At 61.9% G+C, this 55,251-nt stretch carries 59 protein-coding genes and 1 pseudogene (1 of these 60 cut by a window edge); 35 read left to right on the forward strand and 25 right to left on the reverse strand.

The annotated features are described in order from the left end of the window. Both N7568_RS21325 and N7568_RS21330 read left to right on the forward strand, forming a co-directional pair. Positions 1-1,047, forward strand: the 3' portion of a protein-coding gene (locus tag N7568_RS21325; protein WP_261611852.1) for an MFS transporter. The gene continues 180 nt to the left of window position 1, outside the view; 1,047 of the gene's 1,227 nt are visible here — the last part of the coding sequence; the start codon falls outside the window, past its left edge; it ends in the stop codon at positions 1,045-1,047. A gap of 170 nt (positions 1,048-1,217) precedes the next feature. Beyond that, positions 1,218-2,543, forward strand: coding sequence for an ammonium transporter (locus tag N7568_RS21330; RefSeq protein WP_261611757.1), 1,326 nt, complete (start codon positions 1,218-1,220; stop codon positions 2,541-2,543). 86 nt (positions 2,544-2,629) lie between these two features. Here the strand turns inward: N7568_RS21330 and N7568_RS21335 are convergent, their stop codons facing one another. Further along, positions 2,630-3,226, reverse strand: a complete 597-nt coding sequence (locus N7568_RS21335; protein WP_261611758.1) for a J-domain-containing protein — start codon at positions 3,224-3,226, stop codon at positions 2,630-2,632. A 121-nt stretch (positions 3,227-3,347) separates the two neighbouring features. Here N7568_RS21335 and N7568_RS21340 point away from each other — a divergent pair, with 121 nt between their 5' ends. Then, a complete protein-coding gene (locus N7568_RS21340; RefSeq protein WP_261611759.1) occupies positions 3,348-3,935 on the forward strand; it encodes a hypothetical protein in 588 nt (195 codons plus the stop codon). Positions 3,936-4,047: 112 nt separating this feature from the next. Here N7568_RS21340 and N7568_RS21345 read toward each other — a convergent pair whose 3' ends face one another. Then, positions 4,048-6,345, reverse strand: a complete 2,298-nt coding sequence (locus N7568_RS21345) for a SulP family inorganic anion transporter (protein WP_261611760.1) — start codon at positions 6,343-6,345, stop codon at positions 4,048-4,050. Between the two features lie 224 nt (positions 6,346-6,569). Between N7568_RS21345 and N7568_RS21350 the strand changes: the two genes are divergently transcribed. From N7568_RS21350 to N7568_RS21360, 3 genes are read left to right on the forward strand one after another with little or no spacing between them, the layout of a single operon-like run. Then, positions 6,570-7,643 (forward strand): acyl-CoA dehydrogenase family protein, encoded by a 1,074-nt coding sequence (locus N7568_RS21350; protein WP_261611761.1) that lies wholly within the window; start codon positions 6,570-6,572, stop codon positions 7,641-7,643. Next, positions 7,637-8,995: a PIG-L family deacetylase gene (locus tag N7568_RS21355; protein ID WP_261611762.1), complete on the forward strand. Its 1,359-nt coding sequence runs from the start codon at positions 7,637-7,639 to the stop codon at positions 8,993-8,995. The genes N7568_RS21350 and N7568_RS21355 overlap by 7 nt, the downstream gene beginning before the upstream one ends. Then, entirely contained in the window at positions 8,992-9,738 is a 747-nt protein-coding gene (locus N7568_RS21360; protein WP_261611763.1) for a glycosyltransferase, read from the forward strand. Before N7568_RS21355 ends, N7568_RS21360 begins: the two co-directional genes overlap by 4 nt. Here the strand turns inward: N7568_RS21360 and N7568_RS21365 are convergent. The 3 genes from N7568_RS21365 to N7568_RS21375 form a co-directional block, all read right to left on the reverse strand. Next, on the reverse strand, positions 9,735-10,313 hold the full coding sequence (locus N7568_RS21365; RefSeq protein WP_261611764.1) for an adenylate kinase: 579 nt from the start codon (positions 10,311-10,313) through the stop codon (positions 9,735-9,737). The two genes, N7568_RS21360 and N7568_RS21365, sit on opposite strands and share 4 nt — an antisense overlap. Before the next feature lie 102 nt (positions 10,314-10,415). Then, positions 10,416-10,913, reverse strand: coding sequence for an SRPBCC family protein (locus N7568_RS21370; RefSeq protein ID WP_261611765.1), 498 nt, complete (start codon positions 10,911-10,913; stop codon positions 10,416-10,418). Continuing rightward, a complete protein-coding gene (locus N7568_RS21375) occupies positions 10,910-11,275 on the reverse strand; it encodes an ArsR/SmtB family transcription factor (RefSeq protein ID WP_261611766.1) in 366 nt (121 codons plus the stop codon). Before N7568_RS21375 ends, N7568_RS21370 begins: the two co-directional genes overlap by 4 nt. A 155-nt stretch (positions 11,276-11,430) precedes the next feature. On the opposite strand from N7568_RS21375, the gene N7568_RS21380 reads away from it, so the two are divergent. Further along, positions 11,431-14,112 (forward strand): exo-rhamnogalacturonan lyase family protein, encoded by a 2,682-nt coding sequence (locus N7568_RS21380; protein WP_261611767.1) that lies wholly within the window; start codon positions 11,431-11,433, stop codon positions 14,110-14,112. A 19-nt stretch (positions 14,113-14,131) separates the two neighbouring features. Here the strand turns inward: N7568_RS21380 and N7568_RS21385 are convergent, their stop codons facing one another. Continuing rightward, positions 14,132-15,010 (reverse strand): MurR/RpiR family transcriptional regulator, encoded by an 879-nt coding sequence (locus tag N7568_RS21385; protein WP_261611768.1) that lies wholly within the window; start codon positions 15,008-15,010, stop codon positions 14,132-14,134. Positions 15,011-15,117: 107 nt separating this feature from the next. Here N7568_RS21385 and N7568_RS21390 point away from each other — a divergent pair, with 107 nt between their 5' ends. The 4 genes from N7568_RS21390 (at position 15,118) to N7568_RS21405 (ending at position 19,033) form a co-directional block, all read left to right on the forward strand. Further along, positions 15,118-16,506 carry an MFS transporter gene (locus N7568_RS21390; RefSeq protein ID WP_261611769.1) on the forward strand — a complete coding sequence of 463 codons (1,389 nt, stop codon included), beginning with the start codon at positions 15,118-15,120 and terminating at the stop codon, positions 16,504-16,506. A 5-nt stretch (positions 16,507-16,511) separates the two neighbouring features. After that, positions 16,512-17,003 (forward strand): GAF domain-containing protein, encoded by a 492-nt coding sequence (locus N7568_RS21395; protein WP_261611770.1) that lies wholly within the window; start codon positions 16,512-16,514, stop codon positions 17,001-17,003. Position 17,004: 1 nt separating this feature from the next. Beyond that, the gene (locus N7568_RS21400) at positions 17,005-18,237 is read left to right on the forward strand and encodes a metal-dependent hydrolase family protein (RefSeq protein WP_261611771.1); all 1,233 of its coding nucleotides are present in this window, start codon (positions 17,005-17,007) and stop codon (positions 18,235-18,237) included. A 100-nt stretch (positions 18,238-18,337) separates the two neighbouring features. Continuing rightward, entirely contained in the window at positions 18,338-19,033 is a 696-nt protein-coding gene (locus N7568_RS21405; RefSeq protein WP_261611772.1) for an SRPBCC family protein, read from the forward strand. 69 nt (positions 19,034-19,102) lie between these two features. Here N7568_RS21405 and N7568_RS21410 read toward each other — a convergent pair whose 3' ends face one another. Further along, positions 19,103-21,136 carry a rhamnogalacturonan lyase gene (locus N7568_RS21410; protein ID WP_306423138.1) on the reverse strand — a complete coding sequence of 678 codons (2,034 nt, stop codon included), beginning with the start codon at positions 21,134-21,136 and terminating at the stop codon, positions 19,103-19,105. Positions 21,137-21,762: 626 nt separating this feature from the next. Here N7568_RS21410 and N7568_RS21415 point away from each other — a divergent pair. The 4 genes from N7568_RS21415 to N7568_RS21430 all read left to right on the forward strand — a co-directional run bounded on the left by N7568_RS21415 (position 21,763) and on the right by N7568_RS21430 (position 24,506). After that, the gene (locus tag N7568_RS21415; RefSeq protein WP_261611773.1) at positions 21,763-22,593 is read left to right on the forward strand and encodes an oxidoreductase; all 831 of its coding nucleotides are present in this window, start codon (positions 21,763-21,765) and stop codon (positions 22,591-22,593) included. A 180-nt stretch (positions 22,594-22,773) separates the two neighbouring features. Continuing rightward, positions 22,774-22,944, forward strand: coding sequence for a hypothetical protein (locus tag N7568_RS21420; protein ID WP_018778796.1), 171 nt, complete (start codon positions 22,774-22,776; stop codon positions 22,942-22,944). Between the two features lie 257 nt (positions 22,945-23,201). Further along, positions 23,202-24,323 (forward strand): glycosyltransferase family 2 protein, encoded by a 1,122-nt coding sequence (locus N7568_RS21425; RefSeq protein WP_261611774.1) that lies wholly within the window; start codon positions 23,202-23,204, stop codon positions 24,321-24,323. A gap of 6 nt (positions 24,324-24,329) precedes the next feature. Then, the gene (locus N7568_RS21430; RefSeq protein ID WP_261611775.1) at positions 24,330-24,506 is read left to right on the forward strand and encodes a hypothetical protein; all 177 of its coding nucleotides are present in this window, start codon (positions 24,330-24,332) and stop codon (positions 24,504-24,506) included. Between the two features lie 75 nt (positions 24,507-24,581). On the opposite strand, the gene N7568_RS21435 is transcribed toward N7568_RS21430, so the two are convergent. Continuing rightward, positions 24,582-25,859: a hypothetical protein gene (locus N7568_RS21435; protein ID WP_261611776.1), complete on the reverse strand. Its 1,278-nt coding sequence runs from the start codon at positions 25,857-25,859 to the stop codon at positions 24,582-24,584. 333 nt (positions 25,860-26,192) lie between these two features. Here N7568_RS21435 and N7568_RS21440 point away from each other — a divergent pair, with 333 nt between their 5' ends. Beyond that, positions 26,193-26,672 carry an NUDIX domain-containing protein gene (locus N7568_RS21440; RefSeq protein WP_261611854.1) on the forward strand — a complete coding sequence of 160 codons (480 nt, stop codon included), beginning with the start codon at positions 26,193-26,195 and terminating at the stop codon, positions 26,670-26,672. Here N7568_RS21440 and N7568_RS21445 read toward each other — a convergent pair. Next, the gene (locus N7568_RS21445) at positions 26,667-27,446 is read right to left on the reverse strand and encodes an SDR family NAD(P)-dependent oxidoreductase (protein ID WP_261611777.1); all 780 of its coding nucleotides are present in this window, start codon (positions 27,444-27,446) and stop codon (positions 26,667-26,669) included. The two genes, N7568_RS21440 and N7568_RS21445, sit on opposite strands and share 6 nt — an antisense overlap. Positions 27,447-27,525: 79 nt before the next feature. Between N7568_RS21445 and N7568_RS21450 the strand changes: the two genes are divergently transcribed. After that, positions 27,526-28,128 carry a TetR/AcrR family transcriptional regulator gene (locus N7568_RS21450; RefSeq protein WP_261611778.1) on the forward strand — a complete coding sequence of 201 codons (603 nt, stop codon included), beginning with the start codon at positions 27,526-27,528 and terminating at the stop codon, positions 28,126-28,128. Here N7568_RS21450 and N7568_RS21455 read toward each other — a convergent pair. From N7568_RS21455 to N7568_RS21465, 3 genes are read right to left on the reverse strand one after another with little or no spacing between them, the layout of a single operon-like run. Continuing rightward, positions 28,125-28,904, reverse strand: a complete 780-nt coding sequence (locus N7568_RS21455) for an alpha/beta fold hydrolase (RefSeq protein ID WP_261611779.1) — start codon at positions 28,902-28,904, stop codon at positions 28,125-28,127. The genes N7568_RS21450 and N7568_RS21455 overlap by 4 nt on opposite strands. A 54-nt stretch (positions 28,905-28,958) precedes the next feature. Further along, positions 28,959-29,150 carry a helix-turn-helix transcriptional regulator gene (locus tag N7568_RS21460; RefSeq protein WP_261611780.1) on the reverse strand — a complete coding sequence of 64 codons (192 nt, stop codon included), beginning with the start codon at positions 29,148-29,150 and terminating at the stop codon, positions 28,959-28,961. Further along, the gene (locus N7568_RS21465) at positions 29,147-29,584 is read right to left on the reverse strand and encodes a hypothetical protein (RefSeq protein ID WP_261611781.1); all 438 of its coding nucleotides are present in this window, start codon (positions 29,582-29,584) and stop codon (positions 29,147-29,149) included. The genes N7568_RS21460 and N7568_RS21465 overlap by 4 nt, the downstream gene beginning before the upstream one ends. Before the next feature lie 74 nt (positions 29,585-29,658). Here N7568_RS21465 and N7568_RS21470 point away from each other — a divergent pair, with 74 nt between their 5' ends. Continuing rightward, positions 29,659-30,231, forward strand: a complete 573-nt coding sequence (locus tag N7568_RS21470) for an MOSC domain-containing protein (RefSeq protein ID WP_261611782.1) — start codon at positions 29,659-29,661, stop codon at positions 30,229-30,231. Positions 30,232-30,375: 144 nt separating this feature from the next. Here N7568_RS21470 and N7568_RS21475 read toward each other — a convergent pair whose 3' ends face one another. The 3 genes from N7568_RS21475 to N7568_RS21485 all read right to left on the reverse strand — a co-directional run bounded on the left by N7568_RS21475 (position 30,376) and on the right by N7568_RS21485 (position 34,870). Then, on the reverse strand, positions 30,376-32,343 hold the full coding sequence (locus N7568_RS21475) for an ABC transporter ATP-binding protein (protein ID WP_306423139.1): 1,968 nt from the start codon (positions 32,341-32,343) through the stop codon (positions 30,376-30,378). After that, entirely contained in the window at positions 32,340-34,073 is a 1,734-nt protein-coding gene (locus N7568_RS21480; protein WP_261611783.1) for an ABC transporter ATP-binding protein, read from the reverse strand. Before N7568_RS21480 ends, N7568_RS21475 begins: the two co-directional genes overlap by 4 nt. 119 nt (positions 34,074-34,192) lie before the next feature. Further along, entirely contained in the window at positions 34,193-34,870 is a 678-nt protein-coding gene (locus N7568_RS21485; protein WP_261611784.1) for an FMN-dependent NADH-azoreductase, read from the reverse strand. 124 nt (positions 34,871-34,994) lie between these two features. Here N7568_RS21485 and N7568_RS21490 point away from each other — a divergent pair, with 124 nt between their 5' ends. Continuing rightward, a complete protein-coding gene (locus tag N7568_RS21490; protein WP_261611785.1) occupies positions 34,995-35,411 on the forward strand; it encodes a winged helix-turn-helix transcriptional regulator in 417 nt (138 codons plus the stop codon). Positions 35,412-35,454: 43 nt separating this feature from the next. Continuing rightward, positions 35,455-36,291 carry an alpha/beta fold hydrolase gene (locus tag N7568_RS21495; RefSeq protein WP_261611786.1) on the forward strand — a complete coding sequence of 279 codons (837 nt, stop codon included), beginning with the start codon at positions 35,455-35,457 and terminating at the stop codon, positions 36,289-36,291. Between the two features lie 52 nt (positions 36,292-36,343). On the opposite strand, the gene N7568_RS21500 is transcribed toward N7568_RS21495, so the two are convergent. The 6 genes from N7568_RS21500 to N7568_RS21525 form a co-directional block, all read right to left on the reverse strand. After that, positions 36,344-37,867 carry a CYTH and CHAD domain-containing protein gene (locus N7568_RS21500; RefSeq protein ID WP_261611787.1) on the reverse strand — a complete coding sequence of 508 codons (1,524 nt, stop codon included), beginning with the start codon at positions 37,865-37,867 and terminating at the stop codon, positions 36,344-36,346. A gap of 116 nt (positions 37,868-37,983) precedes the next feature. Continuing rightward, positions 37,984-38,487: an SRPBCC family protein gene (locus tag N7568_RS21505; protein ID WP_261611788.1), complete on the reverse strand. Its 504-nt coding sequence runs from the start codon at positions 38,485-38,487 to the stop codon at positions 37,984-37,986. Between the two features lie 113 nt (positions 38,488-38,600). Next, complete coding sequence (locus tag N7568_RS21510; protein WP_261611789.1) at positions 38,601-39,056, reverse strand: hypothetical protein; 456 nt, start codon at positions 39,054-39,056, stop codon at positions 38,601-38,603. Positions 39,057-39,463: 407 nt separating this feature from the next. After that, positions 39,464-39,727, reverse strand: coding sequence for a hypothetical protein (locus N7568_RS21515; protein ID WP_261611790.1), 264 nt, complete (start codon positions 39,725-39,727; stop codon positions 39,464-39,466). Further along, a complete protein-coding gene (locus tag N7568_RS21520) occupies positions 39,724-39,885 on the reverse strand; it encodes a hypothetical protein (protein WP_167510445.1) in 162 nt (53 codons plus the stop codon). Before N7568_RS21520 ends, N7568_RS21515 begins: the two co-directional genes overlap by 4 nt. A gap of 229 nt (positions 39,886-40,114) precedes the next feature. Beyond that, positions 40,115-40,879: an IclR family transcriptional regulator gene (locus N7568_RS21525; protein WP_261611791.1), complete on the reverse strand. Its 765-nt coding sequence runs from the start codon at positions 40,877-40,879 to the stop codon at positions 40,115-40,117. A gap of 112 nt (positions 40,880-40,991) precedes the next feature. On the opposite strand from N7568_RS21525, the gene N7568_RS21530 reads away from it, so the two are divergent. From N7568_RS21530 to N7568_RS21575, 10 genes are all read left to right on the forward strand, one after another. Further along, on the forward strand, positions 40,992-43,628 hold the full coding sequence (locus tag N7568_RS21530; RefSeq protein ID WP_261611792.1) for an SLC13 family permease: 2,637 nt from the start codon (positions 40,992-40,994) through the stop codon (positions 43,626-43,628). Further along, positions 43,625-44,440, forward strand: coding sequence for an enoyl-CoA hydratase/isomerase family protein (locus N7568_RS21535; protein ID WP_261611793.1), 816 nt, complete (start codon positions 43,625-43,627; stop codon positions 44,438-44,440). The genes N7568_RS21530 and N7568_RS21535 overlap by 4 nt, the downstream gene beginning before the upstream one ends. A 65-nt stretch (positions 44,441-44,505) precedes the next feature. Continuing rightward, a complete protein-coding gene (locus tag N7568_RS21540) occupies positions 44,506-45,096 on the forward strand; it encodes a dTMP kinase (RefSeq protein ID WP_261611794.1) in 591 nt (196 codons plus the stop codon). Between the two features lie 150 nt (positions 45,097-45,246). Then, positions 45,247-45,597, forward strand: a complete 351-nt coding sequence (locus N7568_RS21545; protein ID WP_261611795.1) for a MarR family winged helix-turn-helix transcriptional regulator — start codon at positions 45,247-45,249, stop codon at positions 45,595-45,597. A gap of 25 nt (positions 45,598-45,622) precedes the next feature. Beyond that, positions 45,623-46,036 (forward strand): ester cyclase, encoded by a 414-nt coding sequence (locus N7568_RS21550; protein WP_261611796.1) that lies wholly within the window; start codon positions 45,623-45,625, stop codon positions 46,034-46,036. A gap of 113 nt (positions 46,037-46,149) precedes the next feature. Next, the gene (locus N7568_RS21555; RefSeq protein ID WP_261611797.1) at positions 46,150-46,392 is read left to right on the forward strand and encodes a hypothetical protein; all 243 of its coding nucleotides are present in this window, start codon (positions 46,150-46,152) and stop codon (positions 46,390-46,392) included. 10 nt (positions 46,393-46,402) lie between these two features. Beyond that, the gene (locus N7568_RS21560; protein ID WP_261611798.1) at positions 46,403-46,858 is read left to right on the forward strand and encodes a hypothetical protein; all 456 of its coding nucleotides are present in this window, start codon (positions 46,403-46,405) and stop codon (positions 46,856-46,858) included. Positions 46,859-47,511: 653 nt separating this feature from the next. After that, positions 47,512-47,859 carry a hypothetical protein gene (locus tag N7568_RS21565; protein ID WP_261611799.1) on the forward strand — a complete coding sequence of 116 codons (348 nt, stop codon included), beginning with the start codon at positions 47,512-47,514 and terminating at the stop codon, positions 47,857-47,859. 137 nt (positions 47,860-47,996) lie between these two features. Continuing rightward, on the forward strand, positions 47,997-48,560 hold the full coding sequence (locus N7568_RS21570) for a hypothetical protein (RefSeq protein ID WP_261611800.1): 564 nt from the start codon (positions 47,997-47,999) through the stop codon (positions 48,558-48,560). 100 nt (positions 48,561-48,660) lie between these two features. Beyond that, positions 48,661-49,014, forward strand: a complete 354-nt coding sequence (locus N7568_RS21575; protein ID WP_261611801.1) for an immunity protein Imm33 domain-containing protein — start codon at positions 48,661-48,663, stop codon at positions 49,012-49,014. A gap of 103 nt (positions 49,015-49,117) precedes the next feature. On the opposite strand, the gene N7568_RS21580 is transcribed toward N7568_RS21575, so the two are convergent. Further along, entirely contained in the window at positions 49,118-49,525 is a 408-nt protein-coding gene (locus N7568_RS21580; protein ID WP_261611856.1) for a DUF7878 domain-containing protein, read from the reverse strand. A gap of 2 nt (positions 49,526-49,527) precedes the next feature. Between N7568_RS21580 and N7568_RS21585 the strand changes: the two genes are divergently transcribed. After that, the gene (locus N7568_RS21585; protein ID WP_261611802.1) at positions 49,528-50,055 is read left to right on the forward strand and encodes a hypothetical protein; all 528 of its coding nucleotides are present in this window, start codon (positions 49,528-49,530) and stop codon (positions 50,053-50,055) included. 384 nt (positions 50,056-50,439) lie between these two features. On the opposite strand, the gene N7568_RS21590 is transcribed toward N7568_RS21585, so the two are convergent. Continuing rightward, positions 50,440-50,763 (reverse strand): hypothetical protein, encoded by a 324-nt coding sequence (locus N7568_RS21590; protein ID WP_261611803.1) that lies wholly within the window; start codon positions 50,761-50,763, stop codon positions 50,440-50,442. A gap of 890 nt (positions 50,764-51,653) precedes the next feature. Between N7568_RS21590 and N7568_RS21595 the strand changes: the two genes are divergently transcribed. After that, positions 51,654-52,235 (forward strand): hypothetical protein, encoded by a 582-nt coding sequence (locus N7568_RS21595; RefSeq protein WP_261611804.1) that lies wholly within the window; start codon positions 51,654-51,656, stop codon positions 52,233-52,235. A gap of 144 nt (positions 52,236-52,379) precedes the next feature. Here N7568_RS21595 and N7568_RS21600 read toward each other — a convergent pair whose 3' ends face one another. Together N7568_RS21600 and N7568_RS21605 are read right to left on the reverse strand one after the other, a co-directional pair. Then, positions 52,380-52,793 (reverse strand): glyoxalase, encoded by a 414-nt coding sequence (locus N7568_RS21600; protein WP_261611805.1) that lies wholly within the window; start codon positions 52,791-52,793, stop codon positions 52,380-52,382. A 155-nt stretch (positions 52,794-52,948) separates the two neighbouring features. Further along, the gene (locus N7568_RS21605; protein WP_261611806.1) at positions 52,949-53,302 is read right to left on the reverse strand and encodes a hypothetical protein; all 354 of its coding nucleotides are present in this window, start codon (positions 53,300-53,302) and stop codon (positions 52,949-52,951) included. 261 nt (positions 53,303-53,563) lie between these two features. On the opposite strand from N7568_RS21605, the gene N7568_RS21610 reads away from it, so the two are divergent. From N7568_RS21610 to N7568_RS21615, 3 genes and pseudogenes are all read left to right on the forward strand, one after another. Then, complete coding sequence (locus N7568_RS21610; protein WP_261611807.1) at positions 53,564-54,007, forward strand: SMI1/KNR4 family protein; 444 nt, start codon at positions 53,564-53,566, stop codon at positions 54,005-54,007. A 15-nt stretch (positions 54,008-54,022) separates the two neighbouring features. Then, positions 54,023-54,169 (forward strand): annotated as a pseudogene (locus N7568_RS25995) (hypothetical protein); the annotation flags it as partial. Between the two features lie 198 nt (positions 54,170-54,367). Then, positions 54,368-55,201 carry a GNAT family N-acetyltransferase gene (locus N7568_RS21615; RefSeq protein ID WP_261611808.1) on the forward strand — a complete coding sequence of 278 codons (834 nt, stop codon included), beginning with the start codon at positions 54,368-54,370 and terminating at the stop codon, positions 55,199-55,201. The last annotated feature ends 50 nt before the right edge of the window (positions 55,202-55,251 follow it).

Raw genomic sequence — 55,251 nt, forward strand, 5'->3', positions numbered from 1 at the left:
GTTGGTTCGCTGACTGCGGTGTACGCGGCAATCATCGTTTTTACTGCCCTGCCGTTGTCCCGGTTCCTGGCCGGAAGAGTGCCCCGGAAGACCCTGCTCATTGCTACCGTTCTGGCGTTTGCCCTCAGCAATGTCCTGCTCGCTCTGAGCCCCACCTTGGGTTGGGCGATTGGAGCCAGGCTCTTGGGCGGCATCGCCCACGGCATGTTGTGGTCCAGCATGGCCCCGTACGTGGCGCGCATCGTCCCGGCGCACTCTGTGGGCAAGGCCATGGCCGTAGTATTCAGCGGCAACAGCATCGCACTCGCCGTGGGGGCTCCGATCGGTACGTTGATGGGGTCGCTGATGACGTGGCGGGCTTCATTCATGGTGCTCGCCGGCGTTGGCGCGCTTCTGGCGGTGTTGGCTTTCTGGCTCCTTCCTGGCGCCCATGATCAAGCCAGCCAAAAAACCCCGTCGCTGCGTGCAGCCATGAAGTTGCCGGGTGTCATCGCTGTGGCCATCGCGTGGCCGCTCTTGCTGCTGGCTCACTTCACGCTGTTTACCTACGTTGCTCCGTTCCTCCTTGCCTCCGGGTTGCCCGAATCCGCGACGAGCCTTTCCCTGTCCGTGGTGGGAGTCGCCAGCTTGGTGGGCATCTGGATCGCCGGCATGACGGCTGACTCGCGCCCGCGCGCCTCGGTGATTGCCGCCGTCGGACTCTTGACGCTCGCGTTCGCCCTTCTGCCGGCGCTGGGCGGCACATGGGTGGGCGCGTTTGGCCTGATGACTTTGTGGGGCATCGCGTTCGGCGCAGTGGGTATCTACAACCAAGCGGCGATCCTCCGTGCGGGCGGCGAGCACAAGGACGCTGCCAACGGCCTCACAGTGGTGACTATCCAGCTGGGTATCGCCGTCGGGGCTGTGTACGGGGCCTTTGCCCTCACGGCTGTTGGTGCCCAACTGGTACCGCTGGCCGCAGCGATCCCCACTGCGATCGCGCTGGTGATCATCATCTCCAGCCGCCGCGGCGGCTACCCCGCGGGGCCAAGGGAGAAGCGCCGTTAACATTCCCGAAACACGCCAGTGACGTGATCTTCACGAGCCGGGGATTTCTGTAACTTACCTGCAACTTAGCTCTTCTGAGCCTGAAACATAGCTCACCGAATATTGATCGGGGGGTTGGTGTGGGCCGTGTAACAACGGCCCCGTTTCGGACAAGCTTGAAGGGAACGCAGGTGGAGATCTCTGCGCAACACGTCTGGCTGATGTTGTCATCGGCAATGGTGCTATTCATGACCCCGGGCCTCGGCTTGTTCTACGGCGGCATGACCCGCGCCAAGGCTGCGCTCAACATGATCATGATGAGCTTCATCTCGGCGGGCATCGTGGGTGTTGTCTGGGTCCTGTGGGGCTACTCGATGACCACCGGCGACGGGTTCCTCGGCCTGTTCGGCAACCCCTTCGCGCACTTCGGGCTCCAGGACCTCATGGGTTCACCTGACCTCATCAAGGCAGGCTTCGCAGCAACGTTCGCCATCATCACCGTTGCCCTGATCAGCGGTGCGATCGCCGACCGCGCCAAGTTCGGCGCATGGGCACTGTTCGTGCCGATCTGGGTCACCGTGGTCTACTGCCCGCTGGCGTACATGATCTGGGGCGGTGGCCTGATGAGTGCAGGCGGCGCCCTCACTGAAATCTTCGGCCAGGTCATCGACTTCGCCGGTGGCGCAGTGGTTGAGGTGAGCTCCGGAACCGCCGCTTTCGTCCTCGCCTTGATCGTGGGAAAGCGTCACGGCTTCGCCAAGGACCCCAACCACCGCCCGCACAACGTTCCGTTCATCATGATCGGCGCAGCAATCCTGTGGTTCGGATGGTTCGGTTTCAACGGCGGCGCCGCAACAACGGCGGAGCAGGCAGGCCTCATCTGGGTCAACACCCTGGTCACCCCGGCGGCGGCCATGCTGAGCTGGCTGGTGGTGGAGAAGGTCCGTCACGGTCACCCCACTTCCTTGGGCGCGGCGTCCGGAGTGGTGGCCGGCCTCGTGGCCATCACCCCGTCCTGTGCCAACATCACCCCGCTCGCAGCTCTCGGCCTGGGTTTGGTGGCCGGCGCTGCCTGCGCAGTGTTCGTTGACCTGAAGTACAAGTTCGGCTTTGACGACTCCCTCGATGTTGTAGGCGTGCACTTCGGCGCAGGTGTCATCGGCACGTTGTCGCTGGGCTTCATCGCCTTCCCACAGGACGGTGTGGCCGGCGGTCTCCTCTACGGTGGCGGCCCGCAGCAGCTCATTGCCCAGACCATGGCAGTGCTGGTCACCATCGTCCTGTCCGGGCTCGGCACGCTGGTCATCGGCCGGGTCATCCACAAAACCATCGGTTTCCGGGTGGCGCACGAGCACGAAGTCACCGGCGTGGACCTCACCCAGCACGCCGAGTCCGCCTACGAGTTCGGGCTCACCGCGCACGGCCATTTCCGCCAGCAGCAGGCGCACCTGTCGGCCCTGATCAAGCGGAAGCCTGAAGAGGCCCGGCCGAACGCCAAGGAAGACAGCTTCGCCTGACGGCACCACAAACAAACAGCAGCCGACGGCGGAACCTGGGTTTCGCCGTCGGCTGCTGTTGTGTGCGCCCCACCCAAGGAGGTCGGTTAGACAGAGCCGTTCCAAAGTCGCTGCCACCACGTTCGCCCGGTGTCCGGAGCGGGTTCGGGCTCAGGTGGAGCCTCAGCCGCCCTTCGCGAGCGCCATCGTTGCAGCTCGGCCTCCACGTCGCGGAGCTTGGTGACCACGGGTGGGCCACCTTGGAGTTGCCGCCGCGCCTCGATCACGCGTTTGTTGAAGTCCTCGAGGATGTCCCGGACCTGTTTGTCGGTGTACTGCTGGTCCAGCTTGGCGTCGAGTTCGGAGTCCTCGATCCGCAGCAAGATCGCAGGAGGGCCGATCCCGCTCAGTTGTTCGCGCTGAATGAGGCCCTTGACCCACCAGTCGGGGTCGTAGTGCTCCCCCAAGCCTGGGATGGGTTTTCCGGCGTATTTGAGGTTGTCGAATTTGCCTTGCTGCATGGCATCCCGGATCAGGTACTCAACCCGGGCGGCGTCATCCACCTTGCGGCGTTTCTCGCGTTCCTCGGCGTCGGCGGCCTCGAGCTCCGCGTCTTCCTCCGCGTTGCCGCCCCATCCACGCACCGCCCTCAGTTCCGCGCCGCGCTCGAGCTTCCGCCTGAAGGCATTGTTCTCGGGATTCACTGTGCTCGCCACCTCCTCACACGGCAGCCCTGGCCTGCCGGAAACCGTGATTCTGCGTCCAGTATTCCGCAAGGTGTGGGGCGCGTGCGAGGCCCAGGCGGCTGGTGGCTAGCATGGGGCCATGGAGTCCTTCACCTGGTCCAACGCCACCACCACCAATTCCGCGGAGACTTCGGTGGCCGTCCTCCTTCCGGGATCGGGCTACCCGGTCCACGGTCCCGTCCTCTTCTGGGTTGGTGAATTGCTTGCGGCGATGGGTTGGCACGTCCAAGCGGTCAGATGGACTCCCGATGACGAGCCTGGTTCCGATCCACATGCTTTTGCAGCGCGGGCGGCAGAGCATGCCTTTGCCGCCGCGCCCTCGGCACATCAACGCCTGGTTGTTGCGAAGTCGTTCGGGACCTTGGCGATCCCCTGGGCCGAGGAAACACAAACGGCGGGTATCTGGCTCACGCCGCTGCTGACTGACATGACGGTCAGGGAGACGATCGGTCATACGGACAAAGCCGACCTCTTCATCGGCGGGTCCGAGGACAAACTCTGGGATGGCGGCCGGAAGTCGGAGTCGGCGGGGACATTTGTTGAAGTTCCCGGCGCGGACCACTCCCTCCAGATCCCGGATGACTGGCGGGCCTCGCAAGAGCTCCAAGCGGGCGTCTTCGGCACGATTGAGGAATTCGTTAGGGCCCTGCCGGGCGCGGGCGCTTAAGCCGGTACCGCCACCACCCTCTTTGACGGCGAGCCAGCCACGACACGCCGTAAATAGCGGCGTGCCGGGACTGAAAGGGGCTCAAAGTGGGTGGCGGCGGCCCGGCGCCAAACTAGGAACGGACAGCCATGCTCGGATCCAGCTGCTCGATGCCTTCGGGAGTCACCAGGACAACCCGTGCCGTGCAGATGTCGTAGAACAGACCCGTCGCCTGCACCTGACCGGAGGCAAGGGCCGGGCCGGTGACGGGGTGCTCCTCAAGCTTCCGGAGCTGCACCGCAATGTTCACCATGCTCAGCTGATCCAACCGGCTGTACCCTTCGGCCTCGGCTGCACGGGCAACTGGGTGGCCGTCGAGCAGAGCCGAGTAGCTTGGCCGTGCGTGTTCCAGCCAGGTATCGAAACCGGCCCCTAATGCAGGAGCAGAACCCTCGGCATCAGCAATGACGGCCTTCATGGCACCGCAGTTGGAGTGCCCGCAGATCACGATCGAATCGACCGACAGCGCCTTGACCGCAAAGGACAGCGCCGAGTCGATGGAGGCATCCCTGCCGTCGCTGCACACCACGTTGCCGATGTTCCGCAGCGTGAGGAGATCGCCTGGCCCGCTACTCGTGATCAGGTTGGGGTTGACCCGGGAGTCGACGCAGGCCACGAACAGCGTGTCCGGATTCTGTCCTTCGGTGAGGTCCTGAACCAGGGGTCGGACCTTGTCTGCGTGCCGGCGATGGTATTTGTCGATGCCCAGGAGGATCGACCGGAGCGGAAGCTGCCCGCCGTCGTCGTCTGCTTCAGCCACCGATTCAGAAGGCAACCACGATGTGCGCGGCGGAAGCGGGAATTCGCGCAAGTCCTGTCGCTGGGGAGTGTTGTCCTCGGCGTCAGTGAAGGCGGTGGTGCCGTGTTCTTCGAGGATCACCGAGGCGCCGGTATTGCGGTGCTGTTTCTGCCAGGCCACCAACGCTTCGCGGAATGCATGGTCCAGGTAGTCGGCGTTGAGTTCCACCACGACGTCCCGGCCTTCGGGCACGGAATGGAGGACCCGGTTGAGCCGGGGCAGCGCGAAGAAGCTGCACGATCCGGCAATGGTGACGCGCCACGGCAAGCCCGAACCGGCGGGCGCGTGAGCGTGGATCTGCGCCCGGAGCACACGCCACAGGACACAAAGGGCGGCGAGAGCGAGGCCAATGATGACGCCTTCAAGCAGGTTCAGGACCACCACGCACACCAGGGTGACGCTGTACACCAGGAGATCGCCGGTGCGGAGGCTGGTCCGGATGTCGGCAACTTTGATGAGCTTCGCGCCGATGACCAGCAGGAGACCCGCCAGCACTGACAACGGAATGAGTTGGATGAGCCCGGCGAAAAGTGCGGAGAACACGAGGACCCAGACGCCGTGCAGGATGGCGGAGGTGCGGCTCTTCGCGCCCGCTTCAACGTTGGTGGCGCTCCGGACGATCACCCCGGTCACTGGGAGTCCGCCGAGCATGCCCGAGACAACGTTCGCGGAACCTTGGCCCACCAGTTCGCGGTTCAGGTTGGTGCGCGAGCCACCGTGCATCTTGTCGACGGCAACGGCGGAGAGGAGCGATTCGATGCTCGCGATCAGGGCCACCGTGATGACAGCCATGCCCGCAGCGCGCCAATTGCCGTCGGGCAGGCTTGGCAGGGCGACGGCGTCGAAGATGGAGCCGCTGAAACTGATCCTCCCAACGGTCGGTGCGACAGCAACGGAAAGCGCCGTGACGGCGACGACGGCGGCAAGCGGACCGGGTATCTTCCGCACCGCGGCGGGGAGGAACTTCCAGGTCAGCAGGATCGCGACGACAGCCAGTCCCAGCAACGCCGAGTGCAGTTCAACATTGGTAATGGCTGCTGGGAGCGCGGTGAGGTTTTCGACGGCGGATCCAGCAGCCTGGCCGCCCAACAGCACGTGGAGTTGCTGCAGGATGATGGTGATGCCGATGCCCGCGAGCATTGCCTTGACCACCACGGGCGACACTGCCAGCGCGGCCCGGCCAATGCGGCTGACACCCATGAGTAATTGCACGACGCCGGCAGCAGCGGTGATCGCGCATGTCACCTGCCAGCCAAATTCGGCAACCAGACCGGCAACGACGACGGTCAGGCCGGCTGCGGGGCCGCTCACCTGCAGTGGGGAACCACCCAGGCTGCCAGCAACAATGCCGCCGACAGCTGCGGCGATGAGGCCGGCCATGACGGGGGCTCCGGATGCAGCGGCGATGCCCAGGGAAAGAGGAAGTGCGACGAGGAAGACTACGAGCGACGCGGGAAGGTCCACACCGAGGTTGCTGAGGAAGCTTGGCCTGGCTGCACCTTTGCCCGGGTTCTTTCCCGGCGGGCTGTGTGAATCAGTGGGGACGGTGGCGGCTTCGTTGGGCTGCGGCATGAGTGGTTCCTTGGGCTTGGGAATGCTGACCCTTCCAAGCTACGAAACTTGTCACCGTTAATGACAACAACTTGTGACAAGCGTGACAAAAGCTGTGAAAATGCGCTTCATGTTGGGACCAATGGGAACTTTCGTGGGGGCGGAGCGCGTTGGGCATCCTGGCGGCGACTATCTCTCGCTTCCACTGCCCGCACACTAAGGCTCCTTAGTTTAGGCTTGGGATCATGAGCGACACCGAAGCCCACCCCGTACGCATCAGTTCCGAGCCCGTCCAACTACAGGCGCTCGAGCCGATGCTGGAAAAGGTGCGGGCAGCAGTGGGCGACGTCCCAGCGCTGCTCGCCATCGCCAAGGAAATCGGGCTGACGGCCCCTAAGCCCGGCGAGGGAAACACCGCCAAGCTCTGGGAGCTTTTGGCTTCCGTCACGGCAGTGGACGTTGCGGCCGGACGGGTCCTTGAGCCTCACTTGGACGCCGTCGCGATTCTGGAGCAGGCTGGGGACCACAAGGAGCCGGAAGGCGTCTGGGGAGTCTTCGCCGCCGAAGGCCCCGGATTGAAGCTCGAGGCCAAACGAGACGACGCCGGAACCTACGTCCTCAACGGATCCAAACCGTGGTGCTCGCTCGCCTCGCACCTGGATGGTGCCGTGATCACCGCCCACGCCGAAGACAACACCCGCGCGGCCTTCGCCGTCAACCTCAAGCACCCCGGAGTGTCCTGCGAAACTCCCGCATGGACCAGCCGCGGGCTGCAGGAAATCCCGAGCGGCACCGTCCACTTCGACCAGGTTCCCGCAACACCGGTCGGCGGCGAGGGTTGGTACTTCAAGCGCCCCGGCTTCGCGTGGGGAGGCATGGGCGTGGCTGCTTGCTGGCTTGGCGGAGCCGTCGCCGTGGCCCGGGACTTCAAAACCGCGCTGGCGAAGGGCGCGGACAACGGCAGGGAACCGGACCAGATCGCTCTCGCCTCCTTGGGCGAGGTGGACAGGATCATCACGTCCGTCACCGGGTACCTGGCCCAAGTGGCAGAGCGAATCGACGCCGGCGAGCTGGACGGCTCCAGCACCAACAGCCCCAGCGCGTGGAGCGAAGCCTTGCGTGTCCGCGGAACGGTAGCCGCCGCCGTCGAGCGTGTCCAAACCGTGGTGACGCAGAACCTTGGTCCTGCGCCGCTGGCCTTCAACGAAGCCTATGGCAAGCGCATGGCCGACCTGGCCTTGTATATCCGCCAGCACCACGCCATGCGGGACGACGCCCAACTGGGCGCCCTGACCCTGAAAGGAGACCGGCAATGGTGACTTTCTCGCACGCGGACACTGGGACGTCCGAGCAGGAATGGGCAGCATCCGGGGTTGCCGCCCTTCCCGAATTGCCGCTGGATGAAGCCGAACTCGCGGCCACGACCTTTGTGGTGCTGGCAGCCCACCCGGACGACGAAACCCTGGGCGCCGGCGGCTTCATGGCCAGACTGCACGCTGCGGGCGCGGCTGTCGAGCTGATCCTGTGCACTGCGGGCGAGGCCTCGCACCCGGAATCGCAAACGACGACGCCGGAACAGCTTGCCGCTGTCCGGCTCACTGAGTTCGACACGGCCGTGTCCGGGTTGGCACCCAGCGCGACCTGGCGGTTTCTGGAACTCCCCGACGGGCAGTTGGCAGCAAACGCAGACCGGATCGCCGAAGCGGTGCGCGACGCCGTATCCGGGAAACCGGCGGAGAACGTCGTCATTGTGGCCCCCTACCGTTCAGACGGGCACACGGACCACGACACCCTGGGCACTGTCGCGGCCGAAGTCGCGACACAGGGAGGCCACGGACTCCTCGAATACCCCATCTGGTACTGGCTGTGGGCAGGAACCGCGGACACTGCGTGGAATGACTGGGTGCGGGTGCCGCTGAGCCACGAAGAGCAGCAAACCAAGGCCACTGCAATGCACACCCATGCTTCCCAAACACAGCCGCTATCCAGCCAGCCGGGCGACGAGACGCTCCTTTCGGCGACGTTCCTGGAGCACTTCACGAGGCCATGGGAAACCTTCGCGTGGCACCCGTCCAAGGCGGGCAGCAACTCCGCAGCAGACGCAGAGCGGATATTCGACGAAGTCCACTCCCGTGAAGATGATCCCTGGAGTTACACCACCAGCTGGTACGAACGGCGGAAGCGTGCACTGACCCTGGCCGCCCTGCCCGGGGAAACGTATGATTCCGGTCTGGAACTGGGTTGTTCCATCGGTACCCTCAGCGAGGAGCTCGCCCGGCGTTGCCGGGCATTCCTCGGCGTAGATGCGAGCAGCACGGCGCTGGCCCAGGCCTCAGAGCGCCTCGCCAAGTACCCGTCAGCAGAGACCAGGCAGCTCACCATCCCGCATGAGTGGCCCGAAGGAACGTTCGACCTGGTGGTGTTGTCCGAGACGGGCTATTACCTTTCGCCGGAAGAGCTCACCGAACTCCTGGCCAGGATTCAGTCATCAACCCAACCTGGAGGAACGCTCCTTTTGTGCCATTGGAGGCACCCGATCTCCGGCTGGCAATTGGACGCAGAAGCGGTACATACCATGGCCCGCACCCACCTCGGCTGGCCCACCCACGGGCTGTATCGCGAGAAGGACTTCATGCTGGAAATATTTCTTGCCCCGGACAACGTGCCATGACGAAACCAGAACCGGGGCGCATCAATAGCATCGTGGTGGTGATGCCTGCCCACAACGAGGACCGACACATCGGCAAGGCACTCGCGGCCCTGAAGACCGCGGCCGATGCCCTGCAAAGGCAGCAACCGGGAATCAAGGTCTCAATCTCCGTGGTCCTGGACAGCTGCACGGACCGCTCCGCCGGCATCACGGCCGCCTACGCCTCAAGCGACCCCCGCTTCAGCGCCGTCAACGTGAAGCTGAGAAGCACTGGCGCCAGCCGCGACTCGGGCATCCGGGCAGCCTTGGATCGCCTGCCCGCTGATGGAACTGCGAATACTTGGGTGGCTACTACCGATGCCGACTCCACGGTTCCGGAACACTGGCTGGTGCGGCAGGTGGAATTGGCCAACGCGGGAGCCGACGCGATCCTTGGATCCGTCGAGCCAGACCCCGAGGACGTGGATCCGGCAGTCCTGGGACGCTGGCTGGAGCTACACCCGTTTCTCGAGGACCACCCCCACATCTACGGGGCAAACCTGGGAATCCGGGCCTCTGCCTATGTGGCCGCGGGTGGTTTTCCAAAGCTACGGTCCCACGAGGACCGGGTCCTTATTGAACGCCTGCACCGGCACGGGTTCGTGGTCACCGCAACAGACACAACCCGGGTGGTGACCTCCGGGCGGATGCAGGCCCGGGCACCAGAGGGATTCGCGGCATATCTTCGCGCTCTTGGCGCCGAGCTTCCGGCTGCAACCGGCTAAGCCGCCAGGGCTCTTTCAACGGCGGCGATCGCGGCGGTTGTAATGGTTTCCCGCTCTCCGGATCCATCCAAGGGCAGCAGGATCCCGCGGTTTGAATAGGCCGTCAGCACAGGCTGCGTTTCATCGCGATACAACTCCAACCGACGCTGAATCACGGCTTCGGTATCATCGCTTCGTCCCTGCTCGTGAGCGCGGCGGAGCATCCTGGCCAGCAACTCGTCGTCCGCGGCAGTGAGCGCCAGAACGGCTTCCAAAGGCTGCCCCCGAGCTGCAAGCATCTCGTCCAGGGCACCAATTTGGATGACTGTTCTCGGGTAGCCGTCCAACAGAAACCCGTCGGCGGCGTCGGCCTCCTCCATGCGCAGCTTGAGCATGTCAGTGGTGACATGGTCCGGCACGAACTCGCCTCTTTCCATATACCCGCCGGCTTCCAGACCGAGTTCCGTCTTGTCACGCACGTGCGCGCGGAAAAGGTCACCCGTGGAGATGGCAGGAATCCCAAAATGCCTCGCGATGTGCTCGGCCTGCGTGCCCTTGCCGGAACCCGGAGGCCCCATGATGATCAATCGCGCCATGTCACTGGTCCGTTTCGAGAGGCGGCCGGGACTTAAACCATACGCCGACGACGACGGGAGGCACCCGTCGTCGTCGGCATCTTTTCGCTGCTGGTCCGGTGATCAGGCGTTGGCAGGCTCCTCCAGGAGGGCGTCGATCTGGCCGATTGCTTCTTGCAGGCCTTCTTCCATGCCCATTTCGGCCATCTTCTGCATCTGTTCTTCGGATTCGAAGGTGGAAGTGAGCGTCATTCGGGTGCGGTCGCCAACGGGTTCAAGTTTCACGGTGGCGTGGGTGATGCCAAGCTCATCCACGGGCTCACCGTGCTCGTCGGCGAAGCCGTCGTCGAACTCCAGGTGGTCAGGTGCGTTGACGGCGGTGAACTTCCACCATCCGCGGGCCTTGGTGCCGTCGGGCCCGGTCATGTAATACGCGGCCTTGCCCCCGGCGGTGAACTCATGCGTCTCAAAAGTGGCGGGCCAAGTGGGCGGCCCCCACCAGCGCTCGAGCTGCCGCGGGTCCTCCCAGATTCTCCAGACGCGCTTCACTTCGGCATCGAATTCGGCGACGACGGTGAGGCTCAGGGCCTCAACATCCTTGTCTACGCTGACAACAGTCATGGCAGATCCCTTTCATCATCTTCAGCGAGTATGTCCCCGATCCGGGCGGCGCGTTGCCGCCAGATCATTTCGAATTCATCTAACAGATGCCGGGCTTTTTGCAGTCCATCATGGTTTCCCCGCACGATCTGCTCCCTCCCACGCTTCTCCTTGGTCACCAGGGAGGCCCGTTCCAGGACCGCAACGTGTTTCTGCACGGCCGCGAAACTCATGGCGTAGAGGGCAGCCAGCCCGGAGACGGAGTACTCCCCCGCCGTCACCCTGGCCACGATGTCCCGGCGTGTGGCATCGGCCAACGCCTGGAACAAGCGGTCGAGTTCGAGGTCTTTTTCGGGTGCTGGACTGAGCTGATCTACAACCATTTGGTTGTACGATACGCCCGGGCTGGATGAGTGTCAATGGACCAGGGCTTGACCACCCCTTGCGGCCCACGTAGCTCACAGGTAAGTTATTGAAACGTCTCAAGAAAGCGTTTTCCCAATTTATTGGTTTTCCCAACTCTTAGGTGGAATCGATCATGACTCAGCACGCCCCGATCACGTGGATCGATGGCGAACCGCCCGCCGGACTCAGCGGAGGCACCACTTGGGGGATGCCCTTCCAACGCGGCACGGTTCCGGACGCAGCCACGCTCAGGGTCCTCGACTCCCACGGCAACAGCGTCAACGCCCAGACCTGGCCGCTGGCCACCTGGCCGGACGGTTCCCTTAAGTGGGCAGGCCTCGCCCTCGGTGCCACGGATCAGCCCGCCCGCGCCTACAGCGTCACCGCCGGAGCGCACGAAACCGGAACGCACGACGCCGGCCCGGCAGCCGGCGTCGACAGTTCACCAGAGGTGACGGTCACCGAGACGGAACAGTCCGTGACTGTCTCCACCGGATGCCTGGACATGGTCCTGCAGCGTTCAGGCGCGAGCTTGTTCAGCAAACTGACCCGCGACGGTTCAGTAGTGGCGAAGGACGCCCGGCTGGTAAGCCTCCTCCAAAAAGACCTGACGGAGGGTGCCGGCACCTCAGAGCGTGAAGGATTCACCGGCCACACCACCAGCGCCACCGTGGAACAGCGCGGCCCTGTTCGCGCGGTGGTCCGGGTCGAAGGGCAGCACCACGCGAACGACGGCGAGCGCGAATGGCTTCCCTTCACCGTCCGCTTCTACTTCTACGCAGGCGCCCGCAGCGTGAGGATGATGCACTCATTCATCTGGGATGGAGACGCGGACCAGGATTTCCTTGCCGGGCTCGGCGTCCGGTTCACGGTCCCCTTGGCCAGTGAGTTGCATGATCGGCATATCCGGATCGCAGGCGCGGACGGCGGTTTCCTGGCGGAGGCCGTTCGCGGGCTGACCGGATTGCGGCGGGACCCTGGCGAAGCTGTCCGCGCGGCGCAGATCGCGGGCCGGCCCACCCCTCAGCTCAGCGAGTGGAGCCCACTGGTCTCCGAGCGCCTCCACCTCATCCCGAGCTGGAACGACTACACCCTGACCCAACTCACCGCAGATGGCTTTGAACTACGTAAACGCACCGCCCCGGGCCACGGTTGGATAGGCATTTCGGGTGGTACCCGATCGGCCGGCTTCTGCTCCGTGAGCGACATCGGAGGCGGCTTTGGCGTTGGCATTCGTGACTTCTGGCAGTCCCACCCAGGCCAACTGGACGTCCGCGGGGCGGCCTCCGCGGAAGCAACGGTCACCGCCTGGCTCTACTCCCCCGAAGCCCAACCGATGGACCTCCGCTTCTATCACGACGGCTTGGGCCAGGACACGTTCGAGGACCAACTCGAGGGCCTGGAAATCACGTATGAGGACTATGAGCCGAGCTTCGGGAACCCCACCGGCATCGCCCGGACGCATGAACTCACGTTGTTCGCCTATGACTCCACCCCCAGTACCGACACCCTCGCCGCCGATGCCCAGGCCGCATCCACTCCGGCGCTCCTGCAGCCCTCGCCCGAGTACCTGCACGCGGCAGGAGTCTTCGGCGACTGGGCTCCGGTAGACCGCAGCACCCCCGCCCGGGCAGGGCTGGAAGACAAGCTGGACTTCCTGTTCAACTTCTATCAAGGCCAGACGGAGCAGCGCCGCTGGTACGGGTTCTGGAACTATGGCGACGTCATGCACACCTACGACACCGACCGGCACGTGTGGCGCTACGACGTGGGCGGATATGCCTGGGACAACTCCGAACTCTCACCGGACCTCTGGCTCTGGTATATGTACCTGCGCACCGGCCGCGCAGACGTTTTCCGCTACGCCGAGGCCATGACCCGCCACACCGGGGAGGTGGACGTGTATCACCTCGGCCCATGGCGTGGTCTGGGTTCCCGGCACAACGTACAGCACTGGGGATGCAGCGCCAAGCAGCTGCGCATCAGCACCCCGGCCTATCGTCGCTTCTACTACTACCTGACCGCCGATGAACGAACCGGCGACCTCCTCACCGAGCTCGTGGACAGCGACCAGAACTTCCTCGGTTTGGACCCCGTCCGCAAAGTCAGGCCCGACGCCGACACCTACCGCCCGGACCGTGGCGCCTTGGGCGTGGGGCTGGGTACCGATTGGGGTTCCCTTGCGGCCACCTGGCTCACGGACTGGGAACGCACGGGCAACCCACGCTCCCGCGATCGCCTGCTGGGAACAATGGCAGACATCGGCGCCCTGAAGTACGGATTCCTCACCGGCGAGGCGCTGTACGACCTGGATGCGGGAAGGTTCGACGCCGGCAGGGAAGTCATCAGCGTCTCGCACCTGAGTGCCGTGTTCGGTTTGGTGGAAATCTGCAGCGAACTGATCAGCCTGGTGCCGGACAAGAACTTCGAGGAAGCCTGGATGCAGTACTGCCGCCTGTTCCTGGCCACGCCGGAGGAGCAGATCGCGGAGGTCGGGGAGCCTTTGGCCGGCATCTACCTCACTCAGGCGCACAGCAGGCTCACGGCCTATGCGGCAGCGAAGCTGGGGTCATCGGAGCTGGCCGGGTTGGCGTGGGAGAGCTTTGCCGAGGGCGGGGAGAACCTCAACCATGCCGAGGCCTTCACCCTGAAGAAGATTCTGCCGCCGTATGTGCTTCAGCCGGTCGATGAAGCCCCCACCGTCTCTACCAACGACACCGCCCAATTCGGCTTGGCCGTCATCCAAAACCTGGCCCTGGTCGGTCACCAGCTGCCGGCGGCGGCCAATGCACCGCAGGAGGTCCCGGCGTCGTAAGTCCTGTCTGGAAGCCGGCCTAGGAACTGCTTCGCGGGTGCATGATCCGCATCTGGTCCCAAGTCCGCTCCGAGGCGGCGATGTTTTGGGTGGAGCGTTCGCGGTCCAGGGAGGCAAGCTCGACGGCGATCGCCTGGACCGCGGACACCGCACCTGTCAGGGATGGGAAGAATCCGGCCCCCTCCGTGGGCACCACAATCCTGTGGTCTGCATGCACCGCCACGGGCGACCCCGCACTGTCAGTAATGGAAACGATGGGCGTGCCCAGATCATGCGCAATGTCCACTGCCCGCATGGTGCTGTCGTAGACCCGCCAGAGACTGATGGCAATGACCAGATCCTCTGCACCCAGCCGTGCAATGGCATTGGTGAGGGCCGCGACGTCGGCGTCAAGGAGCCGGACGTTGTAGCCGGCGATGATCGCGTTGTGCTCCAGGGCCTTGCCGGGGATGGCGTAACTTCCTGCCGCGACGATGAAAGTTTGCCGTGCGCCGGCGATCGCCTTCGCAATATCATGGAGAGTGTGGGCGTCTAAAGTGCGCTCGAAATGCGCCAAATTCGCCCGGTCAGTGGACACCGCTGCCTGTGCAGGACTACTGATGTGGCCGTTGTGTTCGGCCGCAACCTCCACTGCGCTCAGCGACGCCAGGAACCGTGAACGCAGCTCGAATTGGAAGTCTGCCCACCCTTTGAATCCCAGTGTTTGCGCGGTTCTGGTGACGGTGGAGGCATTCGAGGCAGCCACTGCGGCGATGTCACTGACGGAGCCGTAGGACGCAAGCCGGGGCTGGGACCTGAGGATGCCAATTACCTGCATTTGGCGCGCCGCGAGTTTCCGCCCCTGGACACGGCTGTCCAGCCACTCGGTCAACGTTGACGAGTCGAAATCTTCTTCCACCTATTGACCTACCTCACACTTTGGCCGTAACTTCGATACATCGCTTCTGCACAGACCTGTGCATATTCCTCAAAATGTACAACTTGGCCCACTTTGGCAGGAATCCCATGTCTCTCACAGCACGCCTGGATCGTCTGGCTCTCAGTCGACCACACTACAAGCTTCTCCTCATCGGAGGCCTCGGCTACTCCTTCGACGGCATGGACGGTGCCGTGGTGGCCTTCCTCCTTCCACGCATCCAGGAACTATGGGGCCTCAGCACCGCCAGCCTCGGACTGGTGGGCTCGGCCGCCCCGTTCGGCTTCTTCTTCGGCGCGATCCTGGCCGGCTGGATGGGCGATCGCTTCGGCCGCAAGAAGGTCATGCTCTGGGCGCTGGCCTTCTACTGCGTCATGTCAGTGGTTGCAGCCATGGCCCCCAACTTCGAAATCTTCTTGATTGCACGGATCTTTGCAGGATTGGGCGCTGGCGCTGAAAGTGTGATCATCGCGCCGTTCCTGTCCGAGTTCATTCCCCCGAAGCGCCGCGGCTGGTTCATTGGAACCTTGGCCGGATTCTTCTCCTTTGGCTTCGTTGCCGCAGCACTGATCGGTCGCTTCGTTGTTCCGCTGGGCGAGGACGGCTGGCGCTGGGCGCAGGTCATCACCGCGGTTCCCATCCTTCTCCTGCTCTGGTGGCGTCGCAGCCTGCCTGAGTCCCCGCGCTTCCTCATCAGCCGGGGCCGCATCGCAGAGGCAACCGAAGTGGTGGACCGGTTTGAGCAGAGTGTAGTGAAAGCCACGGGCAAACCACTCCCGGCCCTGCCACCCGCAGAGGAAGAGATCACCAAGCACGAACAAAAGATCAGCATCTGGAACGCCCTGAAGTTCATGTGGTCCAAGGCCATGCGTCGCCGGACCGCCGTGATCTGGCTGATCTGGTTCGTGATCACGTTCTCCTACTACGGCTTCTTCTCCTGGATTCCCACCCTGCTGGTAGGACGCGGCATCACCATCACCAAGAGCTTCGAATTCTCCATCCTCATTTACTTGGCACAGATCCCCGGCTACTTTTCCGCCGCCTGGTTGTGTGACCGGATTGACCGCAAGAACACCATTGCCCTCTACTTGGCGGGATCGGCCATCAGCGCTTTCTGGCTGAGCCAGTCCAACGATTCCGGCATGATCCTGCTGGCCGCCGCAACGTTGTCCTTCTTCCTCAACGGCACCTACGCCGGCGTCTACGCCTACACTCCGGAACTCTTCCCCACATGGATGCGTGCCACGGGAGTTGGCCTGGCCAGCGCAGTGGGTCGCATCGGCAGCATCCTTGCACCGTCCATCATCGGCATCTTCGCCGCTTCCCTCGGCTTCGGTGGCGTGTTCACCATGACTACCGTGGTGCTGACCATCGGCGTCCTGGGCGTAGTGATCTTCGGTGCCTCCACAGCGGGCAAGTCGTTGGAGAACATCAACGCCCGCGCCGAACATGATCCGGCCGCGGCAGGAAGCAAGTAACAGTGATGAATACAGACGCAGTTTTCCAGCAGACCTTCGAGGCCATGCAGCAGGAACCAGGAGTCATTCTGTTCACTGCGCTGCAGTGGATCCCGCAGCGTTCCAGTCTCAAACGGCTCTTCACCAGCCATCCGGCCGAGTACCCGGTGGGCGGCGAGAAGACAGTGGAAATCTCCCCCGGCTGGCTGGGGACGGTCATTGAGGATAAGAAGCCTTTCCTCGCGGGCGACCTGAAAGCGCTCCGGGAAGTCTTCACCGATTCAGAACTCATCCAGCAACTCGGCTGCGGCGCCGTCATCAACGTGCCGGTCCTCGACCATGGGCACAACGTTGTGGGCGTCCTGGCTCTCCTTGATGCGGAAGGTAACTACACCCGGCAAAGCGTGGAAACCGCCGTCGACGTCATCAACGCACACCTGGCCGAACTTGTTCAGGCCTTCGAAGCCCATCCCACGGAAGTCGAATTCCCCGAAGCACCCGCGAAGGACACTGTTTAACGTGAGCACCATCCCAGAAACCACACCGCTCGTCATCCGCAACGCAAGCATCCTGGACGTTGAGGCGGGCACCTACTCAACTGCCGACGTCGTGAGCGTTGATGGAAAGATCAGCAGCGTCGAGCCGCATGCCGAAGCTCCTTCCGGCGCGCGGGTCATCGACGGCACCGGCAAGTTCGTCATTCCGGGCCTGATTGATGCCCACGTCCATGTGGTCGCGTCCAGCGCCGACTTCCGGTCACTGACCTATACACCGGCGTCGTACGTTTACGCGCAGACCGCCCGCATCATGGGAGAAATGCTGCGCCGCGGTTTCACCACCGTGCGCGATCTGTCCGGAGCGGATTTTGGGCTGGCCATGGCACAGGAGGAAGGGTTGCTGGAGGGACCAAAGATCCACTTCTGCGGCCATGCGCTGAGCCAGACCGGAGGCCACGGCGACATGCGCCTGCCGGGCGAGGACCATGACCCCAACGGCCGTGGGTGCTGCGGGATCGGACGCGTGGCGGACGGCGTTGACGCGGTCCGGGCAGCCGCCCGCGACGAGATCCGCAAGGGCGCCCACCACATCAAGATCATGGCGTCGGGCGGCGTCTCCTCCCCCACCGACCGCATCGACTCCACGCAGTACTCCATGGAGGAAATGCGGGCCGCGGTGGAAGAAGCCGAGGCGGCAAACCGCTACGTTGCCGCCCACGCCTACACCGCCCGGGCGATCAACCGTGCGCTGGAGGCAGGCGTCCGCTCGATTGAACACGGCAACCTCCTGGACGACCAGAGCCTGAAGCTGTTCCTCGAAAAGGATGCGTTCCTTGTACCCACACTGGTCACGTATTGGGCGCTGAAGGAAGAAGGCAAGGAGTTCGGGCTCACGGAGGAAATGTGGGCCAAGGTGGATTCCGTACTCACCAGCGGCCTCGAAGCGATCGCACGCGCCCACGAAGCCGGCGTAAAGATGGCATTCGGCTCAGACCTCCTGGGCGGAATGCACCGCCACCAGAACGAACAGTTCAGGCTTCTGGGCAAGGTCCAGCCGGCGATTGACGCCATTCGCTCCGCCACCACGACGGCGGCCCTGCTGCTTGAGCGCGAAGGTGAACTGGGCGTGATCGCACCTGGCGCGGACGCGGACATGCTGGTCCTCGGCGCGGACCCGGTGGCAGATATTTCCGTGCTGGCAGACATAACCGAACATCTGGAGTACCTGGTCCAAAATGGCCGGGTGATCTCCTAGCTTCTGCCGCATATGGCTGCCGAGGCCTGTTCTTCCCCTCCGAAAAGCTCGATACTGTAAGCATGCTGATCAATATCGAATCAAGCAGGAGGAGGACATCATGACCACGAAAGTGAACAAGACAATCATGGTCAACGTTCCCATCAGTACGGCCTACAGGCAGTGGACACAGTTCGAAGAGTTCCCGCACTTCATGGGCGGGGTGGAACGCGTGACGCGGCTCAGCGACGACCGCCTGGAGTGGGTTGCCGAAATCGCCGGCGTCCATCGTCGCTGGGAGGCCAAGATCGTTCAGCAGGACCTGGACCGCGCCGTGGCGTGGGCCGCCGTGGAAGGTGCAAAGAACGCCGGCTGGGTCGAATTCAAGGAAGCCGGACCCAGCCAGACATCCCTGCACCTATCACTCGAATACGAACCCCACGGCGTCCTTGAATTCCTCGGGGACAAGTTGCACGTTGTTGAAAGGCAGGCTGAGTCAGACTTGAAGAAGTTCAAGGAGTACATCGAGAAGCAGGCACCCGAAACCACGGCGCCCGCCGAAACCGCGTCGCCCACCGGGACCATGGCGCCCGCCGCTGCCACGGGTGCGGCTGCCACGCCTTCTGCCGCGCAGGAGACGCCGATCGTCGATCCTGCCACGCACGTATTCGACCAAACGAATGGGCTCGTGGACCTCGAAGGCGATTCCGACGAAACCGCTGACAGTGACACCCGCAGCGCAGCGGAACGGAAGGAAGACGAAGGCCGCGGCCCGGGCTTCATCCCTCCGATGGGCGGCCTGCCGGGACAGCGGTAAGCCACATTCATCAAATGCCGCCCGGGTTCAGCGCGAACCCGGGCGGCATTTTTCGTGGAACAGGGACCGTTACTTCTTGGTGCCGGCGTACACGACGGCGGGAATCGCCGGAGCCTGCATTCCCTCACCGATGAAGAAGCTCGGGTGCGGCGGCTGGTTATAGGCCACATTCTCGCGGGCTACAGCTGTCCGATACACGGTGTCGTGCATCAAGGTCCGGAGCCGTACCTCGGTGGGAGCCGTGGTGGTGTAGATCTTCAGTTCGGTGCTGTCGATGGACGGCCAGGCGATTTCTTCGCGCCAGTCACCAAGAATATCTGCCTGGATGGACGGGTTGCCCTTGGTGGTGTTGTTGCTGCGGGCTCCTTCAGCGGTCAGGAGCCGGTCGCTGGATTCGGTTTCCCAGTTCCACTTGGAGATGGTGGGAACGCCGCGGGACACCGTGGCGTCGTAGTCGTGGTCCACGATTTCGCGGAGCAGGTCGCCGTCCCACCAGGCCAGGAAGTTGGCGGCGGGGATCTTCTCCGCAATCAACTCACCGTTGGCGGACATGAGCTGGCCAACGGGTGAATCCCAGGCAGCAGAGCCGCCGATGGCCCACCCTTCAGCTCCGGCATAGCGGGGATCGATGTCGCCTGCTGCGCCTCGGCCGGTGTCTTTGATGGCCGGGATGCTCCACAGGACCTCGCCAGTGGCGGCATCACGGAACGTTGCGCCGCGATTACCGCTCTGGCTCATGCTTTCGTGGACGGCGAACGTTTCCAGTCCGGGCCGTGACGGGTCCAGGTCACCAGTGTGGATGGCATCGCCGTGTCCCAGCTTGGTGTTGTACAGCGGCTGGCCGTTGTCATCAATGGTCATGGAACCGAAGACGAACTCGTCCTTGCCGTCCTGGTCCACGTCGGCAACGGAGAGGTTGTGGTTGCCCTGGCCCTTGTATTCATCGCCTGCGAGGTTGGAATCGAAGGTCCAGCGCTTCACGAGCTTGCCGTTGACCAGGTCATAGGTGACCAGGACTGTGCGGGTGTAGTAGCCGCGGCTGAACATCATGGAGGGGTGTTCGCCGTCGAGGTAGGCCACGCCTGCCAGGAAGCGATCCACGCGGTTGCCGTAGTTATCGCCCCAGCTGGCGACTGTTCCACGTTCCGGCGCGTAGGTCACGGTGTCCAGGATGGTTCCGGTTTCGCCCTTGAAGACTGTGAGGAATTCGGGGCCGGACAGGACGTACCCAGCGGTGTTGCGGAAGTCGGCATCGGCGTTTCCGATCACCGTGCCTGCCGCATCCCGGGTGCCATCGGCGGTCTTCAGCGAGACCTCGGCCTTGCCGTCGCCGTCGAAGTCGTAGGCCAAAACCTGCGTGTAGTGAGCGCCCGCGCGGATATTGCGGCCCAGGTCGATTCGCCACAGCTTGGTCCCGTCCAACTTGTAGGCGTCCACGTAGACGTTGCCTGTGTACCCGGACTGGGAGTTGTCCTTGGCGTTGGAGGGCGACCACGTCTGGATGACCTCGTACTTGCCGTCACCGTCGAGGTCCGCCACTGTGGCGTCGTTGGCCGAGTAGGTGTAGGGCTTACCGTCCGGCGTGATGCCATCGGCCGGCTTGTCGAGTTTGATGGCTAGATAGTTCTGGGCCAGCGGCTTCACGGCTTCGGTCAGCTTGTCCTGGCCCTGCCCGTTGCCCACTGTTTTGATGACGTAGCTCGACTCCGCTGTACCGTCCGGGTCCACGAACATGGTGGCATTGCGGATGGGCTCGGGGGTGATGTTCACGCCGTCACGCAGGACTTGGAAGCCGACACTGTCCTTGTCCAGGCCCAGCATGCGCCAGCTCAGGGTGACGCCCTGATCAGTCAGGACCGCCACAGGGGCGCGGTCCAGGTTTTCCACCTGGCGCTTCAGCGATGCTGGATCCTTCGCGGCAGGCACGACGCCGGGAAGACCGGCCTGCGCTGCCTGCGGGAGTTGGGTGGGAGCTGCTTGCGCGAGCGGGACACCTGTCAGTGCGATGGCGGCGGCGGCGAGGGAGGCAGAAGCCGCGAGCGGGACTGCTTTCCACGCAGAGTGACGGGAACTGCGGTAGGAACATTTCGAGGGGTGAGCCAAAGAACATCTCCTTTGATGCTGGGCGGCAGAGGGTCTGCACGCACTTTTTGGAACGTTTCACAGAGGCCGAGAAGCCACCTCGCCTTGAATAGTGAGGGTGGGATGCGGGCGGAAGAAAACGCTTTCCGCCACAAGGTTTACCAGCGACCCAACTCCGTGGTCAAGGGTTTGACACGAAATGACTGTGAGTCTTCGGTGTTAAATGTGCGTATTTGTACAGGCAATGTAGCTGGAAAGTCCAACCGCGCAGAGGACGCTCCCTACCGCAAACCTGCCCCCTGCGACGGCCCGTTTCGCCGGATTTTGCTCGATTTAGCCGCGTTGAGCGGGGTGACGTGTCGGCTTTGGCCAAGGGATTGCGCTCCGTAGTGTCGTGCCATGCCGGCACTGCGCCGACGGCTCCGCCCGTCGAAGCCACTCAGGCATCCACCGCTGCGGTGGCCTCCGAAGGCTGACGGTGACGCGCCGGCGTTACTCCGGGGTGTAGCTGGCGGTTTACACGCTGGACTTGCCGTAGGGCGCGGACCACTAAAGAGGAGGCACTGGGAGTACCCGGAAGATCCGGCCCTGCCACAGACGCAAGGAGTAGCGTTCCAATGGAGGGGATCACCCATGAAAGGAACATCATGACTACCTGGCTCATCACAGGCTGCTCCACCGGCCTCGGCCGCGCACTGGCGCAGGCTGTCCTCGCCCGGGGCGATAACGCGATCGTCACCGCCCGCGACACCTCCACACTCCAGGACCTCGCCGCTGAATTCCCGACGACGGCCCTCGCCCTTGCGCTGGACGTCACCGAACAGTCGCAGATTGACGCCGCAGTTAAGGAGGCCGAGGAACGTTTTGGTGTCGTCGATGTCCTCGTCAACAACGCCGGCTACGGCTACCGCGCCGCAATCGAAGAGGGCGACGACGGCGACGTCCGGACGTTGTTCGACACCAACGTTTTCGGCCCGGTGGCCATGATCAAGGCCGTCCTTCCGGGAATGCGGTCCCGGCGTTCCGGCGCAATCGTGAACATCTCCTCCATCGGAGCCCGTATCTCGCCCCCAGGCTCCGGCTATTACTCGGCTTCCAAGGCTGCGCTGGAGGGGTTATCCGGCTCGCTGCAAAAGGAACTGAAGCCCCTCGGTATTTCCGTGACCGTGGTGGAACCTGGTGGATTCAGGACCGACTTCGCCGGGCGTTCACTCACCCAGTCAGCCGAGGCAATCGCCGACTACGCCGACACTGCAGGGAAGCGCCGCAAGGAACATGACACTGTCCACGGCACCCAGCAGGGCGATCCGGACAAGGCAGCGGCCGCGATCATCACGGTGGTCGAAGACGCCCAAACTCCGGCTTTCCTGCTTCTCGGTGAAGATGCTGCGAGAGCCTTCGACGCCGTGGAAGAGGCCCAGCGGGCCGAGGTGGACCGTTGGCGGGAACTCAGCGTCAGCACGGGTTACACGGAGTAACGGAGAACGTGTAATCGGTCACACTTGGCCGGATCCGCTTGTCAACCGTGGTGGGCAGCATGAACCATGAATAAGGGAATTCGTTCCCGTACAAGCTGAATCAGCAATCCTCACCGACGAGGATGCGGCCCTGGGCGAAGAGGCTTGGGGCTGTTAACGGCCTGAGTGAAAGTACTGACAATGACGACACATACTGACTCCATCACGCTGAAGATCTGGGACAAGTCGGCCATCGACCACACCATCGATGCCGCCATCCAGTCCCTCTCCCACCGCGCCGCTGCAGAAAACTGCGGTATCGCAGTGACCCTCAGCGGACCGAAAACCTTCACCGTCAGCCTGAGCCGCTAAGCAGCTCAACCAAACGCAAGAGGACGACCGCCGGTACCCACTTTTTGGGTTCCAGCGGTCGTCCTCTTGCGTTAAGGCGCGCCCCCTGGACGCGCACAAAAAACGCATCAGTGGTCCCCGAACCCGATTCGTGACGCCTCAAGGCAAGTCCTGAGCAAACCTTGAGTTTTCCTTGACGCTTTGCCTGCGCGTTTCTTGCGTTGGCGTTGGAACTCTAAGTGAGACAACGCTTCAGCGCTTCGAACGGAGGGATCACAATGCTCACGGAACTCACAACCACACCGGACACGGCCACCGCGCCACGCGGATCCCACCGCGCCGCCGGCGGAGTTGTCACTGTCCTGGTTCCGGCACACAACGAGTCCGCCGGCATCACGGAGACCCTTACCTCGCTGAACAACCAGACCCGCCGCCCGGACCGCATCATTGTGGTTGCGGACAACTGCACCGACGATACCGAGACTCTCGCGCTTGCCCAGGGCGTCGAGGTCATGCGGACCGTCGGTAACAAGGACAAGAAGGCCGGGGCCTTGAACTTCGCCCTCAGCCAGATACTTCCCGACGCCGACCCCGAGGACCTGGTCCTGGTTCAGGATGCCGACTCGCAGCTGGCCTTGGACTTTATCGACAATGCATCGAAGAACCTGTTGGCCGACGAACTGCTCGGCGCTGTGGGCGGAGTCTTCAGCGGCGGCCCCGGCGGCGGTTTCGTCGGCCACCTGCAGCGCAACGAATACGCCCGCTACGCCAGGGACGTCAAGCGCCTCCACGGCAAGTGCCTGGTAGTTACCGGGACGGCAGCCCTGTTCCGCGTCAAGACGCTCCGCGACGTGGTCGCAGCCCGGCTGGAGGGCACCCTTCCTCCCGGCAACGGCAAGGGTGGCGTGTACGACACTTCAGTCCTGACCGAAGACAACGAGCTCTCCTTTGCCCTGTTGACCTTGGGCTACCGCATCGCCTCTCCGTCCAACTGCACGCTGGTTACCGAGGTAATGCCCACATGGCGTGAACTGTGGGCCCAGCGGCTCCGCTGGAAGCGCGGCGCGGTGGAAAACTGCGTGCAGTACGGGTGGACGAAGATCACCAGGCCTTACTGGGGCCGTCAGTTCCTGTCCATGATCGGCGTCATTGTGACCCTGGCCTACTTCGGCTCCATCATCTTCGCCCTGACCACCGGAATGGGCCTGAACCTTCACCCGTTCTGGATCGCAGTCACCGGCATCTTCCTCCTGGAGCGCATCGTCACAGTGCGGTTCCGGGGCTGGAGGTACATGCTGCTGGCCGCCACCATGTACGAAACCGTCATCGATATCTTCCTCCAGGCTGTCCATGCAAAGGCCTACCTGGATGCAGCACTCAACCGCAAGAAAGTTTGGTAACCCCTCATGTACAACAACCCAGTAGCTCCCATGGCCGGTCTCACCGCAGGTGGAATGGGTTCGGGCACACTCGCAGCAACCGGCGCCGGAGACCTCTTCTGGTTCGCGCTGGCTGCCTTCGCAATGCTGGCGCTCGGCCTCGCGATCAAGAGGATCGTCCCGGTCCGGGCACAGCAGAACTAACAAGCCCAACCAACCCGCAGTTGTGTCGCTAATTCCCCCCAGCGCGACACACCTGCGGGTTGGTTGTTTTAAGCTCTACGTGACCGGAGCCGTGCTTGCCGAGGTCCTGGCCACCGTGGTGTAACCAGCCTTGGTCCCCGTGACCCGAACGCTCATGGTGTCCGCCTGATCAGCGCTCACCAGCACGTAGTTCTTAGCCGTCGCCCCGGTGATTGCCACCCCGGACCGGTACCACTGGTAGCTCAGGGTGGTACCCGAGGTCCAGGTGCCCGTGTTGGCTGTGAGCGTGGATCCCACAGTCAAGGTTCCGGTGATGGTCGGAACGGGTGCCACCAGGGTGCCCGCTACCACTGTGGACGTTTGGGCCGATTCCTTAGTGGTTGTTGCGTAGCCGGACTTGGTTCCCGTGATCCGCACTGTCAGTTTTGTGCCTTGGTCAGCAGCCGCGAGAACGCGGGTGGACGCGGTGGCTCCGGAGATGGCCGTTCCGTTCCGGTACCACTGATAGGTCAGTGCAGTCCCTGTGGTCCAGGTTCCCGGGTTTGCTGTCAGCGTTGAACCGACGGCTGCCGTACCGGACACCGTTGGAGTGGGAGCCACCAGCGGGATGCCCGGGACGAAGGAGAAATCGCGGATGGTGACGGTTTCTGGAGCAACATGTGCCGCATCTCCCCCGCCGCCACCGGTCACCCAGAGGTTGAAGTGGATCTGTTCCTTGGCCGGAAGCGGAACGGTGGAGCCCGTGAGCACAGTCTTCTTCAGGAGGGTTCCGGCGTAGCCCTCCCCCGCAAACGTCTCGAACGTCAGCTTGCCCGGCTCCCAAACCATCCTGTGGGTGAGAATCGGGGCGTTAGTGACATCAAACGTGACGGTGTTGTTGCCCTGGCCCGGAGGTTTGGTGGCATCGAACCAGTACCCGTGGCCCTGGGTTACCGGCCAATTTTCACCGTAGGCAGCCCCGCCACCCCATGCCGACGCTTCGCAGAGATCGATCTCCGTATACCCGGGCTCGGCCGCGGGGTCATAGGTGAAGAGGCATCCCCAGACCACTTCCTTCTGAAGCGCGCTGACATCCTTTTCAACCGTGGTGCTGTAGGTTCCGTAGCCGAAACCCTCACGGGTGGACTGGAACTCGGCGCCCTTCGGAGCGGAGCCGGTGGGATTGCTGATGGAGAGCTTGACGTAACCGTTGGCATCCGGGTTGCTGACGTTGTTGGCGTCCCACGTCGCGTTGTACATGGGTGCCCCACCCCAAAAACGCTTCTGCCAGTTGAAACCCTTCCAGGCAAAACTACCCACGGGCCCGGGATCCTCCGCCATAGGCGTGGTGTCCGCGGCTTTTGACGGGCTCATGCCCGTCAACATCGATAAACCTACCGCCATAATGACGGCCAACCCCATTGCTTTTCTTCCCCCGTGTGGAAGGAGCCTCACTGACAATGCCATAGCTGTGTCCTCCTGCTGATGCGCCCAGAATCGCCTCCGGCAATTGCCGAAGGCCGCAGTCACGTTCCACCCCCGAGGAACGTGCAACTCCTCGATTATCGATTAGTCAGTGACCTGCTGGAAGCGAAATGAATGAGCAAGATCAGTAATTCAACATCAATTGGATAACGGCAGGGCTTTGCGGAGTACCCTTGATCTGTCCTCCCGACTCACCGGCAGCACCATCACCAGGGGCATCCCATCACCATTCGCAGCGCAGGCATACTCCTCTACCGGCAGACTTCAGCCGAGCAATTGGAGCTGTGGATCGCCCACATGGGCGGCCCCTTCTGGGCCCGGAAGGATCAGCACGCCTGGTCCATTCCCAAGGGCGAATTCCCCGAGGACGAGGAGCCGCTGGCGGCAGCGAAACGGGAATTCACTGAGGAGATCGGCTCCCCTCCCCCAACGGCAGACTACGAACTGTTGGGAGTTTTTAAGCAGCCTTCCGGCAAGCTCATCACCGCGTTTGCCGCGGAAGCCCCCGACTTTCAGCCGGGGAAAATTGTCAGCAACACCTTCCCTATGGAGTGGCCCAAAGGTTCAGGTGTCATCAAGGATTTCCCGGAAATCGACGACGCCCGCTGGTTTGAGGAAACCGTAGCCCGGACCAAACTCGTCAAAGGACAACTGCCCATAGTGGACGCGCTGGTCCGGCACCTGGGTGAGCAGCTCCTATAGAGCCGACCAGCCGCCGTCGGACGCCAAGATGGCACCGTTGACGTTGGTGCCGTCGTCACTGAGCAGGAAAGTAATGGACGCGGCCAACTGCGCCGCCGTGGCGGGCGTAGGGACGGTTGCCTGCATGAGGGGGCCAAGTCGTTCAGCAGCGAGCTGCGATCCCCAATTGGCCACAATGTTGGTGATGGTTGGACCGGGAGCCACCGCGTTGAACCGCAGCCCCTTGGGTCCGTACATCACAGCGGAGTTCTTGGTGAGGCCAACCACGGCGTGCTTGGACGCTGTATAGGCGGCACCGGCAGCAGAACCACGCAGGCCTGCCTCAGACGCAACGTTCACCACAGAACCGGTTCCGGCTTCCAGCATGAGCGGCACCACCGCGCGGGTCAGGCGCATCAGGGATGTGACATTGATGCGGAATACACGTTCCCAGAGCTCGTCATCCACCTCATGGATGGGGGCGAAGTTGTCCATGATGCCTGCGACGTTGGCCAGGGCGTCCACTCGTCCGGCTGCGGCAGCCAGGACAGCGGCTACGGTTTCCTCAGTGGAGATATCACCCGCCACGGGCACCAGATCGAGGCCACTGTTCTGCTCCACCAAGGCGTCCAGACGTTCCTTGCTGATATCGGCCGCGATGACCCTGCCACCTTCCTTGGCGATGCGTAGGGCAGTAGCTTGGCCGATGCCCGAAGCCGCGCCCGTCACGATGATGGTCTTGTCGGCAAAGCGGCCAGGGGTGGTGGTCTCCTGCCATGAAGCGTCGTTGCCCATGATGTCCTTCCGATGATTGCTGGTTGTTCACCCACCTTATGACACTCTGTGTCATTATGTAAGGGTGAATACTGGAGGCATGCTTTCGGAAGATGCCAAACCCGCGCGGACCAGCGGGCGCCCCGCCACTATCGACCCCGAGGCCGTGGCCGGACTGGCCCTCCAGCTGTTCGCTGAAAACGGCTACGAGAACACGTCCATGGAGGACATCGCGCGCGAAGCCGGCATCGGCCGCAAGAGCCTTTACCGCTATTTCGCCAGCAAGGCGGACCTCGTCTGGGGCGGCTCGGAGCCCGTGGTGGAGGCGTCAGCCCTCGCCTTTGGCTCATTCCACAGGGAGGGAAAGCCCGACGGCGGTGTGCTGGCCGGGCTTCGCGAAGCAGCTATCGCCGGCGCCGCAGCCATTCCGGATCTCTCGGTCACCCGGGGACGGCTTCGCCTGATCGCCGAACACCCCGAGCTGACGAGCCACAGCTATGAGTCCCTGTCGTTCCAACGGGAAAGAGCCCTGGTCTTCCTTACCGACAGCGGCCTCCCCATCTCCTCGGCCCGCTTCTTGAGCGCGGCCTATCTTGCTGCCACGTTCGAAGCGTGGATGCAGTGGGCCGCCAGCCCGGATCCGGATCCAGTGCCCTATTTGGTGGCAGCGCTCGAGGTACTGCAGGTTCCTCGGGGGAGCTAGCTGGTTTTCCTGGCGATGAATTGGCGGATCCAGTCAACGGTCTCGGGGTGGTCCAGGTGCAACCCATGCCCGGCGCCGGGCACCCTCACCAGTACCGAGCGAGGGATGTGCTCCCGGAGGAGCAGGGCATTGGGCAACGGAGTGAGACGGTCATCGGTGCCGTGGAGTATCAGCGTCGGGGCCTGAACATCGCTGAGCCGACTCCAAGCATCATGCTCGCGGCTGGCCTTGAAGTGGCGGGCCTTCGCCCACGCCGAAGCAGGGGAATTGAAGAAGGCATGAGTCGGCCCGGGGTTGCTCAGGATCCATTCGGCGTCGAAGAACAGCGGCTCAAGCCGGGCCACATCCCCACTAACGAGGGCCTCCAAGGCTGCTCCGTCCGGCTGGGTTGCAGCGTCCGGCCACTTTCCTCCGCTTGTTGCGGCGAGGATCAAAGACCGGACTTTATGCGGGCAATCGATAGCCAACCATTGGCCGATTCGCCCGCCCATCGAATGGCCGTACACGTGTGCTAAATCCGCGTCGGCGGCTTTGAGGACCGCTGCAGCATCTTCGGCGAGGAGCCGTGTGGAGTAGCGCCCGGCGTCACCCTTCCCACTCCGCCCTATCCCCCGGTGATCAAAGCGGATGACGCGGTAATAGTGCGACAGTAGTTCCGCCGTCGGGCCCCAACCATCCATGGCCGTAGCTTGTCCGGCGATGAGCAGCATCGGCTCGCCGTCCCCGGCCTCAGTCCAAGCGAGTTCAGCGCCGTCCGGGGCCTCAGCAAAGTTCACCGTGCCACTGTATCTTCGCCGTGCCCAGGGCGCTGCGGTGTGGGACACAGGGTGTCACTCCGCAGTGAAGATCTCTTCTATTGTGCAGTCGAACGTGCGTGCAATGAGGAACGCCAGGGGCAGCGAAGGATCAAACTTCTCCCGTTCGATGGAGATGACCGTCTGCCGCGAAACCCCCAGTGCGCCAGCCAAATCCGCTTGGGTCCAGCTACGGCCTGCCCGACGCTCGGCAATGTTGTTCTTCACTTCAGCGCACGGTGGCGAATGGCCAGGTAGCGCAGGCCGGCATCCAGCGCACTAAGCCCTACGAGCCCCAGCAGGACCGGGAGTGCTTCGATCTGAAACCGGCCGATGGCCAGCACCACGGCAACAACGATGGTGGCCACCAGTACATCGAGGAACGCTCCGGCTCCGGCTTGGCGCATCCACTGCACCTCGACACTCTGCTCTCCGTGGGCGTCTCGGATGACGGTGTTGTTCGAGACGAAGACCCGGGCGCCGAGCGACAAGGCAGGGTAGGCGGCGCAAAGAGCACCAATCCCTGCGGCGAGCCAGAAATCGTCGGGATTAGAGGCTCCAACCAGGACGGAAACCGCGATGGTCAGGATGGCGCCGAGAATGATCGCCAGGACGTAGTGGTGCACCGGCACCCGCCTGGATGTAAAGGAAGCTTTACTCATAAGCGAAGTAAAGCACGCTTTACATGTCGGGGCAATGGCCTGCGCTCCCTCCCAGCTGGGGCTAGCGTTGAGGGATGACCACCGAGTACAGGTACGACGTCGAGGTTCTGCACCTTTTAGTGTCGCCGGCCCACGCCTACTTTGGCCGCGCCCGGGAAGGAGCCGCGGATGTCCCTACAACGGATGCGGACCAGGCGGATGTGGTTGCGGGCAAAGGAATTGTTGGCGACAGGTTCTTTGGCAAGGCCGCGCATATGGATGCGGCTGTGACGTTGTTCGCTGTGGAGGCCCTGGAGTCCATCGCGGCCGAACTCGGGACTGGGCCATTTGATCCTCTTCTGACCCGGCGGAACGTGGTGCTTCGGGGAGCTGAGCTTGCCCCGCTGCTGGGCCATGAATTCACCCTTGAGTCCGGTGGCGACGTGGTGCATCTCAAGGGCGGTCGGCCAGCTCATCCCTGCGCCTGGATGGACGAAATGCTGGCTCCAGGTGCCCACAAGGCCATGCGTGGGCGAGGCGGCGTCCGATGCCAGGCCGTTTCCGGCGGCGTGCTGCATCGCGGACCGGCCGTGTTGATCAGCCCCGTGCCGCTCGACCGGACTAAAGCTGGCGACGCGAACGTGCTACGGCCATCACGGTTGCCGTAGGCATGATGCCTTACAGATCAGGTTCGGGACGTTGACGCTCCGTCCCGCTGACCATGCAGAAGACACTGCCGAGCGATGTGATCCTGTCCTGAACCCGCTTCCAACCGCGGGAACGTATGGCTGGACGAGACGGCTGCGCCAGGCTCAGACCTCAGCCACCGGCGCCGCGAACTGCGCCTCGTACAGCCTGGAGTATGCCCCACCAGCGGCCAGCAGCTCCGAGTGTGTCCCCTGCTCCACGATCTGTCCGGCCTCCATCACCAGGATGAGGTCGGCGTCCCGGATAGTGGAGAGCCTGTGGGCGATGACAAAGCTGGTCCGGTCCGAGCGCAAGGCGTTCATGGCTTTCTGCACCAACACCTCGGTCCGGGTGTCCACGGAGCTGGTCGCCTCGTCCAGGATCAGCACCGATGGCCGGGACAGGAACGCCCGGGCAATCGTGAGCAGCTGCTTCTCACCCGCCGAGACATTGCCGCCTTCGTCGTCGAGCAGTGTGTCGTAGCCTTCCGGAAGCGACTTCACGAACCGGTCCACATAGGTTGCCTGCGCCGCCTCCTGTATTTCAGCTTCGGAAGCAGTTGGCCGCCCGTACGCGATGTTGTCGCGGATGGTCCCGCCGAACAGCCAGGTGTCCTGGAGGACCATTCCCATCCGCGAGCGCAGCTCCTGCCGCGAGAGCGAGGCAATGTCCACGCCGTCGAGCGTTATCCGACCGGCGTCCAGCTCGTAGAAGCGCATCATCAGGTTCACCAGTGTGGTCTTACCTGCACCTGTGGGCCCAACGATGGCGATGCTCTGCCCGGGTTCAGCGACCAAGCTGAGGTCCGTGATCAGCGGCTTGTCCGGCGTGTACCGGAAGGACACGTTCTCGAACACGAGCCGTCCGCGGGAAGGACCAGCACCAGAAGCCGCGGGCTCAGCCGACTCTTCCTCCTCATCCAGCAAATCAAACACGCGCTCGGCGGACGCAACGCCGGATTGCAACATGTTGGCCATGGATCCGAGCTGTGCCAGCGGCATGGTGAATTGCCGCGAGTACTGGATGAACGCTTGGACGTCGCCCAACTGCATGGAGCCGGAGGCCACCTGCAGGCCGCCCACCACCGCGATTCCCACATAGACCAGGTTGCCGATGAACGTCATGGCCGGCATGATCAGCCCGCTCACAAACTGTGCACCGAAGCTGGCCTGGTACAGCTCACCGTTCTTCGCCCGGAACTTCTCCTGCACCTCGTTCTGCCGCCCGAACACCTTCACCAGCGCATGTCCCGTGTAGCTTTCCTCGATCTGGCCGTTGAGCTCACCGGTGTTCTTCCACTGCGCCACGAACAGTTTCTGGGAGCGCTTGGCGATCAGGAGCGTGGTTCCCAAGGTCAGCGGGATTGTCACCAGGGCAATCAATGCAAGCAGGGGCGAGAGCAGGAACATCATCACCAGCACGCCCAACACGGTCAGCAAGGAGGAGACAACCTGGCTGATGGATTGCTGCAGGCTTTGGGAGATGTTGTCCACGTCGTTGGTTACCCGGCTCAGCAGCTCACCTCGCTGTATGGAGTCGAAATAGCGCAGGGGAAGCCGGTGGATTTTCGCTTCGATCCGCTCGCGCAGGCGGTAGACGGTCCGTTGAACGACGCCGTTGAGCACGTAGGCCTGCATCCAGCCGAACGCTGAGGCCAGGACATACAGGGCCAGCGCCCACAGCAGCACGGAGGACAGCGCAGCGAAGTCGATTCCGACGCCTGGCGTCAGTGTCATGGCACTGAGCATGTCGGCCTTGCTGTCCTCACCTGATGCGCGCAGGCCGGCGATGACGTCTGATTTGGAAGCGCCTGCGGGCAGCTGTTTGGAGACGACGCCGGCGAAGATCAGGTTGGTGCCTTCGCCCAGCAGCCTTGGCCCGATCACGGACAGGGCGACACTGACCACAGCGAAGACCAGCACAAAAATCAGCCAGAATCGCTCCGGCTGCAAGGTTCCCAGGAGCCTCCGGGCCGAAGGGCCGAAGTTCGACGCCTTCTCGGCGGGGATGTTCATCCCGGCGAACGGCCCACCGCGGCCAGGTCCCATCGCTGGCCGCTGAGGACCACGGGGACCAGCTGATACCGCACTCATGCCGCCTCCTCCGCCGCGAGTTGTGAAGACACGATCTCCCTGTAGGTTTCGGAAGTCTCCAACAACTCGTCGTGCGTTCCCTGCCCCACGATCCTGCCGTCGTCGAGCACTAAGATCTGGTCCGCATCCGCGATGCTGGACACGCGCTGCGCAATGATGACCAGTGTGGCCCCGTTGGTGTGGCGTTTCAGGGCCTGCCGGAGCCTGGCGTCGGTGGCGGTGTCGAGGGAGGAGAAGGAGTCGTCGAAGATGTAGAGCCCGGGCTGTTTCACCAGCGCCCGCGCAATGGCGAGCCTCTGCCGCTGCCCGCCGGAAACGTTGGTGCCACCCTGCGAGATCGCGGCATCCAGACCGCCCTCCATTTCCCGCACGAAGTCGTCTGCCTGTGCCACACGCAGGGCTTGCCACAATTCGTCCTCGGTGGCGTCGGGCTTGCCGTACTGGAGGTTGCTGCGGACCGTGCCAGAGAACAGGTACGGCCGCTGTGGCACCAGGCCGATGTGCCCCCACAGCAAATCCGGGTGCAGGTCACGGACGTCCACGCCGTCCATCCGCACGGATCCGCTGGTGGCGTCGAACAGCCGTGGCATGAGGTTGACCAGCGTGGTTTTTCCAGCGCCGGTGCTGCCGATGATCGCGGTGGTTTGCCCGGCGCGCGCTGTGAACGTGACGCCGCCCAGTACCGGCTGCTCGGCCCCAGGGTAGGCGAATCCGACGTCGCGCATTTCCAGTTCGCCGCGGCGGATGCCGCCCGTGACAGGGTTCGACGGCGGCTGGACGCTTGAGTCTGTTTCCAGCACCTCGCCGATGCGGTCGGCAGAAACGGATGCGCGCGGGATCATCACGGCCATGAACGTTGCCATCATGACGGACATGAGAATCTGCATCAGGTAGCTAAGGAAGGCAATCAGCGTGCCCACCTGCATGGAGCCGTCCTCGATCCTGAAGGATCCGAACCAGATGACCGCCACGCTGGAAACGTTCATCACCAACATGACCACAGGGAACATGAGCGCCATCAAACGGCCGGCCCGCAGCGCAACGTCAGTGACGTCGTCGTTCGCTTTACCGAACCTGGCGGCCTCCATGTCCTCGCGGACGAAGGCCCGCACCACGCGAATACCGGTGAGCTGCTCGCGGAGGACACGGTTCACGGCGTCGATCCGGACCTGCATCTTGCGGAACAGCGGCACCATCCGGGTCACAATCAACCCAACAGCCACCAGCAGAACCGGAACGCACACCGCGATCAGCCAGGACAATTGGGCGTCCTGCCGTACGGCCATGATCACGCCGCCGATGCTCAGCATGGGTGCAGCGACCATCAGCGTGCAGGACATGAGGACCAGCTGCTGCACCTGCTGGACATCGTTGGTGGACCGGGTGATCAGCGATGGCGCTCCAAACCTGGTGACCTCCTGCTCCGAGAACTCGCCCACCCGGCTGAAGATCGCGTCACGGAGGTCGCGGCCCATCCCCATCGAGGCCTTCGCGCCGAAGTACACCGCAACCACGGCACACGCGATCTGCAGCAAGGTAATGAGCAGCATCAGCCCGCCCATGCGCAGGATGTAGTCGGTGTCCCCGGTGGCGACACCGTTGTCAATAATGTCGGCGTTCAGCGTCGGCAGGTACAGCGACGCGATGGACTGCGCCAGCTGGAAAACGACGACGGCGATCAGCAGCCGCTGATGCGGCCGCAGGAACCGGACAAGTACCTTCCACAGCATGCGGACTCCGAACCAAGGGTTGTGAACCGAAGGCCAGTTTACGTCTGGTTGCTGCGGGCAACTAGAGGATTGCCGGTAAAGTTGCCGCTGGACTTGAACCATGCGCCGACGTAATCCCCCTAGTCGGTGGCGAACTGCAGCTTCGCCGCGGCTTGGAGTTTCCCCGCGAACAGGAGTGCGGCGTCGCTGAGTTCATTCTCGGCAGTACGGCGTGTGCCATCGACGTCCGCATTGAGGACGGTGGGTGCGAAGCGGACGTGGGTGGCATCTTCAATGCCTACAAAGTTCAACCAGTCGGCAACGTAGGTGCTGCCGAAGTCGGAGCCGAAGGCCGGCGAAGCGCCGGGAGAATAGACCCCGCTGGTATGGATGACCAGCGCTTGCTTGCCCTCCATGAGTCCGGTGTAGCCCGTTTCGGCGTCGAACCCGAAGCTCCAGCCCGGCTGGGTGACGATGTCGATCCATTGCTTCAGGGCATAAGGAACACCGGAGTTCCACAGGGGAATGTTGAAGACGTAGGCGTCTGCGGCTGCAAACTGGTTGAAGACTGCGCGGGCTGATTCCCACGCCGCAATCTGGTCCGGAGTCTGGTCCTGTCCGGTGAAGACAGCCATCTTGGCGGCCGCAGCTGTCCGTCCGAAAGCCGGCAACGCGCCGTCGTCGAACAGGTTCAGGGTTTCCAGTTCGAACGTCTCCGAAGCCGCAGTCTGAACCGAGTCAATGAAGTGCCGGGCCAACCGCAGCGAATCGCTGCTGGCGTAGCGGGGTGAGGCGTTGATGTGGAGGATGGAGGGCATTTTCTTCCTTTCATGCGGGGGGACGCTGTGACCCCTCATCGATCCTCACCCGGGTACTTCACACAGCGTAAGAACGCACTTTGTTGTGCCCAGGGCACCTCCACGTTCCTGCAATGATGAGGTCATGACACTTACGGCTGAACAGAACCGTCGGAAAGCGCAGGATCACTACAACGCTTCCTTGGAACTCTGCCCGGCACGCCAATTGTTGGAGGCCATCAGCAGCAAATGGGTGACGCTTGTACTGCTCGCCTTGGAGGATGGACCGCAACGCCACAGTGAGCTGCGGCGACTCATCCCGGGGGCAAGCCAGAAAATGCTCACGTCCACGCTCCGCTCCTTGGAACGGGACGGTCTGATCGACAGGGAGGTCACCGCGTCGGTTCCGGTCCGGACGGACTATGAACTCACGCGCCGGGGCCGGTCGCTCCTCCCGATCATCTTCGACATGAAGGAATGGGCGGAGGACAACATGGACGCTGTGGCTACGTCCCGTCAACACCACGACAGGGCCAGTGCCGGCGTCGCAGCAGGACAGTAGGCTGGAAACGTTCGTGTTGAACCGCATCGAAGGGACTTGAGTTTTGGCTTACATCACCGTCGGAAACGAAAACAGCACTGAGATCGAGCTCTACTACGAGGATCACGGAACAGGCCAGGCGGTTGTCCTGATCCACGGCTACCCGTTGGATGGTTCATCCTGGGAGAAGCAGACCGCTGCGTTGTTGGATGCCGGCTACCGCGTCATTACGTACGATCGCCGCGGTTTCGGGAAATCCAGCCAGCCCACTGCGGGCTATGACTACGACACCTTTGCCGCAGACCTCAAGACCGTCCTGGACACCTTGGACCTGAACGACGCCGTCCTGGTGGGCTTCTCCATGGGCACCGGCGAAGTTGCGCGCTACATCAGCACCTACGGCTCGGCCCGCGTTGCCAAGGCAGTCTTCCTCGGATCGCTGGAACCTTTCCTCTTGAAGACCGATGACAACCCCGACGGCGTGCCGCAGGACGTGTTCGACGGGCTTGCCGCCGCAGTCACAGCAGACCGCTACGCCTTCTTCACCGAATTCTTCAAGAACTTCTACAACAGCGACACCTTCCTGGGCACCGAACGCCTCAGCCAGGAAGCAGTGGACGCCAGCTGGAACCTCGCCAGCAAGTCCGGCGCTTTCGCGTCGGTGGCCGCCCAACCCACGTGGCTCACGGACTTCCGGGCCGACATCCCCAAGATCGATGTGCCGGCCTTGATCGTCCACGGCACGGCTGACAACATCCTGCCCATCGATGCCACCGGCCGACGCTTCAAGGACGCCTTGCCCAGCGCCGAGTACCAGGAAATCGAGGGCGCCCCGCACGGCCTGCTGTGGACGCACGCCGCGGAGATCAACGACGCATTGCTGGGCTTCCTCAAAAAGTAGGCGCACCACAGTGCAAGGTTCCGACGCCCTGTTGCACCGGCGTCGGAACCTTTCATTTCTTGAGCCGCAGTTTCCTCGCTTTCGTACCGTTTTGCAGGTACTCCTGCTCCGAGGCGTCGGCCGCACTGCGTTCCATTGCGTGCAGGACACCGTAGGTGAAAGCGCTGTTGCCTGCGTCCGTCGCCGAGCCAAGCTTCAGCAGTTCAGCGCGCGCCATCACACTGTCTTGATGCTCGCCCAGGATCGACTGAACCTTATGGGCCGCGTCCCCCAGTTTCGCGGCGCGCTTGCCATGGATGCCCTCCGCGGCCGCGGCAGCAAACCGGAGCTTCTTGGCGGACTTCCGGACTTCGTGAAAGGCCGTATCGCGCTGGGGCCCGACGGCGGCACCCACCGCGGCGTCATGACGTTTGCCCAAGCGTTTGGCAGCTTTGTTGACGAGCTTCGCGGTGGTCTTCCTGGCCCCTGATGTTCCCGTCGGCGTTAGGGGCGGGGTGCCGATGAAGGCCTCCAACTCATCCAGCAGCCGGAAGTAGCGGGGGCTGTTCAGTCGGTTCTTGATGGCCGACATCGCAGCATCCGTTCTGACTGCCATGCGCTGATCGAGCTGGTCGTGGAGCGGACCAAGGACCAGCTTTCCCGGCAGTTCATCAAGATCGTTTCGGAGGCGATGATGCAGGACTTCAGTATCCCGGTACCGGCCCAGGGTCTTGGCCAGGGATTTCAGCTCGCTCTCAAGGTCCCGGACGGCTACTGGCTTGAAGAGCTTCCGGTATGAGTGCAGCACGGATCGGATACGGCGAATCAACGATCGCATTTGATGAACTGAATCGTCCCGGCCCAACCTAACGTGAGCGTCCTGAAGCAGCAAATCCGCCACCTGGGTGTTCAAGTAATTGAGCACGGGGACCGCGGCTGAACCCTTTTCGCTGGCCTCTTCGCTGCCCTGTCCCTTGAGTGCAGGCATCGACTCACCCAAGGCGGTAGCCAGTTTGGACGTTCGTTCGCTGGGCGTCGCTCCTGCTTTTGAGAGCTGTCCGGCCACACTGTCCAGCAGGGCATCATCGTCGCCGTTCTGCGCAGACAGCTCCACCTCCCACTCCCTCCACTGGAGTTCCTTGGGTTCATCGACGGCAACGTGGGCGCGAACGTGGTCATCCACGAAGTCGGCCACGCGTTCGCCACTGCTGCTGTACAGGGCGTAGCTGGTGCGTTCTGTCCTGAGCGTGGCAATTGCAGCCACTGCGTGCCCGCGGGTATAGGCGAGCACACGGTCCATGAGTTCCACCGGAACGGTGTCCGCGCTGCCCAGCGGCGCCTGTATTTCGGTCCGCTTGCCAGGGCTGAGGGGCAGTTTGAGGTGCCAGCCGGCGTCGGGGCCTCCGGTGCGGCGGCGCAGAGTGATTCCGCGGGCGGCCAGCGCCAGTTGGCGTGTATCGAAGTAGATGGCCTCAAGGCTATGGCTTGCCGGTTCGCCTACGCGGCCAATTCCGTCGATGCTGTGGAGCGTGGGGATCGGAGTGGACGCTTCGACGTCGAATTTCCGCTCAGCTTCCACGTTGCTGGACGTTGCCATGGCTGTCAGGACTCCTCTGTCGGGTATGCCACGAGGGCCGGCCCTGGTGATGGCCGACCCTCGTTCGAGCTATTTAATGGTGCTGCATCCAGTGTGAATCAGACCGGGTCCTGGCGCTAGATGCCGATGGACCGGGGCCGGGTGGACTCGCCCGTGTCATCAACATCGCCGCCGGACACAGTGCCTCGCCACGCACCCGTCGCATGCCCCTGGGCTTCCATGAACTTCTTGAACTTGTCCAGGTCTGCACCAACCCGCATGCTGTCCACGCCCAGAGCTGAACCCGCCTTTTCCGTAAGGCTCTCAGGTTCCCAGACGATCTCGACGTTGATCCGGGTCCTGATTGGATCGAGGGATTCGAAGCTTACGGTGCCCCCATTGCGGGGACCATCCACGCTGGCCCAGCTGACCAGGGTGTCAGGGACCTGCTCCACGATCTGGGCGTTGTATTCGCGCTTCACACCGCCCACGTTGGTGGAGAAGTGAAGTGCCGTTTCATCGATCTGCTCCACCGCTTCCACGCCGTTCATAAATTCGGGGAAAGTCTCGAACTGCGTCCACTGGTTGTAGGCGACAGATACGGGGACATCTACTTCGATTGATTTATTGACCGTTGCCATGGATTCTGCTCCTTCGATCGTGTCTCGGGTGCTTACGCGTTGGTGGGGAGGCGCGCCAGCCAGCTGGCTGCTTAACCAGTGGCGCGCCAGTCAAAGCGCGCCAGCCAAAGCTCTTAGCCGGCGTCGAAACTTTCTTCGTCATCGTCGTTGGGAGACTCTTCCTGGGGAAGGTCGTTGCCGCTTCCGTCCGGCAAGTCAGTATCGCTGCCTTCCGGCTGCAAGGACTGCTCCGCGTGTGCCTGCTCTTCCGTCCCACCGAACCGGCCCGCACCCGGCTCTCCTGCGCTGTCCGAATTCTCCGGATCCAGATGGCTGAGGTTCGGTGCGCCGGTGGCATAAGTTTCGCCGTCGGGGCTGTCTTGGCTCAATCCAGCCTCGGAGAGGTCTTCTTCCACGCGGGGCTGCGCCTGGCCTCCCCCGGCTTCCTGCTCTGCGGTGGGAGTGCCGTAGCCTCCCACTTCCTCTTCCGGTGTGGCATTCTGCTTGTCCATGTGACCTGTCCTTTCCGATGCGGTGAACGTGTTTATGGAGTTCTTCGAACCTATAAGTGCAGCTGGGGGCGTGTCCATGCCCGGACGAAATCAATCAGTAATCTTAGCAATTTGCGAAGATAAGCGTTACTGTTCGGCGTGGATCTCCCGAAAATCACGATGGCTGCGGGATTTCACATCCACCCTGAGGATCCAGGCCGGTGTAATTCAGGGGGCCCGCGACGATATTCAACGCAATGGTCGCAAACTGTGAGCACTGCGCCGGCGGAGTGGTGAAGTAACCCCGCTGACCGGCGGCAACAGCCCCAATAATGAGCCACACGATGACAATAAGACCGATAATTGACCCGATTCGCATCACTACCCCAATCGCTAGACCGCTAAAAACCCCAGCTATTAGTAAGCATACTGACGAAAGGGCGATAGGGCAAAGAAAAGCGGCCGCGAGCCGGGATGCTCCCCGCCCGCGACCGCTCCGCCCGCACTCAGTCAGTGGGGTTGGTCTCAGTGGTCAAACCGCGGTTGTCAGCGGTTTTCCCATCTTTCTCTTCTGCGGGTCCGGGTGGATTCGCAGACTCGCTGGGACCTGCGTCAACAGCATCTTCCGGACCTTCCGGAGCTGCGTCACCCACCGGAACCTGGCCACCAGTGCCGGGCTCATGTGGATCCCTTGGAATGGGATGCCCAGGAGTGGTGGTTCCATCACGAACCTGGGCAAAGCCCGCAACCTCGTTGGGATCAGTTGTCATACGCGGGACGACCGGCCTCTGCCAACCACCCAACCAATAAGGGCCAGCACCAGCAGGATAATTCCCACCCACAGCAGGAAGCTAAGGGCTTGGTTGAATCCACCGACAAGCAGCAAGATGATCGCGATTACGCCGGCGATTATTAGGAGTGTGTTCATTGAGCTACGCATCCCTTCAATAAATGATGTCTATTCAGGAAGGCGTCCGCTGACACCCCATAAATGGGGCGCCACCCATGCCAACGGGCACCGATCGGAGAAATTCATCTCCATATCTCTTACGTACCCACCCAGAAAAGGTTCAAACGGACCGTTGCCGGGCGGAGCACGTTCACAGCATCATGATAAGCACCCTTTGGGTTGCGGCGAAGTGATTTGGGCAGGAAACTTAGTACGCCTTCGCTGAAAACGCTCCTAGCGCCCGGCTGATCTCCAGTGCAGTCCCCGCCGCAGCCTCGCCATATTCCTGATACTTGGCGGGCACGATTCTGCTCGAAGGCCCGGAAATGGAGATGGAACCCGCCGCGACACCGCCCACCCCCAGCAGCGGCACGCCAATCGAGGTGATTCCGGTGCTGAGCCCTTGCTCATTGATGGAGTATCCACGCGTCCGCGTATCCACGATCATCGCGCGGAGCTGCGCGGGATCTACCACGGTTTGCGGCGTCAACGCCTCGAGCGGTCCGGCCAAATACTCGTCCACGAAAGGCTCATCGGCAGCCGATAGATAGGCGATTCCCGTGGAGGAGGCATGCATGGGGAGCCTGGACCCCAGGGGGAGGAACGCCCGGAGGACATGCGGGGTGTCGAGTCGCTCGATGATGAGCATGTATCCGCGGTCCGGAACCGCCAGGTGAACTGTTTCCGTGGTGTCCAGCTGCAGTGCGTTGAGAGGGCCCATGGCGGCATCGCGGATCACTGAGCCGCTGCTTCCACGGCTGGCCACGGCGAACGCGTGGTTGGTGAGGACCCATTTGCCGGCCTGGGCTTCGGACTGCGAAACCCACCCCAACTCACCGAGTGTCCTGAGCATGCGCAGGACTGTCGCTTTGGGTACATCCACCTCGCGGCTTAGCTCGGACAAGCCAGCGGGCTGATTGTCCGAAACTGCTTCCAGCACCCTGATGGCCGTGACCACGCTCTGCGTACTCATCTACCCTCCCGCTTGACCGACTACTCCCAGTGCCCTACATTACAGGCGACTTCCCAAAATGAACCGACGGTTCATCCAGTGAACCAATGTAGTTTGATTGGAGTTCGGGCTTATGGAATTACAGATACTGGCCCTCGCCATCTTTGTAGGCGTCTTCGTCCTGGCCACCCTGCGCAAAGTGCACATTGGAGTGCTCATGTTCGCAGCGGCAGCCGGCGTGGGGGTCTGGATGGCCGGAATGACCATCGACAAGGTGGTGGCAGGCTTCCCCATCGGAATCCTTGTCCTGCTTGTCGGTGTGACCTACTTCTTCGCAATCGCGCAGGCCAACGGGACCATCGACCGCATCATCGAAATGGCCATCACCAAAGTTGGTGACAGGGCCTTCTTCCTTCCCGTTGCCTTCTTTGCACTCACCATCGGCATCTCGGCCATGGGCTCGCCACTTGCAGGCCTGGTCATGGCACCCATCGGAATGCCGCTGGCCAAGAGATACGGGATCGACCGCATGCTCATGGGCATTGCCATCGGCTCCGGCCTCAGCGCAGGAGGATTCGCACCCACCAGCTTGTTCGGCATCGTCACCTACGGCACAGCCAGGGCGGCAGGAATCGACCTTGATCCGCTGGTCCTCTTCGGCGTTGCGCTGGGGACAAACTTCCTGCTTTTGGCTGCGGCCTACGCACTGTTCGGCGGATTCAAGCTGCTCAACACACGCACAACTGACGGTTTCGGCACCAACGTGCCACGCTTCAGCGCAAGCCGCCCGACGCCGTCGCACCCTTTTGAGCGCGAAGGCAACATAGCCCGGGGACAGAAAGCGGCCGCCCAAACCGTTCAGGTCCTGGAAGGCGGCGAGCCTCCCGTGGAGGCAACGGCGTCGAGCCCCCAGCTCAACCGCAACCAGGTCATCACGGTGCTCTGCATGGCCGGGCTGGTCCTCACCGTCATCCTCATGTCCGTCCTCGGCGCCAACCCTGACATCGGCGTCCTATGCTTCGCGTTCGCCTCGGTCCTCACGCTCTGCGATCCACAATCCGGCAAATCGGCGGTCACCAAGATCGACTGGTCCACCGTCCTGCTGGTAGGCGGGATCATCACGTTCGTCGGAGTTCTTCAGACCATGGGTGCGGTGGCCTTGCTCGGCGAGGCAGCCGGCGCCGTCGGGACTCCGTTGCTGGCCGCGCTGGTGATCTGCGCGATCGGCGGCCTGGTGTCCGCGTTCGCTTCCACCACCGGGATGCTCGCGGCGCTGGTGCCGCTGGCCCTTCCCTTGGTGGCCTCCGGAGACATTGCCGGGTGGGCAGTCATCGCGGCGCTGGGCGTGTGCTCTTCGATTGTTGACGTCTCGCCGTTCTCCACCGTGGGCGCCACATTCGTGGCCACCGTCGAAGCCGATGAACGTCCCCGCGTCACCAAGCTCCTCACACGCTGGGGGCTCTCCATGGTGGTGGCAGGCCCCTCCTCCTTGTTGGCGCCCTTGTTCTCCCGTCCAGTCTCTAATTTGTCCCACGCACGAAAGGTGCCCACCATGCTCAAGCCACTTCGCGGAATCACCGTGATCGACCTCAGCCGAGCCCTCGCCGGCCCCTACTGCACCGCGCTCCTGGCCGACATGGGCGCCAGGATCATCAAAGTTGAAAGCGTTAACGGGGGTGATACTGCCCGCCAGTGGCCCCCGTTCCAGAATGGTCACAGCCTCTATTTCGACTCCGTCAACCGCAACAAGGCGTCCGTGTGCATTGATTTCTACTCAACAGAGGGACGCGGGATTCTCTCCAGCCTGATAGCCGAAGCCGACGTCCTTGTAGAGAACTTCAAGCCCGGCACGTTGGACAAGATGGGGTTTTCTGCACCACGGCTGGAGGAGCTGAATCCGGGACTCGTGGTGGGATCCGTCACCGGTTTCGGCAACACCGGTCCCCTCAAGGACGATGCCGGACTGGACCAGGTGATCCAGGGAATGTCCGGGCTGATGTCCGTCACGGGTCCCGGGCCTGGTTCGGCCTATCGTGTGGGCGTCCCCATCGTGGACATCACCTCCGGAATGGTCTGTGCGTTCGGCATCGTTTCAGCGCTCTTGGGAGCCCGGAACGGCGAACGACCCAGCCGTGTGTCCACCTCCTTGCTGGAGACCGCCCTGAACCTGTCCGCTTTCCAAGGGCAGAAGGCACTAAGCCTCGGCGACGCCCCCACACCGCAAGGCAACAACCATCCCGTGATCGCGCCCTACGGCATGTTCGCTACTGCCACGGAATCGATCAACATTGCGGTGGGCAGCGACAAGCAGTGGCGCGCTTTCTGCGGGCTGCTCGGTGTTCCGTCGGCTTTAGAGGATCCGCGCTTCGTCACCGGCGCGGATCGTTCCGACAACAGGGATCAGCTGACGAAGCTCATCGAAACGGCACTGACTTCGAAGTCCGCGGCCGAGTGGGTTCCGCTGATCAGCCAGGCCGGAATCCCCTGCGGGCCCATCTACGACTACGCCCAGGCTCTTGCGTCGGAGCAGGTTGCCGCGCTGGGACTCGTTCAGCACCAGCAACGACGCGACGGATCCGACCTCCCGCTCCTGCGGGGGCCGTTGAGCTTCAACGGCGAGCCAAGCGAGATCCTGTCACCACCACCGCTTCTTGGCGAGCACACCGCGGACGTACTGATGGAGTTTGGGATGACGCACGACGACGTTACCCGGCTTGAGCGCGAGGGTCGCGTTGTGTGCGGTTCGGCAAAGATTGGAGCGCAGCGGTGACCACCGTCTCTGAAGTCAAGGCCGGCCACATGGCTGTTTCCATCGCTGATGGCGTGGCAACCGTGGAAATCTGCAATCCCGCACAACGCAACGCCCTGACCCGGGCCATGTGCACGGAAATCCAGGAAATAATGCCGCGACTGGAGGCAGATCCGGACGTTGCCGTTGTTGTGCTCCGCGGCGCCGGGGACACCTTCTGCGCCGGTGCTTCCATCAGCGAACTCGCATCCGTCCTCCTGGACCCGCAACCCGACGGTTCCTCGGTGGACCACCTCAGCCGCGCCGATGCCGCCCTCGGTTCCCTTTCGAAGCCGACGGTGGCCCTGGTGGACGGTGCCTGCATGGGTGGTGGCTGGCAGATCGCGGCTGCCTGTGACTTCATCATCGCCAACGAGCGCGCGGTGATCGGACTGACTCCGGCCAAGATCGGCATCATCTACCCCCGGCCCGGCATGGAACGGCTTGTCCGGCTGGTGGGCCATGCCAACGCAAAGTACATCCTCCTCACCGGACGGACGTTCAGCGCTGCCGAAGCGCGCGCGCTTGGCCTGGTGGCCGACGTCGTGCCTTCCGAATTCTTTGAGGAGAAGTGCGCAGCACTGATCAATACGCTCCGGAGCCGTTCGCAGTTCTCCATGCATTCGATGAAGCGGCTGATGGACCTTACTGAAGCCGGTTCCGGCCTCGCGGTCATTGACCAGGAGTGGGCGGCGGCGTGGTCGGCCATGCCCGACAGTCCGGACATGGAGATCGGCATCAAGGCGTTCCTGAACCGCAAGCACCCCCGGTTCACGTGGCGGCCTGTGGGCTGACTCACGCCGCATCACGGCACAAGTCGGCACCTCCCTTCGTTGGAAAGGAAACGAGGGGAGGCCTCATGCTCATTGTTCTGACAGGAATTGACGGTTCAGGAAAAACGACAGCGGCCCGCGCCTTGGTCGATTCGGCCCGCGCTGACGGGCGGAATGCCCTGCTGCTCGCCAACCACGCTGCCCGTCGGCGGTTGTCGCTGTTGTCCGAGCGGTTTGGCTGGATCTTGCCGCCACGCGTGGCCGACTTTATCGAGACCACAGTCCGGCTGTTCAACGTGCTGGTCAATCATGCGCGCGCTCACAAGTTCGACGGCCTGGTGGTGATGGACCGTCACCTGCACTGCCAGCTCGCACTGCGTCAGGCCAACGGTTTAGGCCGCGGCCGGCTGCTTCCATGGTTGCTGGGAAAGCTCCCAGCGCCGGACCTCTCCGTCCATTTCGACGTCGATCCCCGCCTTGCCCACCAACGGGTCACGGCACGCGGGACTGACAACGAAACCTTGGTTGACCTTGAGGCTTTCCGCGCCGCATACCGTTCGCTGCCCGAGTTTGACGACTTTGTGGTGGTGGATGCTGGAGGGAGTCCGGAGCAGGTGTTTGCCCAGCTGAACCGGGTGGTCGCAGGGAGCGAAGCCATGAGCATTCCATGGAACTAGGTTCCATAGAAACTAAATGTTAGGCTTCCCGCTATGAGCAAGGGCATCGAAACCGGTTCGCTATACCCCCTATTTAGCGAGCTGATCCGATTGGAAACTGAGCTCTGGGACGGACTCGATAGCCTTCTGCGCAAAGAGCACGGCCTCCCGATGAGCAGATTTGAACCGATGGCTGTCATTGACCGATTGGGGGCATGCCGGGTTTTGGACGTGGCCACGGCTCTTGCGATTTCAGTCGGAGGAACCAGCAAGCTCATTGACCGGATCGCAAAGTCCGGTTATTGCCGTCGGAGAAACAATCCGGATGATCGCAGGTCCTCCCTCATCGAGCTCACGGCCGAAGGGCGCACCATCCTGGAACGTGCCCGGAAGACGGTTGACGCCGAACTGGAACTGCGGTTTGCTCCGGCGCTGAGCCATCAGAGCGCTGAGGAACTGATGGAACTGCTGAGACGTCTCCGACATGTCAGTCCGATGGCTGAAGCCGAGCGTTCCAGCTGACCCGCTAAGTGAAGGAAGCAAGCAAATGACTGAAGAACTTCGTGAACGCATGAACCGTTTTGTTGAATTCATCAATACAGCCGACGAGCAGATTGGTGATGAAATCATTTCACCATCGGCCACGTTCCATGTGCCCTTCCTGCCCGAGCCGGTCCAGGGCCCAAGCGGCTACCTCCAAATCATCGGGATCATGCGGCAAGCTTTTCCCGACGTCCAGTGGTCACTGGAGGAGACCGTTATTGAAGGAAACACCGTCGCCGCGCGATTCACCCTACGGGGCACCCACCAAGGAGAATTCCTGGGCATAGCGGCAACCGGTAAAGCTATACAAGCGCAGGCAATGAACATCTATCGCTTCGTAGACGGCCAAATCAGTGAAGAACACGGCCTCCCGGACCTCTTTGGGCTCATGATGCAGATCCAGCCTGCCGACAGGTAGGCTGGCGTGCCCCTGCTGAGGTCAGCTCCTTTGCGGGAGCCTCCTCGGACCTGTTCCTCTGGCATTTCGACTGTTTGACTTGCTCCCTCCCGCCCGCCGGGTAGGCTCGCCCCATGCCAACAACGGCGTTTTTTTGGGGGGGGGATTTCATGAGTGCCAAAACCAGACGCAGCCTGCTGGTCTTCGTGTTCGGATTCGGGACGTACGTTGCTTTGCTGCGGCCTCTGGGCTTTATTTATGCCCTGCTGATCGGTTTCGTTGTAGTTGCGGCCGTTCTATATGTTGATCGGTTGGTGCAATCGAAACGTGCGCAGAGGAATTCACTGAGCGAAACGAGCGATCTTGAGCGGCAGTAGAACGCCAACAATGATTTCGGAGGCTGGGATTAGCCGCGGCTCTCAGAAAGTCATTGCAACTGTGGTGGGCCTGCTGTGCGTCTTTATCATCGTGACCGCCATTCCCAGCGGTGTCCTTCTGCTGAGCACAGGGCTGGTTGCGGTCATTGCGCTCCTGACAGTTTCGGTACTCCGAATAAGCGTGACCATTGAAGCGACAGACCAGAACCTAGTGGTCGGATGCCGGCCGTTCTACTCCAAGACGATTCCGCTGGAGGACATTGTTGACGCCTCCCCTGCGCCGTCCAGTTCCATGACAGAAGGCTTCGGCGTCCGCTACTTGGGCCGGCGGACGTGGGGGCTTCTGGTCGGCGGTCCGGCCATCGTCCTGGAGTCACCCCAGCGCACGTGGCTGATTTCCACGCCGGACCCCGAGACCACAGCCGAGTCCGTACTGGCCCACGCCAGCAAACTAAAGGACAGATGACGGCGGGTGGCTTCCAACCATCGTCGCAACAGATTTGCTGTGAACATACACGGTAGAGGGCCTGGTCGAAGAGCACCGCTACATTCAACGTGGACGTGTAGCGTTTAGGGCCCCTTCACCGGGCAATTTTGCGGGCGGGTCTTACGGGAATCCAAGGGCTCCAGAGTTACGGGGATTTGGTTGGGAGCTACTCACGAGCGAAGAGCGGCCTGTGGGGGACCGTCTAACGGGCGGGCGTCCAGGGATAGAACCCGTGAGCGCGAAACCCATATGATCCAGCTATGACCGTCACTGACCTTTCGTTCCTTCAGCCAGATCTTCAAAGCGGAGCACGGTGTGATCCGAACGGTGAAGTAAGTTGGCCGGCCTCCCAAGCCTCGGCCGTGATCGAAGCACTTGCAGGCTCAGGCCGATTAATCCTCGGGCTTGATATCAGGGACTACCAAAGTGACGGCACGTTCATCGAGGTGCCGTGGTGGTCGTATACGGGATCCGATGTGCAGGAGGCTTGTAGCATTGCGCTGGCAGTTCTTAGCCACGGTGACCTTCCCGGCGAGTGGGTCCTAGTTACTTGGTAAGCCACCCGTAATGACGGGTGTGACAGACTCCAACAAGTTGCGTAGAGGGCCGCTCATTTGGAAGGAAGAAGCTACATGCTGTCACAAGCTGATAGGCGGGAAGCCGTCTATGACCTCATCCAGTTGCGGTGCCCGTTGAATGAGTCCTTGGCTCGTTTGGCCGCCTTTATTTGGTCCTATCAGGAGGACCTGGCGGCCGTCGAGGTTCGGGACATCAGCCATGCACTTGACGAATTCGAGGCCGGGAGGATTGGTGCAGATGAGCTCTCCGTCTGGGCAGAGGAAGTGCAGGGACGCGAAGATATTGGGGTGGATTCCAGTGGGCACGATTTCATAGCTGATGCACTCTTTCAGCTGTCTACGCCTGAGATTTGTGGACCTGCGAATGAGGTAGCCCTTGCCCTCAGGCAACGGATGCCCTGACGGCAGCTTGTCGAGACCAGCGTGACGTCCGGTAGAGGATCCTCCACCGGACGGGCATCGCCGACGCGGCGTCTCTCGGGATGCCGGCGTGTTGGTTAAATGTTTGTTTTGCTGGTGTTCTGTGATCAGGATGGGTTATGAACCTAGATGTGGTCCTCAGCCGGACCGATAGCCACAGTGTGCTGGACGAGATCGTGGCCTTGCGGACGCATACTTCCGTGCGAGCAAAAGGCGTCAGCCAGTCCGGCCAGAGCCACTATCAGTTTGTCGCCGAGCTTGATGCGAAAGCGGAAGAGTGGCATCTGGTCGACGACCAGGGACGGAGGTCGTGGGCAGGAGGCGGAAGGCTCCTACAGGATCGAGAGGCTTCGCTGGAAGTTGTATTCCCCCGCGGTATGCCGAAGGCCGTCCAGATGCTATATCCGGAAGCGCTTCTTATGTGGGGCCGGCGCGGCGAAAGCTTCTACCCGATGCTCATCCAGGAGGTCGGCCAGCGGTCGTTACTGATCACATTTGAGCACATAGAAGACCCGGCATTCCGAGCCACGGCCGTAACTAATCGCTCCACAGGAATCATTGAGAAGCTGGCCGTGATGGGAGCCATCATCATTCTGACCGAAGTAGAGACTGGAGTGCAGCTTGATCCGAGGATCAAGCCCGAGTTCCTGCCAATCACGGATTGGATTCGACCCAACTACTGACATGGTGTTGTTCGTCTGACGGTGCGCAGCAGTTCGGGGCGTCCGGTGAGGGATCGGCTTATGGGCAGGTAGTTTGCGTTTATAGGCGAAGATTCCTTGTATGCACGATTCGATCCTTCCCGCCCAAATGCAGATGACCACCAGGTTCGGGGCTGTTCCGGAACCACCCTTGAAGGGAATGAAAGTAGGAGTTTCCGAAAACGTACGGTCGTCGCATCTTCTTCCCCTCAATGGTCTAAGGCACCCCTCCACAACTGGCACCAGTGGCTGGTTCATTTGGCGCGGCGAAGAGCTCGGAACCGCGCCCGACTTCTTCGTTCCTCTGCACATCGAGCACCTCACGACCTGGTGTCCAGAAGTCCTTCCCTATCTCGCTTTGCCTCCGGGGTGGCGATTCCTCTTAGCCCCCGGCTACGAAGATGTCTGGTTCGACGAGACGTTGGTGAACCCCTGAGGAGAGCTTATGACGCGGCTCAAGCTCCCTTCCGGTTCGCCGTCCGGTGAAGGATCCCTTACCGGCACCAGCGAGGACGGATCTGGTTGTTGGCGAAGTTGATTCAAAGATGGATCACGTCAGCAGGGTCAAGTCCCATCGACAAAAGATCGAATTCGATTTGGTCCAAAAAATCCCTGCACCCACGCTCAACGTCCGCCCAATCGAGTGGATTGCTGACTACACCAGGACTAAACACTGACTCCATCAGCCATCCCGAGGACGTTCGTCTCAGCGAAATCGCCCCCACTTCTTCTAAGGACATCGAGTCGAACACGAAGTCACCTCGAGAATTGGCGCTGAGCCAGACGAACAGGCTGCGAGCGAGTTCGACAACGGGAAAGGCTAGCTCCCGATAGAGCTGCACTGACCCCTCCGAGACGGTGAAATCGGCATCAAGACCAACCAAGTAGTCAGCTTGGCTGGTTCCTCCGATGTTGTCAGCGTCTAATTTTGTGTAAGTCATTCTCATTGTTGCCACTCGTCACCATCCTGAAACTCCGCGTGCAAAATTATGCCCGGGATTCTCTCGCACGTTTGATGGCCGGAGCCTCTGGCACACTTAAACTCTCCACCGTCTGCGGCGCTCCCATCGTGTCGGAAGCGCTGGAAGTACGCGTCAAAGGACACGAACACATGTTGTCACACCCGCGCAAGGAAGAAGCCGGCCAGCGTCCGGTAAAGGATCCCTTTGGGGCACAGGAAATAGGGCACACTGCTCTCATGGCAACTCATTACTACCGGAGGTCGTGGAACGAGTCCCGAGGAGACCAGTATTCCTCTTGGGGTCCCGCCACTTATTACTTCGAAATCGGTGATGACGGCCGGCCGAGTCGCCAGATCGAGGTTTACGATTCTGGCCCGACTCTTCGTTACAACCCTGGACATGAAGAGGACGAATTTGGTCTTCTGGCCCAGGAGCCGCTGGCTCCGCTAGACGAGTGGCACCCATGGGCTATTACCGAGGAAGAGTTCGAACAGGCGTGGCATGACCTGCCGTAGTTCACTAAGTGTGTCCGCTAAGGGATCGGCATACGTACCCGCTGGTAGGTCATAAGCGCTTCCACGTTAGATTCAGGGCTTACTCTCTACCTATGTTGGGGCAGAGAAAGGCAAATGATGCGGACATGGCGGCGGTCGATTATGGGCGCACTGGTCGGACTTGCGAGCGGTTACGCAGTGGCCCTACTGTTCGCTGGATTTGATGCACGGCGAGCCTTCGAAATGTGGGTGTGGTTTCTTCCGGTACTGCTGGGCGTTGTCGTGTACGGAGTGATCGTGGAACGGCGAAAACCAGGCTAAGTATTGACCGCGTAGGTGTCCGTCGAGGGATCCCTCACCGGGCGCCCATGACCACTGAGATGCGCCGGGCCGGGCAGTGCTTGCCTAGCTAATTTGCAAACGTCCATTAAGGGAGATCTGCGCACAGTGAAGTACGAGGCCTGCGTCCTCTGACCAAAGCATGAACTCTATTCGCCAGCAGCGCGCAGTCTCGTCGAACGCTGCTGCGACTTCAGTGACCTCCGCGTAGGTCCATGGGCTGGGAATGTCACTGTAGAAGCGCATGTCGGTTACCCCAGCACACAGGAGCACATAAGTTGTAGTTCCGGAGTGCTCGATAGCGGATATTTCCAGGACGCACTCATGGTCAACAGGATTGAAGGCAAAGCTATTTAGGATGCCACCCCAAAGGGCGTTGGTGAAGCTCATCAGTAGATCCTGTCCTCAAGCACCAGCTAATCAATCACGACTTTTGCTACCGTTCGAACTTCTACCTGAGGGTTTGATTCACGGGAACATGAGGGCGCAATGGTCGTAACGGGATCATAGGCCCCGTCGCCAGGATTCTTGGCTCTCGACACCGCCCGTAAGCCGGTGACTTACTGTGCGCCCTTGTTCGGTAAGGGATCCTTTACCAGGCACGTTGCTCAGTGCGTTTGCCCCCTGCTCGTGGGATTGGAATTTATCCGCCTTTGAACAACTCGGCGCTACCCCAGAACTATTGCCCTTGGTTCGTCATCTCATCCAGTCTGTCCGTCCTCAGACTTAACCCGAGACGCTTCGTCCTTCTATCCTGACATTCGTTGGCGCAGGCCATGCCGCTGGCATCTCATCGGACCACCACGGGTGCTCAATACCTGATAGATAGCCGTCAGTGATCCAGATGAGTATCTCGCCGTAATCAGTTCCTGCATCTGAGACAACACTGGTGTTTATTGGTAACGGGCCGTCGCGGCGCCCACTTCTCGGCTGACCCGGATTGACGACTAGGTCAATGTGCATAGGAGGGCTGCCTACCACCACTTCGGTGTGGTCAAGCTGCACCATGAGGTTCGAGTCCCCGAAAGCTTCTAATATCTTCCGGCAGATTTCGTACTCCGTTGCGGCCAGGGTACGCCTGGTCCGTGAACTGCTCATGTAGTGACTATAGGGAGTTGGATTTCACCGAAGAAGTCACCCTGAAGCGGACAAGTGACAAAGAACCCCGACGTGTCCTCGCAAAACAGGAGGGAAACTGACCAAGTTTGCCCAGCGGCCGCCCCGAGTGCCGATTCGACCGGAAGGGGGATCCTTGAGCGGTCACTGGATACCCTCACTGTATGGATGCTCCGTATCAACCGAACGGGACAGGCTTCGATGCCTTGGAGGAACTCAACCAGGTTGACTGGAACCGACTGCAGCACGCCTACGGAAAAGGCGTCGTTCCTCTGGCTGCCGTCAACGTATCACTCGGCATCGCAGGCGACGTGGCGGGATCGATAGCTGCGCTTCGAGATGACCCTTCCTTCGCTATCGGTGACGGGCTCTATTCGAACATCTGCCATCAGGGCACGGTATATGAAGCAACGGCCCATGCGGTGCCCTTTATTGCTGCCGTTGCGGCTGGCAATGTTCCAGAAGGAATCCGCGTACCTCTGCTGGCGCTCTTGGGCGAAATCTCGATCGGAGGGAGCTTTATAGCTCGCGACGGGTCGCACGCCGGCTCCTACGGAGACCACGTTGACGTCCTCATCACGGATTCGCTCGCCACTTCGATGCCACGCCTTTCAACGGTCCGAACGCCTAAGCTGGTGGCTCTGATCCAAGCAATCCAATCGCTTCTCGTTGATTCCACCGACGCGCACCGCGACGCAGTCGAGTCCGCCATCGACTTTGCACTTACACCGCCGGCCACACCCTAGAGAAGCGGCGCCCGTAAGCCCGTAGCTCTCCGAACGCTTCAAAACGTCCGGTAAAGGATCCCCATGCGGGCGCTTGGTCGTTTCGTATAGCGAAATAGAGGACGGACTGGAGACGGACGGTGGGTGTCTATCGCAACGCCTGGACTAGCTCGATCCCTCAGGGGACAAGAACTCGAGCCGGTTGCCATTGTTGTCCCAAAGGTAGAAACGCCTCATGCCTGGGAAGTTTTCGTCCCATTCCACAGTGAGCCCAAAATTTTCAACTCGGCTGGCCAGCGCGTCTAGGTCGCCCACCAAAATTCCAGGATGAGCCTTTCGTTGGGGCCTGAAGTCCTCCTCAGCACCCAAATGGATTTCAAGATTGTCAGCGCGGACCCACAGTCCGCCACGCGCCGCCAGCACCGGCGGTTTCTGCACTTCCGTGAGGCCGAGAACGCCCACGTAGAAGTTCCTGCAGTCATCCTCGCCACCCTTGGGGATTGCCAACTGCACATGGTGAAGCCCCCACCCAAAAGAGGTTCGCGTGGGACTGGATTCATAGGCAGCAACTTCTGACACAGAGACTCCTTCGACATTATGAACCGAGTATGGCACCGATCAAACGTCTTCCCTTGTCAACTGAGTTGAACGAGGGCGAGGTATGGCCAATTTGCTGATTGCGCCCGATAGGGGATCGACATACGGGCGTTCCTCTGCCCGCAGGAAGGAGAGGACTAGGAGGCTGCGAGCAGACGGATGACGCCAGCCGGAGGCTCGGGCGTAGAGCGGTCTGAGGGGATGGCCACCCAAACGATTCCGTATTGATCCTGACGTGTTCTTGATGCCTGGATACCTATCGGCTCTGCCAAGTTGACTGCAGCGTCGCGCGCGAAGCCCTCCACGGTGCCAGTGCCGTCTGCAGGGTTCTCATGAAACTGAAGCCGGCATCCAAGCGTTACATCCGGGTCGATCGTTCGGCGGTACACGACGCAAACAACAGCTGGAGCGTCTTCCCAGGAACCGAGAATCTGCACTTCCTCAGCCCAGTAGCTGTTAACTGCGTCAATGATAGATCGGGCTAGGTTCATGTTGTAGTCCCTGAGGAGGCTGGGGACACTTGATCGTGTCCCCAGCCTCTCGGTTATGGGGACTCGTTTACCTGAGGCAGAGGTTCGTAGGAGAACGCTACCTGCTCCTCGCCAGCCGCAACTGCCTCGTCGAGCGCCACAATCTCATCCGATGCCATAACTTCGGCTTGTTCGGCTGATTGCTGAGGCGTCAGAAACGGACGTTGTCCTAATGGGCCCGGGGCTGGACCGTTCGCTGAATTTGTGAGGCATGATGTTGCCATGCTTGAGATCTTCGGTAAGAGGTTCGACGTCACGGATGGAATCCCCGGATCTCCTGAGAGCGTGGGGAACAACCTCGTCTACTTATTCGGCCGATATGGCGGCTGCACCTTCAATGGCGGCCTGTACCGGGTCCATTCAACGGAATCATTTCGCAAGGCGTCTTCAATGGTGGCCGAGGCCTACCCGGAGTTCGGCTTTCCACTAATTCCTTTCGGATTCGATTGGTTGGGCCGTCAGTTTGTCCTTGACCTGCGAATTGGTGACGTTGACCCCGAGGTCATTCTCCTGGAACCGGGAACGGGTGAGGCGCTAGAGATCCCAAGGAAGTTCTCGACCTATCACGACGACGAGTTGGTACGGGATCCGGAACCGAGCCTCTGCGTGAGCTTCTTCAATGAATGGAAGTCTGAGAACCCTGCAGACTTGGCTTTCGATCAGTGAGTCGGTTACAAAGTACCTCTTTTTCTAGGCGGCGAAGACTACGTCCATAACCTTGAGGTCAGCGACATGGAAGTCTACTGGTCACTGATGGGCGAGCTCCGTCTCGCTACTATGAATCTCCCTCCTGGCACGCGGATAAGCGGGATCGAAATCGGTGAATGAAGCTTCAGCAGGGCTCCGTTAAACCGAGAGAAATTGCAGACACGCGTCCGGTAAAGGATCGGCTAACGGGCGTTCGACGAGCCAGCTGGGGGCTGATCGGCAGACTACCGTGTCACACTTCGCTGGCCTTTTGGACCGGCCCACCAGCAGGCTTCGGAGACGTTGAGTGGGATCAGCGCCCGACACCCTCGAGGAAGCATGTTTGAATGGATCATCATGGAAGCCGCGAATTTTCCGCTTGGCTCTGAATCCGATCTGCAGCACGCGATGGAACAGAATCTAGCTGAGCATGCCAGTCACCTGCACCGTAACCGCCTCGGTGCCTCCGTTGCGAAAACAGCAGATCTCCTGATCGCCGATAGCGGCCTGGCCGACGACACCTTCAACATCGTCGCCGCAGCCCAATTCGCTCAGGACACAGCGCAAGCCCGCACTGCAGAGACGGTCCGAACCCTGGCATCCACCGGCCGCCCGTTCTCCTGGTGGGTAGGCCCGGCCTCTGCTCCTGGCAATCTTGCCGAATGCCTTGAGAACGCCGGCCTCGAGGCGTCAGAGACAGAGACAGGCATGTGGAAGGACCTGCACGGCGATCTCCCTGAGACGCGAGTAGAAGACCTGACAATCCGTCAGGTGACCACCCCGGAACAGCTCGCCGATTACGCCGCGATCCTCGCTGCAAACTGGAGCCCGCCAGCAGCCACGGTCCAGCAATTCTTTGCCGAGGCCGCAGACTCTGCCCTCGCCACCGATTGTCCCGCTCGCTACCTGGTCGGATACATAAACGGTCGCCCCGTCTGTTCGGCCGAAGTGTTCTTGCATTCGAGCGTCGCCGGGATTTACAACATTGCCACGCTCGCCTCCGACCGCCGGCGGGGTTACGGCGGTGCAATCACCGTGGCCGCACTCGACACCGCGCGCGAAGCCGGATACGAAACCGCAGTATTGCAGGCCTCGGAGGACGGAGAACCCGTGTACCGCCGTCTCGGGTTTAAACCCTGTGGCCACTTCACGGAATACGCCATCAGTCCCTAACTCCGCCTTGCCACCTTACGTCCCCTCATCGGCACAAGAAACCCCTTTCC

This window comes from Paenarthrobacter aurescens, from assembly GCF_025421775.1.
GTDB lineage: Bacteria > Actinomycetota > Actinomycetes > Actinomycetales > Micrococcaceae > Arthrobacter > Arthrobacter aurescens_B.

Excerpts from the sequence above, each read along its gene's own strand:
- N7568_RS21485 (WP_261611784.1), bottom strand. The coding sequence starts at position 34,870 with ATGCCCTCCATCCTCCACATCAACGCCTCACCCCGCTACGCCAGCAGC.
- N7568_RS21420 (WP_018778796.1), top strand. The coding sequence starts at position 22,774 with ATGACGACACATACTGACTCCATCACGCTGAAGATCTGGGACAAGTCG.
- N7568_RS21365 (WP_261611764.1), bottom strand. The coding sequence starts at position 10,313 with ATGGCGCGATTGATCATCATGGGGCCTCCGGGTTCCGGCAAGGGCACG.
- N7568_RS21610 (WP_261611807.1), top strand. The coding sequence starts at position 53,564 with ATGCTTGAGATCTTCGGTAAGAGGTTCGACGTCACGGATGGAATCCCC.
- N7568_RS21370 (WP_261611765.1), bottom strand. The coding sequence starts at position 10,913 with ATGACTGTTGTCAGCGTAGACAAGGATGTTGAGGCCCTGAGCCTCACC.
- N7568_RS21520 (WP_167510445.1), bottom strand. The coding sequence starts at position 39,885 with ATGAACACACTCCTAATAATCGCCGGCGTAATCGCGATCATCTTGCTG.
- N7568_RS21350 (WP_261611761.1), top strand. The coding sequence starts at position 6,570 with ATGAGCGACACCGAAGCCCACCCCGTACGCATCAGTTCCGAGCCCGTC.
- N7568_RS21445 (WP_261611777.1), bottom strand. The coding sequence starts at position 27,446 with ATGGGCAACGACGCTTCATGGCAGGAGACCACCACCCCTGGCCGCTTT.
- N7568_RS21555 (WP_261611797.1), top strand. The coding sequence starts at position 46,150 with ATGCCAACAACGGCGTTTTTTTGGGGGGGGGATTTCATGAGTGCCAAA.
- N7568_RS21525 (WP_261611791.1), bottom strand. The coding sequence starts at position 40,879 with ATGAGTACGCAGAGCGTGGTCACGGCCATCAGGGTGCTGGAAGCAGTT.
- N7568_RS21580 (WP_261611856.1), bottom strand. The coding sequence starts at position 49,525 with ATGAGAATGACTTACACAAAATTAGACGCTGACAACATCGGAGGAACC.
- N7568_RS21605 (WP_261611806.1), bottom strand. The coding sequence starts at position 53,302 with ATGAACCTAGCCCGATCTATCATTGACGCAGTTAACAGCTACTGGGCT.
- N7568_RS21345 (WP_261611760.1), bottom strand. The coding sequence starts at position 6,345 with ATGCCGCAGCCCAACGAAGCCGCCACCGTCCCCACTGATTCACACAGC.
- N7568_RS21435 (WP_261611776.1), bottom strand. The coding sequence starts at position 25,859 with ATGAGCCCGTCAAAAGCCGCGGACACCACGCCTATGGCGGAGGATCCC.
- N7568_RS21575 (WP_261611801.1), top strand. The coding sequence starts at position 48,661 with ATGCACGATTCGATCCTTCCCGCCCAAATGCAGATGACCACCAGGTTC.
- N7568_RS21570 (WP_261611800.1), top strand. The coding sequence starts at position 47,997 with ATGAACCTAGATGTGGTCCTCAGCCGGACCGATAGCCACAGTGTGCTG.
- N7568_RS21390 (WP_261611769.1), top strand. The coding sequence starts at position 15,118 with ATGTCTCTCACAGCACGCCTGGATCGTCTGGCTCTCAGTCGACCACAC.
- N7568_RS21430 (WP_261611775.1), top strand. The coding sequence starts at position 24,330 with ATGTACAACAACCCAGTAGCTCCCATGGCCGGTCTCACCGCAGGTGGA.
- N7568_RS21615 (WP_261611808.1), top strand. The coding sequence starts at position 54,368 with ATGTTTGAATGGATCATCATGGAAGCCGCGAATTTTCCGCTTGGCTCT.
- N7568_RS21550 (WP_261611796.1), top strand. The coding sequence starts at position 45,623 with ATGACTGAAGAACTTCGTGAACGCATGAACCGTTTTGTTGAATTCATC.
- N7568_RS21340 (WP_261611759.1), top strand. The coding sequence starts at position 3,348 with ATGGAGTCCTTCACCTGGTCCAACGCCACCACCACCAATTCCGCGGAG.
- N7568_RS21480 (WP_261611783.1), bottom strand. The coding sequence starts at position 34,073 with ATGCTGTGGAAGGTACTTGTCCGGTTCCTGCGGCCGCATCAGCGGCTG.
- N7568_RS21545 (WP_261611795.1), top strand. The coding sequence starts at position 45,247 with ATGAGCAGATTTGAACCGATGGCTGTCATTGACCGATTGGGGGCATGC.
- N7568_RS21510 (WP_261611789.1), bottom strand. The coding sequence starts at position 39,056 with ATGGACACGCCCCCAGCTGCACTTATAGGTTCGAAGAACTCCATAAAC.
- N7568_RS21540 (WP_261611794.1), top strand. The coding sequence starts at position 44,506 with ATGCTCATTGTTCTGACAGGAATTGACGGTTCAGGAAAAACGACAGCG.
- N7568_RS21490 (WP_261611785.1), top strand. The coding sequence starts at position 34,995 with ATGACACTTACGGCTGAACAGAACCGTCGGAAAGCGCAGGATCACTAC.
- N7568_RS21505 (WP_261611788.1), bottom strand. The coding sequence starts at position 38,487 with ATGGCAACGGTCAATAAATCAATCGAAGTAGATGTCCCCGTATCTGTC.
- N7568_RS21450 (WP_261611778.1), top strand. The coding sequence starts at position 27,526 with ATGCTTTCGGAAGATGCCAAACCCGCGCGGACCAGCGGGCGCCCCGCC.
- N7568_RS21380 (WP_261611767.1), top strand. The coding sequence starts at position 11,431 with ATGACTCAGCACGCCCCGATCACGTGGATCGATGGCGAACCGCCCGCC.
- N7568_RS21360 (WP_261611763.1), top strand. The coding sequence starts at position 8,992 with ATGACGAAACCAGAACCGGGGCGCATCAATAGCATCGTGGTGGTGATG.
- N7568_RS21595 (WP_261611804.1), top strand. The coding sequence starts at position 51,654 with ATGGATGCTCCGTATCAACCGAACGGGACAGGCTTCGATGCCTTGGAG.
- N7568_RS21515 (WP_261611790.1), bottom strand. The coding sequence starts at position 39,727 with ATGACAACTGATCCCAACGAGGTTGCGGGCTTTGCCCAGGTTCGTGAT.
- N7568_RS21590 (WP_261611803.1), bottom strand. The coding sequence starts at position 50,763 with ATGAGCTTCACCAACGCCCTTTGGGGTGGCATCCTAAATAGCTTTGCC.
- N7568_RS21530 (WP_261611792.1), top strand. The coding sequence starts at position 40,992 with ATGGAATTACAGATACTGGCCCTCGCCATCTTTGTAGGCGTCTTCGTC.
- N7568_RS21375 (WP_261611766.1), bottom strand. The coding sequence starts at position 11,275 with ATGGTTGTAGATCAGCTCAGTCCAGCACCCGAAAAAGACCTCGAACTC.
- N7568_RS21355 (WP_261611762.1), top strand. The coding sequence starts at position 7,637 with ATGGTGACTTTCTCGCACGCGGACACTGGGACGTCCGAGCAGGAATGG.
- N7568_RS21470 (WP_261611782.1), top strand. The coding sequence starts at position 29,659 with ATGACCACCGAGTACAGGTACGACGTCGAGGTTCTGCACCTTTTAGTG.
- N7568_RS21500 (WP_261611787.1), bottom strand. The coding sequence starts at position 37,867 with ATGGCAACGTCCAGCAACGTGGAAGCTGAGCGGAAATTCGACGTCGAA.
- N7568_RS21465 (WP_261611781.1), bottom strand. The coding sequence starts at position 29,584 with ATGAGTAAAGCTTCCTTTACATCCAGGCGGGTGCCGGTGCACCACTAC.
- N7568_RS21560 (WP_261611798.1), top strand. The coding sequence starts at position 46,403 with ATGATTTCGGAGGCTGGGATTAGCCGCGGCTCTCAGAAAGTCATTGCA.
- N7568_RS21425 (WP_261611774.1), top strand. The coding sequence starts at position 23,202 with ATGCTCACGGAACTCACAACCACACCGGACACGGCCACCGCGCCACGC.
- N7568_RS21565 (WP_261611799.1), top strand. The coding sequence starts at position 47,512 with ATGCTGTCACAAGCTGATAGGCGGGAAGCCGTCTATGACCTCATCCAG.
- N7568_RS21475 (WP_306423139.1), bottom strand. The coding sequence starts at position 32,343 with ATGAGTGCGGTATCAGCTGGTCCCCGTGGTCCTCAGCGGCCAGCGATG.
- N7568_RS21405 (WP_261611772.1), top strand. The coding sequence starts at position 18,338 with ATGACCACGAAAGTGAACAAGACAATCATGGTCAACGTTCCCATCAGT.
- N7568_RS21395 (WP_261611770.1), top strand. The coding sequence starts at position 16,512 with ATGAATACAGACGCAGTTTTCCAGCAGACCTTCGAGGCCATGCAGCAG.
- N7568_RS21415 (WP_261611773.1), top strand. The coding sequence starts at position 21,763 with ATGACTACCTGGCTCATCACAGGCTGCTCCACCGGCCTCGGCCGCGCA.